The 57,671-nt window shown below is 40.0% G+C and carries 37 protein-coding genes (2 of these 37 cut by a window edge); 24 read left to right on the top strand and 13 right to left on the bottom strand.

Features of this window, described 5'->3' with window-relative positions; all coding sequences use genetic code 11:
* A protein-coding gene (locus tag LQ227_RS05280; protein WP_256450239.1) for an LptF/LptG family permease crosses the window boundary here: on the top strand, positions 1-1,170 show its 3' portion. The gene continues 255 nt to the left of window position 1, outside the view; 1,170 of the gene's 1,425 nt are visible here — the last part of the coding sequence; its start codon lies beyond the left edge, outside the window; its stop codon occupies positions 1,168-1,170.
* 139 nt (positions 1,171-1,309) lie between these two features.
* Complete coding sequence (locus LQ227_RS05275; protein WP_131032157.1) at positions 1,310-2,521, top strand: bifunctional 3,4-dihydroxy-2-butanone-4-phosphate synthase/GTP cyclohydrolase II; 1,212 nt, start codon at positions 1,310-1,312, stop codon at positions 2,519-2,521.
* A gap of 836 nt (positions 2,522-3,357) precedes the next feature.
* Here LQ227_RS05275 and LQ227_RS05270 read toward each other — a convergent pair.
* The gene (locus LQ227_RS05270; RefSeq protein WP_230148554.1) at positions 3,358-7,788 is read right to left on the bottom strand and encodes a translocation/assembly module TamB domain-containing protein; all 4,431 of its coding nucleotides are present in this window, start codon (positions 7,786-7,788) and stop codon (positions 3,358-3,360) included.
* A 74-nt stretch (positions 7,789-7,862) separates the two neighbouring features.
* On the opposite strand from LQ227_RS05270, the gene tsaD reads away from it, so the two are divergent.
* The 3 genes from tsaD to LQ227_RS05255 all read left to right on the top strand — a co-directional run bounded on the left by tsaD (position 7,863) and on the right by LQ227_RS05255 (position 11,747).
* On the top strand, positions 7,863-8,864 hold the full coding sequence (gene tsaD / locus LQ227_RS05265) for a tRNA (adenosine(37)-N6)-threonylcarbamoyltransferase complex transferase subunit TsaD (RefSeq protein ID WP_230148552.1): 1,002 nt from the start codon (positions 7,863-7,865) through the stop codon (positions 8,862-8,864).
* 252 nt (positions 8,865-9,116) lie between these two features.
* Positions 9,117-9,314: a hypothetical protein gene (locus LQ227_RS05260; protein WP_108199335.1), complete on the top strand. Its 198-nt coding sequence runs from the start codon at positions 9,117-9,119 to the stop codon at positions 9,312-9,314.
* 78 nt (positions 9,315-9,392) lie between these two features.
* A complete protein-coding gene (locus tag LQ227_RS05255; protein WP_230148550.1) occupies positions 9,393-11,747 on the top strand; it encodes a TonB-dependent receptor in 2,355 nt (784 codons plus the stop codon).
* Between the two features lie 78 nt (positions 11,748-11,825).
* Here the strand turns inward: LQ227_RS05255 and recA are convergent, their stop codons facing one another.
* Positions 11,826-12,839: a recombinase RecA gene (recA, locus tag LQ227_RS05250; protein WP_230145735.1), complete on the bottom strand. Its 1,014-nt coding sequence runs from the start codon at positions 12,837-12,839 to the stop codon at positions 11,826-11,828.
* Between the two features lie 135 nt (positions 12,840-12,974).
* A complete protein-coding gene (nth, locus tag LQ227_RS05245) occupies positions 12,975-13,640 on the bottom strand; it encodes an endonuclease III (protein ID WP_029280284.1) in 666 nt (221 codons plus the stop codon).
* A gap of 541 nt (positions 13,641-14,181) precedes the next feature.
* On the opposite strand from nth, the gene LQ227_RS05240 reads away from it, so the two are divergent.
* Positions 14,182-14,658 carry a DUF3347 domain-containing protein gene (locus LQ227_RS05240; RefSeq protein WP_230148548.1) on the top strand — a complete coding sequence of 159 codons (477 nt, stop codon included), beginning with the start codon at positions 14,182-14,184 and terminating at the stop codon, positions 14,656-14,658.
* Positions 14,659-14,673: 15 nt separating this feature from the next.
* Positions 14,674-16,965, top strand: coding sequence for a multicopper oxidase domain-containing protein (locus LQ227_RS05235; RefSeq protein WP_230148546.1), 2,292 nt, complete (start codon positions 14,674-14,676; stop codon positions 16,963-16,965).
* Between the two features lie 2 nt (positions 16,966-16,967).
* Here LQ227_RS05235 and LQ227_RS05230 read toward each other — a convergent pair whose 3' ends face one another.
* A complete protein-coding gene (locus LQ227_RS05230; protein ID WP_230148544.1) occupies positions 16,968-17,927 on the bottom strand; it encodes a hypothetical protein in 960 nt (319 codons plus the stop codon).
* A gap of 206 nt (positions 17,928-18,133) precedes the next feature.
* On the opposite strand from LQ227_RS05230, the gene LQ227_RS05225 reads away from it, so the two are divergent.
* From LQ227_RS05225 to LQ227_RS05215, 3 genes are read left to right on the top strand one after another with little or no spacing between them, the layout of a single operon-like run.
* Positions 18,134-18,781, top strand: coding sequence for a hypothetical protein (locus LQ227_RS05225; protein WP_230148542.1), 648 nt, complete (start codon positions 18,134-18,136; stop codon positions 18,779-18,781).
* 7 nt (positions 18,782-18,788) lie between these two features.
* A complete protein-coding gene (locus LQ227_RS05220) occupies positions 18,789-19,340 on the top strand; it encodes a hypothetical protein (protein WP_230145725.1) in 552 nt (183 codons plus the stop codon).
* Between the two features lie 4 nt (positions 19,341-19,344).
* Positions 19,345-19,941, top strand: a complete 597-nt coding sequence (locus LQ227_RS05215) for a hypothetical protein (protein WP_230145724.1) — start codon at positions 19,345-19,347, stop codon at positions 19,939-19,941.
* A 265-nt stretch (positions 19,942-20,206) separates the two neighbouring features.
* Here the strand turns inward: LQ227_RS05215 and LQ227_RS05210 are convergent, their stop codons facing one another.
* From LQ227_RS05210 to LQ227_RS05200, 3 genes are all read right to left on the bottom strand, one after another.
* Entirely contained in the window at positions 20,207-21,391 is a 1,185-nt protein-coding gene (locus LQ227_RS05210) for an MFS transporter (protein ID WP_230145723.1), read from the bottom strand.
* 360 nt (positions 21,392-21,751) lie between these two features.
* Positions 21,752-21,946, bottom strand: a complete 195-nt coding sequence (locus LQ227_RS05205) for a hypothetical protein (protein WP_029279590.1) — start codon at positions 21,944-21,946, stop codon at positions 21,752-21,754.
* Between the two features lie 87 nt (positions 21,947-22,033).
* Positions 22,034-22,618 (bottom strand): RNA polymerase sigma factor, encoded by a 585-nt coding sequence (locus LQ227_RS05200; RefSeq protein ID WP_029279592.1) that lies wholly within the window; start codon positions 22,616-22,618, stop codon positions 22,034-22,036.
* A gap of 259 nt (positions 22,619-22,877) precedes the next feature.
* On the opposite strand from LQ227_RS05200, the gene uvrA reads away from it, so the two are divergent.
* Both uvrA and LQ227_RS05190 read left to right on the top strand, forming a co-directional pair.
* Positions 22,878-25,691: an excinuclease ABC subunit UvrA gene (gene uvrA / locus LQ227_RS05195; RefSeq protein ID WP_230145721.1), complete on the top strand. Its 2,814-nt coding sequence runs from the start codon at positions 22,878-22,880 to the stop codon at positions 25,689-25,691.
* Between the two features lie 8 nt (positions 25,692-25,699).
* The gene (locus LQ227_RS05190; RefSeq protein WP_029279596.1) at positions 25,700-26,353 is read left to right on the top strand and encodes a LysE family transporter; all 654 of its coding nucleotides are present in this window, start codon (positions 25,700-25,702) and stop codon (positions 26,351-26,353) included.
* Between the two features lie 364 nt (positions 26,354-26,717).
* On the opposite strand, the gene LQ227_RS05185 is transcribed toward LQ227_RS05190, so the two are convergent.
* Positions 26,718-27,158 (bottom strand): hypothetical protein, encoded by a 441-nt coding sequence (locus tag LQ227_RS05185; protein ID WP_230148540.1) that lies wholly within the window; start codon positions 27,156-27,158, stop codon positions 26,718-26,720.
* Positions 27,159-27,652: 494 nt separating this feature from the next.
* Here LQ227_RS05185 and LQ227_RS05180 point away from each other — a divergent pair, with 494 nt between their 5' ends.
* Genes LQ227_RS05180 through LQ227_RS05170 form a run of 3 tightly spaced genes read left to right on the top strand, consistent with a single transcriptional unit; the run spans position 27,653 to position 31,818 of the window.
* A complete protein-coding gene (locus LQ227_RS05180; RefSeq protein ID WP_230148538.1) occupies positions 27,653-28,495 on the top strand; it encodes a metallophosphoesterase in 843 nt (280 codons plus the stop codon).
* A gap of 16 nt (positions 28,496-28,511) precedes the next feature.
* Positions 28,512-29,351, top strand: coding sequence for a hypothetical protein (locus LQ227_RS05175; protein WP_230148536.1), 840 nt, complete (start codon positions 28,512-28,514; stop codon positions 29,349-29,351).
* Positions 29,352-29,376: 25 nt separating this feature from the next.
* Complete coding sequence (locus LQ227_RS05170; protein ID WP_230148534.1) at positions 29,377-31,818, top strand: bifunctional YncE family protein/alkaline phosphatase family protein; 2,442 nt, start codon at positions 29,377-29,379, stop codon at positions 31,816-31,818.
* A gap of 594 nt (positions 31,819-32,412) precedes the next feature.
* Here LQ227_RS05170 and msrA read toward each other — a convergent pair.
* The 3 genes from msrA to LQ227_RS05155 all read right to left on the bottom strand — a co-directional run bounded on the left by msrA (position 32,413) and on the right by LQ227_RS05155 (position 35,773).
* Positions 32,413-32,901 carry a peptide-methionine (S)-S-oxide reductase MsrA gene (gene msrA, locus LQ227_RS05165; protein ID WP_230145712.1) on the bottom strand — a complete coding sequence of 163 codons (489 nt, stop codon included), beginning with the start codon at positions 32,899-32,901 and terminating at the stop codon, positions 32,413-32,415.
* A gap of 745 nt (positions 32,902-33,646) precedes the next feature.
* A complete protein-coding gene (locus tag LQ227_RS05160; protein WP_230148532.1) occupies positions 33,647-34,522 on the bottom strand; it encodes a hypothetical protein in 876 nt (291 codons plus the stop codon).
* Positions 34,523-34,525: 3 nt separating this feature from the next.
* Positions 34,526-35,773, bottom strand: a complete 1,248-nt coding sequence (locus tag LQ227_RS05155) for a YdcF family protein (protein ID WP_230148530.1) — start codon at positions 35,771-35,773, stop codon at positions 34,526-34,528.
* A gap of 323 nt (positions 35,774-36,096) precedes the next feature.
* Here LQ227_RS05155 and LQ227_RS05150 point away from each other — a divergent pair, with 323 nt between their 5' ends.
* From LQ227_RS05150 to LQ227_RS05140, 3 genes are all read left to right on the top strand, one after another.
* On the top strand, positions 36,097-39,369 hold the full coding sequence (locus LQ227_RS05150) for a TonB-dependent receptor (protein WP_230148528.1): 3,273 nt from the start codon (positions 36,097-36,099) through the stop codon (positions 39,367-39,369).
* A gap of 10 nt (positions 39,370-39,379) precedes the next feature.
* Positions 39,380-40,909: a RagB/SusD family nutrient uptake outer membrane protein gene (locus tag LQ227_RS05145; RefSeq protein WP_230148526.1), complete on the top strand. Its 1,530-nt coding sequence runs from the start codon at positions 39,380-39,382 to the stop codon at positions 40,907-40,909.
* Between the two features lie 324 nt (positions 40,910-41,233).
* On the top strand, positions 41,234-41,632 hold the full coding sequence (locus tag LQ227_RS05140; protein WP_230148524.1) for a hypothetical protein: 399 nt from the start codon (positions 41,234-41,236) through the stop codon (positions 41,630-41,632).
* A 265-nt stretch (positions 41,633-41,897) separates the two neighbouring features.
* Here LQ227_RS05140 and LQ227_RS05135 read toward each other — a convergent pair whose 3' ends face one another.
* Complete coding sequence (locus tag LQ227_RS05135) at positions 41,898-42,551, bottom strand: LexA family transcriptional regulator (protein ID WP_230145704.1); 654 nt, start codon at positions 42,549-42,551, stop codon at positions 41,898-41,900.
* Positions 42,552-42,653: 102 nt separating this feature from the next.
* Between LQ227_RS05135 and LQ227_RS05130 the strand changes: the two genes are divergently transcribed.
* Complete coding sequence (locus tag LQ227_RS05130) at positions 42,654-43,829, top strand: hypothetical protein (RefSeq protein ID WP_230148522.1); 1,176 nt, start codon at positions 42,654-42,656, stop codon at positions 43,827-43,829.
* Entirely contained in the window at positions 43,819-44,622 is an 804-nt protein-coding gene (locus LQ227_RS05125) for a HEPN domain-containing protein (RefSeq protein ID WP_230148520.1), read from the top strand. Before LQ227_RS05130 ends, LQ227_RS05125 begins: the two co-directional genes overlap by 11 nt.
* Before the next feature lie 994 nt (positions 44,623-45,616).
* Here the strand turns inward: LQ227_RS05125 and LQ227_RS05120 are convergent.
* On the bottom strand, positions 45,617-49,663 hold the full coding sequence (locus LQ227_RS05120; protein WP_230148518.1) for a hybrid sensor histidine kinase/response regulator transcription factor: 4,047 nt from the start codon (positions 49,661-49,663) through the stop codon (positions 45,617-45,619).
* 356 nt (positions 49,664-50,019) lie between these two features.
* Here LQ227_RS05120 and LQ227_RS05115 point away from each other — a divergent pair, with 356 nt between their 5' ends.
* The 4 genes from LQ227_RS05115 to LQ227_RS05100 all read left to right on the top strand — a co-directional run.
* Positions 50,020-53,319 (top strand): TonB-dependent receptor, encoded by a 3,300-nt coding sequence (locus LQ227_RS05115; RefSeq protein ID WP_230145697.1) that lies wholly within the window; start codon positions 50,020-50,022, stop codon positions 53,317-53,319.
* Positions 53,320-53,337: 18 nt separating this feature from the next.
* Positions 53,338-55,098 (top strand): RagB/SusD family nutrient uptake outer membrane protein, encoded by a 1,761-nt coding sequence (locus LQ227_RS05110; RefSeq protein ID WP_230145696.1) that lies wholly within the window; start codon positions 53,338-53,340, stop codon positions 55,096-55,098.
* Between the two features lie 300 nt (positions 55,099-55,398).
* Complete coding sequence (locus LQ227_RS05105) at positions 55,399-57,516, top strand: polysaccharide lyase 8 family protein (RefSeq protein WP_230148516.1); 2,118 nt, start codon at positions 55,399-55,401, stop codon at positions 57,514-57,516.
* A 17-nt stretch (positions 57,517-57,533) separates the two neighbouring features.
* Positions 57,534-57,671, top strand: the start of a protein-coding gene (locus LQ227_RS05100; protein WP_230148514.1) for a glycoside hydrolase family 88 protein. Its footprint extends 1,047 nt past the window's final position; only the first 138 of its 1,185 coding nucleotides appear in the window; the start codon lies at positions 57,534-57,536; its stop codon lies beyond the right edge, outside the window.

Below are 57,671 nucleotides of genomic sequence, written 5' to 3'. Positions count from 1 at the left end.
CTGGTGGCCATTAAATCGGCAGGGATTTCCTTACAGAAAGCCATGCGCCCCTTGTTTGTGGTGATTTTGATGCTCACCATAGCCTCCTTCTTTTTCGCCAACTATATGCTGCCCAAAGCCAACCTCAAATTTGGCTCGCTACTGTACGATATCAGGAACAAAAAACTTTCATTTTTAATAAAACCAGGCGTTTTTAACAATGCCATTCCAGGTTATGCCATCCGTGTCGATTCGAAAGAGGAAGACGGTACGCTACACAATATCATGATCTACGATCACCGTGAAAATAACGGGATTCCGAAAGTAATTCTGGCCAGAGAGGGTAAGATGAATAAAACAGCCGATGGTAAGTTTTTGGTGCTTTACCTTAAAAATGGTGTGCAGTATGAAGAGCAGGCTTCGAAAAACGGCATGTATAACCCACGGCAGATTTTTACGCGGAACCGTTTTAAAGAAACCTCACCGCGTTTCGATATGTCGTCTTTTGATGGAAATACCACCGATCCGAATGCTTTTGGAAACAGTACGCCCATGTTAAACCTGGTAGGGATTGTAAAAAAGCGCGACTCGCTGACCAAACAATTGGATACGATGAAAATGCGTACCATTGCCAACCTCACCAGCAACTTTAAGCAGTTTAATGTTACCAAGGGTTATACCAAAGTAAAAGCCGTGCCGAAAGAGATTGATGATGTAATATTGAAGAGTATCCCGAACGGATCGCGGAAACTGGCCCTCGATAATGCAACCAATACGGTGGCGAATATTATGCAGCATGTACCCAACTGGGGGCCACGTCAAACTGATTTAACCGGTGAAATTATTTTTACCACAGTAGAGTACCAGCGTAAATTTACCCTGGCCGCATCTTGTATCCTGTTGTTTTTTATTGGTGCGCCCTTGGGTGCGATTATCAGAAAAGGGGGGATGGGTTTACCGGTTGTGGTGGCTATTTGCTTCTTCCTGGTGTATCACATTATTACCACGGTGGCCGAAAAATCAGCACGCGAAGGCAACTTAAACCCGATATTCGGGATGTGGATTGCCGTAATTGTTTTATCGCCACTGGCGGCCTTTTTAACCTATAAAGCTACAGTAGATTCGGCCTTGTTTGATGTAAATTATTACAAACAGCTCTTCCTTCAGCTGTTTAAAAATAAGGAAAAATAGGCGTCTTTTCCTTTACTTACAGATGATATTTTAATCCAAATATTGCTCAATAAGGTTGTACATTTGTACGGGTTATTGGTTGTGGTATAAATTGATTTTAATATGCCTTACACGCCATTTGCCCCATAATGTTTATAAAATGCAAACAAAATTAAACACAATAGAAGAAGCCATCGCAGATATAAAAGCTGGTAAAGTGATTATTGTTGTAGATGATGAGAATAGAGAGAACGAAGGTGATTTTTTAACGGCAGCCGAAAATGCAACGCCCGAGATCATCAATTTTATGGCTACTTACGGCCGTGGTTTAATCTGTGCGCCACTAACAGAAGAACGTTGTAAAGAGTTAAACCTAAACCTGATGGTGGGTAAAAATACGGCAGCTTACGAAACTAATTTTACGGTTTCCGTAGATTTGGTTGGACACGGCTGTACCACAGGGATCTCAGCAAGCGACCGCTCTAAAACCATGCTGGCCCTGGTTAATCCTAAAACCAACCCTGAAGAGTTGGGCAGACCAGGACATATTTTTCCTTTAATTGCAAAAGATGGTGGCGTAATCCGCCGCGCTGGTCATACAGAAGCTGCGGTAGATTTAGCGCGGTTGGCCGGCATGAAACCTGCAGGGTTATTGGTAGAGATCTTAAAAGAAGATGGCGAAATGGCCAGACTCCCTGATTTATTTAAAATTGCCGAACAGCACCAGTTAAAAATTATATCAATCGAAGATTTAATCGCTTACCGTTTAACCATGGATAGTTTGATTAAACAAGAGGTTAGCATCGATTTACCTACCGCTTGGGGTGATTTTAAAATGACGGCTTATACCCAGTTGGATAACAATGCCACGCACCTGGCCATTTCTAAAGGCGAATGGAATGCCAACGAACCGATTTTAGCACGTGTACACAGCTCTTGTGTAACAGGCGACATCTTTGGTTCGTGCCGTTGCGATTGCGGTCCGCAGTTGCACAAAGCATTGGAAATGATCGAAAAAGAAGGTAAAGGTATTGTCGTATACATGAACCAGGAGGGTAGAGGTATCGGGCTGATTAATAAATTACGTTCGTATAACTTACAGGATGCCGGTTTCGATACCGTAGAAGCGAATATTAAATTAGGCTTTAAAGGCGATGAACGCGATTATGGTGTAGGTGCGCAGATCCTGCGATCGGAAGGGGTGACTAAAATGCGTTTAATGAGTAATAACCCAACCAAAAGAGCAGGTTTAATTGGTTATGGCTTAGAAGTGGTAGAAAACATTCCGATCGAAATTGCAAGTAACGTACATAACGAACGTTATTTAACCACCAAAAGAGATAAAATGGGCCATTCGATTATGAAAGGATAGGTTGAAAGTTTGGCGTGCGGCGTTTGGAGTTTGGAGATTCCTGCGTTTAGCCTAGCTTGATGGCTAAAATAGTTAAAGACCAACAGTTGAGCAGGTGTTCGATTGTTGGTCTTTTTTTGTTTGATATATTTGTCATCCTGAGCGCAGCGAAGGATCTTTAAATAGCCGTCTTTCTCCCTTCCACATGCTTGCCTCGGCTAGCCGCCGAAGGGCTTTTTCTTTATCCTTGATGATAAAGAAACAAACAATCAAGGCTTGGATCTGATGTCGGATAAATTCGTCAAAGCTTTATTGATCGTCAGCACAAGCCCCCGATGAAAAATCGGGGGCTTGTGCTACCTCGGGGTTGTGGTAGGTTGAAAGGAGGTGCTAAAGCTTTAACGTTTTCTCCTTCCATCATATCCTAGGCCGGATAGCAGGGTGCATATAGTATGGAGCAGAGAAACCATTCTCATTATCTCAATCGAGATCAATCGTCATTGCGCGGGATCCGATAGCTATCGGATGACGACCGCCATAATCCGGGTTAATTTCTTATTTATGCGATCTGTGGTACGCGTCCATCGATAGGTTTTTTACCATGTAAGACATATAAGATCATTTAAGTTCCGTATATCGATTATTCACCTCTGTCGTTCGTCATCCTGAACTTGTTTCAGGATCTATGTTGTGTGTGGTTCTGGTGATTAATTAAAGACTAGAATGCAATAGGCATTAAGATTAGCTTCGCTGAGCACTGCGTGGTTCCCGCCTGCGCGGGAATGACGCCCCCGCACGGACCAATGAACAAATGACTATTGAACCAATGAACTATTGACTAATGAACCAATGAACCTCTACCTCCTCTGATTCCCTTTACTCTGATTGATAATTGCTTCTTTATTGATCGATTTATTTGTTTTAACAGGCGCCTGGCTTTGTTTCCGCTTTAAATTTCGGCGGTAAGCACCAGAAATTTTCTGGATAAACTCCTTAAACGTATCAAACTGCTGGGTATAAACCAAACCAAAAGAGGTTACGTTTGCCGTTGAGCTAATCCCGCTGTTTAAGAAGATACTTTGTTGCGTAGGTGGTTTATTTGCAGCCTTAACGGTTAAGCTTCCATCTTTTTTAATTAAGAAAAGCGCCTCAACCTCTCTACCTACGTTGTCTTTAGAGAAGTCGATAACAGTAAAATCGTTCACACTGTTCCGATCTACAATACCTGCATTGATAATTAAACGATCGCTAAAGAATTTGAACGATGCATTGGCCTCGCTCAACGAGCGCACATTCAGATCGACAAAATTTAAGTTTAATGAAGAAAGTACATTGTTAAACTGGTTAAATACCAACTCGGTAGCTGTACTGGTTGCGGTAGAGCTGAGCTGATTTCCGATCGATTCTCCTCCGTTTCCAGGGGCAAAACTTCTTCTGATGATTAAACTGAAAGCCTGCAGGTTCAGGTTGTTCTGATCGCTGAAATAGGTTTGCAGTTCCTCTTTGATAGAAGGTTGAGCAGGGAAGTTAATGTCAAGTTTAATATCTGGTTTTAAGAGTAAACCCGTTAAGCCCATCTCAACCTCGGTATTTACCCTTTGGTTGGCATTACTACTGGCATCGCGGTTGGCTGCTTTGTAAAGGTCGTTCAAACTCGCTCTCAAAGCATATACTGCTTTTAAGTTAATCTGTGCGGCCGTAGGGTTACCCGTCCAGCGGATGGTTCCACCTTGCCTGATTTCGAATTTCTTGTTAATTACCTCCTGTGCAGTAAAATCGAAACTTCCGGTCTCGATGATATAATCGCCAGACATTTCGAAATCGCCGAAACTGTTGATGTTTAAGTTCAGCTCGGCATTACCCTTGCCACTTAAATTACCCAGGGTGGTAAATATATTCGCTGTGGTATTCGGGTCGATGGTTAATTTGAAGGTTAGGGTCAGGCCATCAAAGTTGGTTTTTTTCTTAACCAGCACTGTCGAATCGCGGCTCACAAAATTAATGAAGTCTTTATCCGATATGGTTTCTGAACTGTTTAAAGGAAGGTTGAAAATTGTCCCTTTTTCAGTTTTCGCCTTAATATCAATCTTCATTTTATTGGTAGGCCCTGTAAACGTAAATACACCTGTGCCATAAGCACGGCCATAGTATACCGAATTGTCTTTCGCGGTAGTGTTTAAGGCCATTAAACTGTTTGCATTTACCGTTACTTTCAATGTAGGGTAATTGATGTCGTTTAAATCCACAGTGCCGCGTGCAGTGGCCTCATGACCTTCCAGATCCTTAAGTTCAAAATCGCCGAGTTCAATTACACTATTGTTTACTTCTACCTCATCGGTAATTACATAAGTGGTTTTTAGGTAATTTACCATCAGCTGACCCTTATCTAGCGATAGGGTTCCATTAATTTCTGGTTTTTCTAATTTGCCCTTTACGGTTAGATCAGCCGAGATATTCCCTTTTAAATTCGATACCAGTTGTTTAACAAAAGGCTCGAGGATGGTGAGCTTGCTCTCATCCATTTTTACAGCAAGGTCGATTTCTTTTTCTTTTAAATCGAGATTTCCGGTCAGTTTAAAAGTCTCCGAATCGTCGGCCATGATGCGGGTAAATACGTTAATCTTTTTGCTCTCGTTGCTGTACGATGAGGTATCGGTTAAGGTACCAATATAGATATCGTTAAAGTTTAATGAATCGATCTTTAAATCGTCGGTTACCCTCGGTGCTTTTAATATGCCGTACAGATCGGTTGTTCCGTTCAGGTTTCCACCCAGTTTAACACCAAAGCCTTTGGTAAAAGGGTTCAGGGTTTTTAAGTTGAAATCTTTAAAGCCAACAGTAATTAAATCTTTAGGGTCTTCGGAAATTAATCCGTCAATAATAACCTGCTGTTTTCCGTTGGTTAAATCGAAATTACTGATCTCGGTTTTGCCATTGTTGAGCACGATGCGTACCTTCTCCTGGATGCGCCACTCTTCGTTGTTGATTTTTAAGATAGATGGCAATACGCTTAGCCTTGCCGTGGTGTCCTGGTTTTTGGTAAACTCTACCAGGCCGTTTAAATCGAGCTGATTGTCCTCTTCGGCGTTCGACATTTTTACGTTGAAAGCCAAACTGTCGTTCCGCAGGATGTTGGAAATATTTACATCTTTAATAAAAAGGCTGTCGTTAATCTGCACCCGGTCGGAAGTTACAATCAGTTGAAGCTGCTGTGTGGTGGTATTTTCATCGAGGATGATGTTGTTTACCACAATACCATTGTATTTTAGTTTCCTTACAAAACCGTTCAGTGTCGCCGTGTTATTGCGCGAATCGAAATCGCCGGTTAATGTAGCGCCTTCTTCTAATTCTAAGCCTGGGACAAAGATCTGTGCCAGCGGTTCGAACTTTTTAACCTTCAGGTTAAACTGAAAAATCTGGTTCTTGTATTTGATAATATCGGCCTTTAACGAAGGGATATAAGTTTTGGCGATGGCTTTGTAATAGGAAACAATAGAATTTAAATCGTACTCACCTTTAATGCTGGCATCGAAAATGTCTGATCGGATATCCAGTACGCGGCTGGTACCGGTGCCGTTGGCCATTAACTGTACCGAATCAACACTGTAGATACCCTTTGGATTTTGCAGCCTGATTTGTTCTATTAATAATTTGCCCGATATATTGTTCAGGTTGGTGCCTGAGAAATTGGTGGTAAATTTAGCATCAACCTGCAACGAATCTTTCAGCAGCTTTAAAGCCTTTAATCTTGCTTTAGAAATAGTGGCATTAAAGTTAAATACCGGCAGTTTAGGATTCAGGTTTACTCCGCCATCAAAAACCAGTTTAACATTACGGTCGTTAATGCTCAGCTTGCCATCGAAATACTTTTTGTTAAAAGTTCCGTCTATCTTCACATTATGGTAACGGTAATTGTTAAAGTCGATATAGGTTACATCGCCGTTTATCTTCTCGGTCAAATCTTTAAGCGCAGTGCCGCGGCCCTTAACATACAATGAAGAGCTGATACGGCCAAGGCTTTTTTCGTCAATCAGGTTGCCCAGGTTAAAATCGTAGGTTTTTACGTTTCCTGTATACGAAGGAACATCGTTTTTATCGATTTTCATGTTCACATCCGAAACAATACGGCCAAGTTTGGTTTTAAATTCGCCGTAAGCAATAAAGTCGTTCTGGAAACCGGTAAAACTTCCATTAAAGTTAATGTTGCCGAATTTGTTTACAATTACCGGAACAATTTTCTTTTTGCTGTTGGTAATGCCGGCCAGTACCTCATCCAGATCAGTTTTATTCGTTCCCGCCATTTCAATGTTGAGGTCCATAAAGGTTTCTTTCCATTTCGGCAGTCCCTTTAAAATAAAATCGCCTTTGATGTGTGTGGCTTTTCCGGTTCTTAACGATAGCTTTTTGGCCTTAAGGTTATTCACTAAACCCGTAATCTGGCCATCAACATCAAGGTCGAGTTTCATGGTGTTCAGTTCCGGCGCAAAGAAGGCTATATCTCTGGAAGTGATGTGGCTATCTTTAAAAATGGCCTTCATCCGAACATTATCTACATAGTGGTTAAAGTCTTTATAGCTTTTAAACCGCATTTGGTAGTAGTTTGTTAAACGGCTCTGGTTGGTTTCGAGCAATAGATTTTTTAGCTCGATGGCATTACTGTCTATAGTGGTTTGAGCCGTTAAGTTTTTAAGGTAAAAGCCGCTGCGCTCTTTAAAAGTTAGGTTTTTGATATTGGTTTTAATCAAATGGTTTTTAGTATCGAGCCCTTCGAAAATTCCGCTCAATTCTTTAACAGATACATTTTCGAAGTTTACGCTTTTACCCTGAACGGTATCTTTTGCCCTGTAATTGATATACCTGAAGGCGAATTTATTTAAAATAATGCGGCCAATATTGATATCGTACGGTTTGCTTTTCTTTTTCTTTACAGTAGGTTTACCAGAATCGAAGTAGTTTATAATGAAATCGAGATTAGAAGACTTATCTTTGAAATCCTTTAGGAAAAACTGCCCATTGTTAATTTGAAGGGTATTGATATCAATGATCTTTTTATCAATGGACAATTGATTAATATCCACCATAAATTGTGGTGTGCTTAGTAAAGTGTCTTTTTGTAAATCTAAAACCAATAAATCTTCGAGTACAATAGATTTAAATGGCTTGATGTAGAGGCTCTTGATTGATACGGTGGTTTTAAGCTCTTTAGATAAATATGCGGCAGCCTTCTGCGCAAAATAAGTTTGAACAGGCTTAAATTGTAAAGAAAAAATAAGTAGCGCAAGCAGCAAGATTATTGATGCGATTACCCAAAGGAGTATTTTAAATAGTTTTTTAATAATTTTGCAGCTTAAATATTAATAATTTGTCTGTTATACTTGCTATCGAGTCTTCTTGCGATGATACATCCGTTGCTATTTGTAACAACGGCAAAATTACTGCCAATGTTATTGCAAACCAAACAATTCATCAAAATTATGGTGGTGTTATACCTGAATTAGCTTCAAGGGTACATCAACAAAATATTGTGCCTGCTGTACAACAAGCTTTAATTAATGCTAAAGTTACAAAACAGGACATTAATGCTGTCGCTTTTACACGTGGTCCCGGCCTTTTAGGATCGTTACTGGTTGGTGTTTCTTTTGCAAAATCTTTTGCATTAGCTTTAAATATACCTTTAATTTCTGTCAATCATATGCATGCGCACATCTTAGCGCACTTTATTGATGATCCCAAGCCAGGTTTTCCATTTATCTGTTTAACCGTTTCGGGCGGGCACACACAGATTGTGCTGGTAAAAGATTACTTTGATATGGAAATAATTGGCGAAACATTAGATGATGCTGCGGGTGAAGCTTTTGATAAAACTGCTAAATTACTGGCTTTGCCTTATCCGGGTGGGCCGCTGATCGATAAACATGCACAGCATGGAAATCCTTTCGCCTTTAAATTTGCCGAACCGCAAATTGCCGATCTGAATTTTAGCTTTAGCGGCTTTAAAACTTCTATCCTGTATTTTATCAGGAAACAGGAAAAAGAGAACCCTAATTTTATTGCCGAAAATTTAGATGATATTTGCGCCTCGGTTCAACATAGCATTGTGCAAATTTTGCTGAATAAGTTGAAAAAAGCGGCAAAACAATATGGAATTAATGAAATTGCTATTGCAGGAGGTGTTTCGGCGAACTCCGGTTTAAGAAATGGATTACAGCAAACAGCCGACGAACTGGGCTGGAAGGTATATATCCCCGCCTTTCAATACTGTACAGATAATGCAGGGATGATCGCCATAGCAGGTTATCAGAAATACCTGAAACAGGATTTCGTAGGGCAGGATGTTTCGCCGATGGCGAGGATGGAGTTTTAATTTGGGTTCATTGGTCATTGGTTCAGTAGTCATTGGTTCAGTAGTCAATAGTTATTTGTCTGGAGTAGTTAACTGTAAACTGGCAACTGAAAAAACCGGTTAATTCCCTCGTTCATCATTGCGAGGAACGAAGCAATCTTACTACGGTGGTTAAGGCAGTGTACCCCCGTGTTTCTGTGCTTCCGTGGCAAAAAACTGTAAACCGCCAATTGAAAACTGGCAACGAAAATTGTTTAAATTGAATTTATATATATGACTGGAGCATCGTTAATATTTTGGATTGTTTGTGCCATACCGCTAATCGGTATTTTATATTGGTTGATCAGAAATGACAAAAACAAACTAAAGGGAAGCTGGGGAGTGATTATTTTAGGTGCTTTGGTTATTGCCGCACTTTTGGTAATTGTATATGTAACCAAAGATTTTAACGCCATTTTTAGCCAGAATTAAAAGATTATTTCCGCTAATCTTATTTAGACCTAATCTATTTAAGGTTGATTGCCTATCTTTGCCGCAAATTAAAGATAGATGAAAAAAATTATACTGATCATTGCTGTCTTATTGCTTAATCTCCTTTGTGTGCACGCACAGAACGTTAAGGTTGAAGGGCATGTTAAAGACAAAAATAGCGAAATCCCTTATGTAACCATTTCCCTGTTAGGGCAAAAAGTTCAAACAGATAGCAGAGGTTATTACTCTTTATACATCAAAAGCGGTGTTTCTTTTAAAATCGATATTAATGCCGTAGGTTACAAAACGTTTACCCAGCATATTTTATCGGTTAAAAGCGATACCGTTATAAACGTTGGCTTAGAAGCATTAAGCAATACGCTTGATGACGTTGTGATTTCTACTTCCAGAAAACCAGAGGAGATTAGAAATGTTACTACTTCGGTAAGTATTGTAAATAAGAAAAAGCTCGAAAAAGAAATTGCTATTAACCCTGATCTGAGTGCTATACTCGCCAATCAGGTACCTGGTTTTGCACCCACTGCGCAAACAGGTAATAATGTGGGCCAGAATTTAAGAGGCCGGCCTATGTTGGTGATGATTGATGGTGTTTCACAATCTTCGCCGTTAAGAAATGCCGAGGTGGATCTAAGATCCATCGATCCATCGGTATTGGAGCGCATAGAGGTAGTAAAAGGTGCAACCGCAATTTACGGAAACGGTGCCGCCGGTGGATTGGTGAATTACATTACCATGGTTCCGGATACCGCGGCAAGCTTTGCCGGTAAAACCCAGATCAATTTAAACGGCTCCTTGGTAAAGGTGAAAAACTCTGAAGGCGGAAGGATTAACCAAATGTTTTATGGCAAACTTGGAAAGTTCGATTATGTGGTGAGCGGTATGTATGAGCAGACCGGAGAATATAAAGATGCAAAGGGCGATGTTGTAGGGCCTAATTATAGTTTAGGTGAAACCGATAGCTATAATGCTTTTGCCAAGTTTGGTTATATACCCGCAAAAAATCAACGTATTCAGCTTACCTATAATACATACAGCAGTTTGCAGAACAGTAATTTTACTTTGGTAAATGGTAATCTGGCAACTGGTCAGAAAGCAACCGGTGTTTTAGGAAAACCGCTTGGTATCCCAACGGGAGTTGATTATAACCACAATTTAAATCTATCGTACAAGATTGACAGTACTTTTCTTCATTCGAGTTTGAATGTAGATGTTTACTACGAAACCCGTAAAGATGTTTTTTATGTTTCTTTAGGTCGCTTTGATGGAGGTGACGGACAATCGCTTGCCAAAAATGATAAAAAAGGGGCACGTTTGTTTTTGGAAACGCCAGTATTGAATCTTGATTTCTTAAAAGCAAAGGTTGCCTATGGTGCCGATTTTATGAAGGATAAAACTGCTCAGCCACTGGTAGATGGCAGGGTGTGGGTGCCAACCATGGATATGACCAATATTGCCCCTTTTGCCCAGGCAGATTTTAATATTTTAAGGAAGCTGGTATTCAAAATCGGGCTGCGTTACGAAAATGTAAACATAGCAGTTGATGATTACCGCACTTTAAGAACTACAGGTGCCAATAATAGCACCATTACACCTTCTTTCGATGTAACAGGTGGCAACTTGAAATACAGCACCTATCTTTTTAATGCAGGTTTGAGGTATAACCAGTTTAATGTTTTTAGCCCTTTTGTAAGTTTCTCTCAGGGCTTTTCGGTAATGGATATCGGGCTTGCTTTACGCGATGCGAAAGTGAATAGCATCGATAAGATCAATACCGATGCTGTAAAAGTTAATAATTACGAAGCAGGTTTTGAAAGTAAGATTGCTGGATTAACATTTTCTGCTTCAGGATATATCAGTACTTCTAAATTAGGTATCGAAGTGGTTTACGATCCTGCCACGGGTTTATTTAATACTGCCAGAAGCCCTGAAAAAATTTATGGTTTTGAGTTAGCTGCTGATTACCGTTTGTTTGATCAACTGGGTTTGTCTGCAAGTTACAGTTATACGGAAGGCAAACGTGATATCGATAAAAATGGAAAATTCAATGATGACGGAGATCTATACCTAAACGGCCGCCGCATTTCTGCACCTAAAGTTACAGCTTCAGTAAGCTATAGCCCGTTAAAGGTGCTAGATTTAACATTGAATTATACGGGAATCAATTCGCGCAATAGATTCGAGAAAAACAGCAATGGGGTGTACAATGGAAACGAAGGTGCAGTAAAGGCTTACCATTTATTCAGTTTTGCCGGAGTTTACCAGGTTAAAAAGAACACCAGGCTTAGCTTAGGTATTGATAACATTTTTAACCAGGATTATTTTCCTGCCAGGGCGCAATGGTTTATGCAGCCTGGTTTTTACTCAAAAGGGAGAGGTACTGCTGTGAATTTAGGAATTTCGGTTAGTTATTAAACTGCGAGTTCTGAGCAAAAAAAAGCGTTCCGATTTTTTTAATCGGAACGCTTTTTTTATGGATTTATCTGGTGATTTCTATTTCTCAGCCAATTTATCGCCGGTTACTTCGGCTTTAATTTTAATTTCTAATTCTTCTGCAAGTTCAGGGTTGTCGCTTAACAATTGTTTTACGGCGTCTCTACCTTGGCCAAGTTTGGTATCTCCGTAAGAGTACCATGAGCCAGCTTTTTTGATGATGCCGAAGTCAACACCTAAATCTACAATCTCTCCGTTTTTAGAAATACCTTCACCAAACATTACATCAAATTCTGCAATGCGGAAAGGTGGAGCCACTTTATTTTTAACGATTTTTACTTTCACACGGTTACCGGAAACTTCATCAGAATCTTTGATCTGTGAAATACGACGGATATCTAAACGTACTGATGCATAAAATTTCAACGCATTACCACCCGTTGTGGTTTCTGGGTTTCCGAACATCACCCCAATTTTATCGCGTAACTGGTTAATGAAAATACAGCAACATCCGGTTTTAGAAATTGTTCCGGTTAATTTACGTAGCGCCTGACTCATTAAACGGGCGTGTAAACCCATTTTACTGTCGCCCATTTCGCCCTCAATTTCACTTTTAGGAACCAAAGCCGCAACAGAGTCAATTACGATTACATCAATAGCACCTGAACGGATTAAGTTATCAGCTATTTCTAATGCCTGCTCACCATTATCTGGTTGAGAGATTAGAAGGTTATCGGTATCTACACCTAGTTTCTTTGCGTAAAACTGATCAAAAGCATGCTCTGCGTCGATAAAAGCAGCAATGCCGCCTTTTTTCTGTGCTTCGGCAATAATATGTGTTGCTAAAGTTGTTTTACCAGAAGATTCCGGACCATAGATTTCAATTACACGGCCTTTTGGGATACCGCCAATACCTAAAGCAATATCTAAACTGATTGATCCGGTAGAAATAAAATCTATCGGTTCAACGGCAGAATCGCCAAGTTTCATGATGGTACCTTTACCGTATGATTTCTCTAGCTTATCTAAGGTAAGTTGTAGGGCTTTTAATTTATCTGGATTTGCAGTGCTCATTTCTTTTTTCATTGATTGCGTAAATATAATCGTTTATCGGCTAATATGCTTAAATGTTGATATTTATAATACTAATATATTTAGCTAAGGTAAATGTTTTTTAGCTAATGTCAATAGTAAAGTGAAAATAATTTTTTAAGCTTTTAATTTATCTCTTTCGTTTTGAGCGGTTAACCGTTCGAAGTACCTGCACATGTAGGTAATTTCGCAAACATCACATTTGGGGCTTCTGGCCACACAAACGTAACGTCCGTGCAGAATAAGCCAATGGTGTGCAATGTGGATATCGTGTTCGGGAAGGTTTTTAACTAAATCTTTTTCAACCGCCAGTGGGGTTTTACCATTGGTTAAACCCAAACGGTTGGCCACACGGAAAACATGGGTATCAACCGCCATCGCCGGTGCATTGTAAATTACCGAGGCAATTACATTGGCGGTTTTGCGGCCAACACCTGGCATTTTCTGTAAATCGTCAATCCCCGAAGGCACCACATCGTTAAATTCGTTAAGCAGAATATTAGCCATACCCACCAGGTGTTTAGCCTTATTGTTGGGGTAGCTGATGCTTCTGATGTAATCGAAAACAATATCGGGCGTAGCTTCGGCCAGTGCTTTAGCATTAGGGAAGCGTTGAAAAAGCGCAGGGGTTACCATGTTTACCCTTTTATCGGTGCATTGTGCTGAAAGGATTACCGCCACTAAAAGCTGGTAGGGATTATTATAATGTAACTCGGTTTCTGCATCAGGCTGCTTGGCCGAAAAATGTTCTACAAAAAGTTTGTAGCGTTCTTTTTTAAGCATGTGCAAATATAGGGTAAAGATGGAAAATGTTATATGGGAAATGGAAGATCATGAAGATGGATGAGGCATGCATTAAAACTGCGATTTGTCATCGTAAGGGTTAATTTATTGTACAGAAATCAATATTGACAGAGGGTTTAATTGCTATGTTCCAGCGAGGATTCGTCATTGCGAGAAGGCTTTTTCAGCCGACGAAGCAATCTTACAACTATCGCTAGTAGCGAGCGCTTTAAGATTGCTTCGTGCCTCGCAATGACGATCTTTCTATTGGAGCTGTCAATGATAGCGTACTCGAAGGGCCTTTGTTTATAAAGGTTAATTGTTAAACCGCTCAATCCACACCAACCGCTTAACGCCAACCTCATGGCCCAACTACAAGCAATAATTATATAAACATTTTCGATAAAAGTGTAACATCCGGAAAGGCCATGCCGCTAGCTTTGTGTAACAATAAAACCCTGTTCTGGTTACAAAGTAAATTAATAAGCAGCTCGCAAACTGGTATCAGGAAATAGGTTGATAACATTTAAAGTAACACAAAATGAAAAGATTATTTAAATTATGGACAATCAATGTTCTTGTACTAATTGTGGCTGGCAGTGTATCAGCACAGGAAAAAGCAGCAGCGGTTAACCCTTTGCAGGCTTATTACGAAGTTAAAGATGCCTTGATTAGCAGCAATGCAAACGTGGCTGGTACCAAGGCTACTGTATTAATCAACGCCATAAAAGCCAACGAAAAAACGAATACTTCCAAAGTATTGCGTGATAAAATATTATTTGATGCCGAACACATTGCCGAAAGTAAAGATATCGAACATCAAAGAGATCATTTTACCTCCCTGTCGACCGATTTTTATGCCTTGGTAAAAGCAGTAAAACTGAGCGATAAGCCTGTTTATTATGCTTATTGCCCGATGAAAAAAAGCTATTGGTTAAGTGAAAGCGAGGCGATAAAAAATCCGTATTATGGCAGTAAAATGTTAACTTGTGGCAAGGTTGCCGAGGTACTTAAATAAAACATACGCTACAAAATGAAGTTTATTTTAGTTTGTTGCCTTAGTATTTTGCTCAGTAGCCTTGCTTTTGGCCAACATCAGCACAGTGAGGTAAAAGCAGCCGCCCCAAAAAAAGCTCCCCCCAAAGTAAGTGATGTGGAAACTTTAGGCAACAAAAAGTCGCCGGGGGTTGTGCGCTATGATTTATATGTTGCCGATACAACGGTGACTTTTGGTGGGAAACCTAAAAGAGCCATTGCGGTTAACGGGCAAATACCTATGCCAACACTAACTTTTACCGAGGGTGATACAGCAGAAATACATGTACATAATAGACTTAAGGAGTCAACTTCGTTGCATTGGCATGGGCTATTTTTGCCAAATCAATATGATGGGGTTCCTTATTTAACCCAAATGCCTATTGAGCCCAATAAAACCCACGTTTACCGTTTTCCAATTATACAGAACGGTACCCATTGGTACCATAGCCATTCGGGCTTGCAGGAGCAGATTGGGATGTACGGTGCCATGATTTTAAATAAAAGGAAAGAGCCTGTTATACCTACGATACCTGTTGTTTTGAGTGAGTGGACAAACATGATGCCGCACGAAGTTGACAGGAGATTACACAATGCCAATGATTGGTTCGCGATAAAAAAAGGCACAACACAGAGTTATGCCGAAGCCATAAAAGGCGGGCATTTCAAAACCAAGCTCACCAACGAACTGAAACGGATGACTGCCATGGATGTGAGTGATGTGTACTACGAAGCATTTTTGGTAAACGGAAAAAATCAGTACCAGGTACCAAACAAGCTCAAAGCAGGCGATAAAGTAAGGTTGCGAATTGCTAACGGCGGGGCATCTACCTATTTTTGGCTCACTTATGCCGGTGGTAAAATAACGGTGGTGGCCAATGATGGTAACGATGTAACACCTGTAGAAGTAGATCGGCTCATTATTGCCGTTTCCGAAACCTATGATGTAATGGTAACCATCCCCGAAAATAAAAACTTCGAGTTTTTGGTAACCCCCGAAGACCGTACCAAATCTGCTTCTTTATGGCTGGGTAGTGGGCAAAAAGTGCCGGCCCAAAAATTGCCCAAATTGAAATATTTCGAAGGCATGAAAATGATGAACGAAATGATGGATATGAACGGTAATCTGGTGCAGATGGAAGGCATGAAAATGCAGAATCAGGTGATGGATATGAATACCGTAATGTATGCTGAGCTGGATGATGCGGGAACAGATACTGTTGTTGTTGATGCGCATAAGGCCCATAATATGGGGAGCGGCAAAAGCGCAAAAGGTCCTATGACAACATTAAATTACGATATGTTGCGCTCGCCTGAAAAAACGGTTTTGCCTAAAGCCCCAACTCGCGAAATGGAGTTTCAGTTAACGGGCAACATGAACCGTTATGTCTGGACTTTAGATAATAAAACCATTTCTGAAGAAGATAAAATCCTCATCAAAAAAGGCGAAAACCTGCGGATCATTTTATATAACAACAGTATGATGCGCCACCCTATGCACTTGCATGGGCACGATTTTAGGGTAATTAATGGTCAGGGCGATTACGCTCCTTTAAAAAATGTACTCGATATTATGCCCATGGAGCGCGATACCATTGAGTTTAGCGCTTCAGAAAGTGGCGATTGGTTTTTTCATTGCCACATTTTATACCACATGATGAGTGGGATGGGTAAAATCTTCAGTTATGAAAACTCACCGCTAAACCCCGAAATCCCAAACCCTAAATTGGCGCAGCGAAAACTTTTTGCCGATGACAGGATGTTTCATTTTATGGCCGAAAACGATTTTGCGAGTAACGGAAACGACGGTATGGCCATGTTGGCAAATACGCGCTGGAGCATTGGCGCCGAGTGGCGCTTAGGTTACAATAAAATGCATGGCTTTGAAACCGAAACTCATATTGGCCGGTACGTAGATAGAATGCAATGGTTAATGCCTTTTGTGGGTTTCGATTGGCGCTACCGGAAAATGGAAGCTGGCGAACAGGAAAGCAATATTTTTGGCCAAAAAAGCACAAAGGATAACAGAAGATTGTTTAGTGTAGGGCTTGCCTATACCTTGCCAATGCTAGTGGTAGCGCAGGCGGAAGTTTACCACGACGGTAATGTTCGTTTGCAGTTGATGCGTGAAGATATACCGATTTCTAAACGCTTAAGGGCAAGCTTTATGGTAAATAGCGATAAAGAATTTATGGGCGGACTTAAATTTATTACCACAAAATACATGGGTGTTTCTGCGCACTATGATAGCGATATGGGTTTTGGCGCAGGCTTAACGCTTAATTATTAATCTTAACCATTGGTAATCTCCCTCAGCAGCTTGTCGCATTCGGCAAAGGCATTATACAGGTATTTATTGCGGTGTTTTTCTCCCTGGCCGCTAAAAGAAACCGATTTCATAATCAGGCCTTGCATCCATTGTTTGGTTTGTTTGCAATAGGCCTGATCTTCGGTTCTTAAGTAATTGAAAGTATTAAACCTGTTGTAGCAGGCCATGCGGTCTTTAAAATCGACCAGGTAAGCGATGCTTCCCAATACATCGCAATTATACCAATTAAAGGTATGGTTTGGGTCGATGGTTTTTTTGCTGCTAATGGCGTACATATTCATATCAGTGAGGCAATACCTTACCTGCTCTACAATTTTTACGGCCAGTTCGGTATCGGTAAGATGCCCGGCTTCGAATGCATACCTGATCTGTTCGAGTGTGCCTGTTACGGTATCTTTAGACCATATTTCGGTGCTTGGTATTTCCAGGTAAGTGGCATGCAGCTCTTGCGAAATTTTAATAATCTCATCGGATAGGAAGGAAGAACTGAACGGCATTTCCAGATTATTGGCGCTATTTGCCCAAAAGAAGAGTTTAAAACTGGTGAGTTCGGGGTACTTGAAAAAATGAAATAAAGGAATATCGTCGGTCGTAATGGTGATGTGTTTCTTGTTGCTGTTCTTGATGGCTTTTATATTGTCCAGCAAATTCCGGAGATAGCCAATCATATCTAAATCTTCATTTACACTTAAATAGCTAAAAGTAACCGATAACGATTGTTTTGGGCTGTACAGAAACGGGACATCGAAACAATCGGAAAGCTTGATGATTTGCTGGAAAGTAAGGTTGCTGTCGCCCCTGATTTTCTTATAGGCCTCATTGGTACTTATTCCTAACTCTTCGGCTACACTCAGCGCCAGGTTCTGGTATTCTGGCAACGCAGCTTTGATGGCTTGAAAAAATAATGCTTGCTGAGTATCCATAAAGATTAATTTATAAATGAAATCCTATCGTTTTTAATAATCAAACGAATTATTGTAAGACGTTAATTTAAAGATTATAATTTATAATAACATATTAGGTTGTGAATTTATTTTAAGGGTTATGTATTTGGTGTGATGTAATCTTTTAGATTAATTGAGGGTTATGAAGTGTTTTAGATTTGATAAACAATTTAAAATACATCAAAATGAATATGCTAATCTCAAACCCAATTCGGCCTAATGTCAATTACAATAGGCTGAATGATAACATGCGCTGCTTTAGGCAGGTTATCCGTGCGATTACAATCTGCCTATTGTTTTCGGGCTGCGCTTCTTTTTCTGACAGGCCCATCAGGCGGCACAAGGTTAAGCTGGACAAAGACGAGGTGTCAAAACTTTCCGGTACCTACCAGTTATTTCCTGATTTAACCTATAAAAAGAATGGGGTAGCCGAGACGCTCCGTTATCAACCTATAACCGAGCACTTTCATCAGTATATCAGCAAACGTGGAATCTATTTTAAGCCTTCTGAAAATGTGGTCGTTGATCTAAAAGTGATGGACAATAACCAGATCCGTTTTCACTTTAAAAAGGACAGTATAATTGTAGATAGTGTAACCCTATCAGCTAAGCTGCAATCGAGAGGCTTGTTGCTTTTAGGAAACAAGTATGTCGAATTTCAGGGAGTGCCATACATTTTGGGCGGCTCAAAAAGTGAGAAAACAAGGATTGGACTGGCTAGCGACGGAGGGCTTATCTTAAATCATGCTTACGACAATTCTGGTGCGCTTTTACTGTTTATCGGCGCAGGTCTTTCTTACGATTCTGCTTTTCATTTTAAAAGAATTAAATAATATAGTTATGAAAAAGATTATTTTATTATCGGTTTTAACCTTGCTGGGCAGTATTGTTAAAGCACAAAGAAATTTTGATGATTTTTTTAATCCCCTAAGTTTTGGGCTTGAGCTCGGCGCTGCAACATTGCAAAAACCCTTGGTTTCGGGCTTTATTGCATACAACAAACCGGGTTCTTATCTTAAGTTCAAAATATCTTCCGTAATGCAGGAGAGTTATGAAGTGAATGTAAATGGAGAAGAAACAACTATGCCGGGTTTTTCTGAAGTGGCACTGATGTTAGGTAAGCGGGTTAAAATCAATTCCAATCATAGGATTGAATTTGGAGGGGGCGTAGCACTAATTGCAGATCTGAAAAAGTACGATGAGTCGAATAGTGATACCACAAGGGATAAGATTATACAAAAAAACTCGGTGGGACTTGTTGCTGAGGCCAGGTATATATTCCGTTTTGTTGATGGTGTTGGAATTTCTTTATCAGTGAATGGCAATGCAAACAGGCAAAAAACTTTTGCAACAGCAGGTTTAGGTTTGGTATTCGGTTCTAAAAAGCTTTAATAGTATGCGAAAACATGTTTTAATCTTATTGCTCGTTTGCATTAACGGTTTTGTTTTTGCACAGCAGGATACTTTACACCAAAAAAGGAAAAGCTATTTCGGCCTTGGCTTTAGTCTGGGCGGTGGAGGAAACAGACGCTTCTATGGAGATGTAGATTTTTACCTGCAGAAAAGAAGTAATTATATCGCGCTTAAAACATCAGCTGTAGAACGTATCCGGATTTTTTATTTTGGCGGTTTGCCAGAACCACATATTTCTGACTTTGGTATTTTAGTGGGCAAAAGTTATACTTTTAACCATTACCATTATGTCAAGTTTGGCGCAGGGTTTTCGTTGGTTGATCAGGTAAGTCCCGGTGCATTTCTGTATAACGATTGTAATAGGCCAGGCGGATGCCTTTTCAGTAATAATGTGTATGAAAAGATCAGAAGAAAAACGGTCGGTTTGCCGCTCGAAATGAAATATGGACTGTACTTAGATAGGACAGCGGCTGTTACTGCTGGTTTTTCGGCAAACCTGAACAATCTGCAATCTTTTTATGGACTATCCCTTGGTCTGGTAGTAGGCAGGTTGAAAGATAAAGGGGGCCGCAGGTATTAGGCATAAAGGGCCTTAGCTAGGTGATCCAATTTTTAGTATGTCGGGTTTTATGCATCGCACTGACCATTCATTATAAACCTGATAGAAGCGGTAGCCCGAGCTTTTTCTGCGAGGCTTTAGCGTACAGCAGGACTAACCGTTTTTACTTGCACTTGCTTTCATTTTCTACAAAGTTAGCTGGGCAAATAAGTTTGAATGACTGAATTTTGAATGAGTGAGTGATTTGGATCCTCTAATTCAATCATTCTCTCATTCAATCATTGGACTAATGAAAAGATGCAGCCGGTACTTTAACCTGTTCTGTTACGCCCTGATTACTTTTAATCAACCAAAACGCAAAGAAAGCACCAACCAAAGCCATTGCGGCACCAACATAGGCCGGCGAAGTATAATCGAAACCATATACTAACGGAAGACCACCGAAGAATGCGCCTAAAGCATTACCAATATTAAAACTCGCCTGACTTGCAGATGCAGCCAGCATTTCGGAGCCCTTAGCACTCTGGATCATTAACATCTGTATTGGGGCTGCCAACGCAAAAGATACGGCGCCGGTAACAAAAGTCATAATTAAAGCCAATGGCTGACTTGCGGATACGAAGTGAACAATGGTTAAGGTAACGACCATGGTAAGCAATAAGGCAGCAGATGCTTTTGCAGGTGAAAATTTATCGGCCAGTCGGCCGCCAACATAATTGCCGAACATCATGCCCAAACCTGCCAGCATTAATATATAGGTTACTGCATTTGGCGAAAAGCCTGCAACATCTGTCATTAAAGGGGCAATATAACTGTACCAGGTAAATAATCCACCCGTTCCGATCGAGATCATAAAAATGATGATCCAGGCTTCTCTTTTTTTGAAGAAACTTAATTCGGCTTTTAAATCGCGGTTTTTTGTGGCTTCCAGCGCTGGCAGCCATAATTTTAAACTCAGCAAAGTAACAAGGCCAACAAATACGACAACGGCAAAAGAGATCCGCCAGGAAAAATTGTGACCGATAAAGGTACCCAATGGTACCCCAACAATATTGGCGATGGTTAAACCCATAAACATAAGCGATACCGCCTGAGCAGCTTTTCCCTTTTCGGCTATTCTGCTGGCTACTACCGATCCTACGCCAAAAAATGCACCGTGTGGTAAACCCGAAAGCAACCGGGCAATAAATAAGGTGTCAAAAGTAGGCGCGAACGCAGAGAAGGCATTAAACACGGTGAACATGATCATCAAAGCAATCAATATCATTTTTGGTGGATATTTGCCGGCAATCATGATTAATAAGGGTGCGCCAATTACTACACCTAAAGCGTATGCAGAAATTAGATGCCCTGCCTGCGGAATGGTTACTGCTAAATCTTTTGAGATATCGGGTAGCAGGCCCATCATAACAAATTCTGTTATCCCGATGCCTAAACCGCCTAAAGTGAGTGGGAGCAAGTTCTTGTTCATAGCGTACTTAGTGTTAAATTTACACTATGCAAAGGTAAGGCTTTTTGCTTTAGGAGATTGTAAAAATTAGGCCATTTATGGATAAGAGGGAAGAGGTAGGATGAGAGATTGACGATTCATTGCTAAATTGTTTTATTGTTGATGGTCAGATCGTTAATGGTTTATGGCCAAATGGATGATAGCCAGGTAGCAATGATGTGCATAAGTAGTTATAAGATAATACAGCACCATCAATTATGAACTGGTAGCCGGTTTGCAGTTACCAATGAACGAATGGCAAATGAACTATTGAACTTATAAAATAAAAAAAAGCTTGCCCCACCCTGTGGAACAAGCTTTTTTGGCTCATGTAAAGATTTTCTACTTTGCGCTGCTGTAAGCTAAAATCTTGTTGATGGTTTCATCTTGAGGATTTTTAGCCAGTCTATCTAACTTACCTTTTATTTGATCATAAAATAAGTCGATTTCTGCGTCAGATTCAATATCAGTTCTAGGCTGAAACATGTTAGGTGTAGGTAAATTTACATTTGTTTTTGATGTAGAGGTTTTTGTCATAAGCAAAAAATGTGATAAGTTTTATAAACTTAACGATAGTTCAGATGCTTTATTTCAACCCCTAAAAAATTTTATGTAACAATTTTACTACCCTTTGTAGGTCATCTCCTTTGTTTTAAGCATTTTACGCAAATTACTCAATGCATAACGCATACGGCCTAATGCTGTATTGATGCTTACATCGGTTAAATCTGCGATCTCTTTAAAGCTTAGATCAGCGTAATGACGCATCAGGAGCACTTCTTTCTGCTCATCAGGCAATAAATGGATCATTGCTTTCAAATCTTTATGGGTCTGGTCGCGAAGCATTTTATCTTCTGCGCTCTCATCATAAAAGTGTAGCATATTGAATACATCCATTCCATCAGCACTGGTGATGATTGGTGTTCTCTTTTCTTTTCTGAAATAATCGATAACCAAGTTATGGGCAATACGCATTACCCAAGGCAAAAACTTGCCTTCTTCGTTATATCTTCCCGATCGCAGGGTATTAATTACTTTTATAAAAGCATCCTGAAAAATATCCTCCGCCAGATATTGGTCTTTAACCAACAAGTAGATAGAGGTATAAATTTTACTTTTATGTCTTCTTAAAAGTTCCTGCAATCCATTCTCGTTCCCGGCAATATATACCTTTACCAGGTCCTGATCATTATATGATTGTAAATTCATAGGTTTACCTACACTAAATCCCGTACTATTTGCTAAAAATTAATTTGTAGATGTTTAATTTCTATAGCTTCTCTCCTATGTTTTTTGATGTGTGTTAGTTTGGTTTTGAGGTTGTTAATGTTCAAAGAAAGTTATTTTTTTATCAAAAAGCAAAAAATAAAATGTTAAAAAATAAATTAACCGTCTCAGTACCCTATTTTTGTATGTTCTTAAAACCCTAACCGCATTCTGGGGTTATACATTATATTCGTTACTATACATGAGCAAAAAAGAGGCCGAAAAAGATCCGCATAAAAATATTATCATAAAAGGTGCCCGCGTGCACAACCTCAAAAACATCGATGTTGCCATTCCAAAAAATAAACTTGTGGTGGTAACAGGTATGTCTGGTTCTGGGAAATCTTCGCTTGCATTTGATACTTTATATGCAGAGGGGCAACGCCGATATGTAGAAAGTTTATCTTCTTATGCCCGCCAGTTTATGGGCCGGATGAATAAACCCGATGTTGATTATATTAAAGGTATTGCTCCGGCAATTGCCATCGAACAAAAGGTTATTACTTCCAACCCACGTTCTACTGTCGGTACCTCGACCGAAATTTACGATTACCTCAAACTGCTTTTCTCGCGTATCGGCAAAACCATTTCGCCGGTTTCGGGCAAAGAAGTAAAAAAGGATTCGGTAAGCACGGTGGTAGATTATGTAAATGCCATGCCCGAAGATACAACGGTTACTATTTTTTGCCCGCTGTACCCGCACAATAACCGTACGATTAAAGAAGAGCTGGCTATTTTATTACAGAAAGGATTTTTACGTGTTCTGATTAACGATAAAATAGAAAAGATAGAAGCCGTTTTAGATGATGCCGACTTTAAGGATGAAGCCTTAACGGATGATAAAACCGTTCAGATCCTGATCGACCGTATTGTAACCAACCAGGAAGAAGAAACATTAAGCAGATTGGCTGATTCGGCACAGACTGCTTTTTTTGAAGGTAAAGGCGATTGTTATGTAGAAGCCCAGGGCACAACTAAACATTTTAGCGACCGGTTTGAGCTGGATGGAATAAAATTTGAAGAACCAACGCCGAACTTTTTCTCTTTCAATAACCCTTATGGTGCGTGTAAACGTTGTGAAGGTTATGGAAACGTAATCGGCATTGATGAAGATCTGGTTATTCCTGATAAGAGCAAAAGTATTTACGATAATGCCATTGCCCCCTGGCGCGGCGAAAAAATGAATGTATGGTTGCAGAATTTTATTAAAGCTGCACCAAAATTCGAATTCCCGATTCACCGGCCTTATAGTGCCTTAACAGAAACAGAGCAACGCTTGCTTTGGACAGGAAATAAATATTTTGCAGGTCTGGATGCTTTTTTCAAAGAACTGGAAGAGCAGACTTACAAAATCCAGTACCGTGTAATGTTATCACGTTACCGGGGCAAAACCACCTGTCCTGATTGTAAAGGCTCGCGTTTGCGTAAGGATGCATCTTATGTAAAGATTGCTGAGAAATCGATTATCGATGTGGTGCTGATGCCATTGGCAAAAGCTTTGGTTTTCTTTAACGAGTTGAAGTTAAATGCTAACGATACCAAAATTGCCAAACGTTTATTGGCAGAGATCGATAACCGTTTCCTTTATTTAAATAATGTAGGTTTAGGCTACCTCACCTTAAACCGTTTATCGAATACGCTTTCGGGTGGAGAATCGCAAAGGATTAACCTGGCCACTTCATTGGGAAGTAGTTTGGTGGGTTCTATTTACGTTTTGGACGAACCGAGCATCGGTTTGCATCCACGTGATACCAATAAACTGATCGAAGTATTGATCTCGCTCCGTAATGTAGGCAATACCGTTTTGGTGGTGGAGCATGAAGAAGAAATGATGCGTGCAGCCGATTACATTATCGATATCGGCCCTGAGGCTGGTACCCATGGCGGTAATTTGGTTTTCAGTGGTAATTACGAGGAGATTTTAAAAGATAAAAATAGCTTAACAGGCCGTTACCTATCGGGAATAGAAAAAATTGCCATTCCGGATAAACGCCGTAAGTGGAAAGATCACATCCTGATTAAGGGAGCTAGGGAAAACAACCTGCAGAATATTGATGTGAAGTTTCCTTTAGGTGTTTTTACTGCTGTAAGTGGTGTTTCCGGATCGGGTAAAACCAGTTTGGTTAAAAAAATCTTATATCCTGCACTGCAAAAAGCAATTGGAAACTACGCTGGTGAGCAAACGGGTGCTTATGATGGCATTTTTGGTAATTACGATCTGGTAAGTGCTGTAGAAATGGTCGATCAGAACCCAATTGGCCGTTCGAGCCGTTCTAATCCGGTTACTTATGTTAAAGCATGGGATGATATCCGTGCCTTGTTTTCAGGTCTGGCGTCGGCAAAAGCAGCGGGCTTAAAACCAGCTGCATTCTCTTTCAACGTAGAGGGTGGCCGTTGCGATGTTTGTCAGGGTGAGGGCGAGGTGAAAATCGAGATGCAGTTTATGGCCGATATTTACCTGCCTTGCGAAGCCTGTAACGGAAAACGCTTTAAACAACAGGTTTTAGATGTAACCTATAAAGAGAAAAACGTATCTGAAATTTTGGATATGACTATTGAAGAGGCGGTAGAATTTTTTAAGGATGAACAAAAGATCCTTAATAAATTAAATCCATTGGTTGATGTAGGTCTGGGCTATGTACATTTAGGTCAATCTTCCAATACCTTATCGGGAGGTGAGGCGCAGCGTATTAAACTCGCTTCGTTTTTGATTAAGGGAAACAATGCCAATAAAACGCTGTTTATCTTTGATGAGCCAACAACCGGTCTGCATTTCCATGATATTAAAAAACTGCTAAAGGCGCTGAATACCTTGATTGAACAAGGGAACACGATTTTGGTGATTGAACACAATATGGACATGATCAAATGTGCCGATTGGGTAATCGATATCGGCCCTGAAGGGGGCGATGGCGGTGGTCAGGTGGTATTTGAAGGCATACCCGAAGATTTAGTTAAGGTGGAAAAATCGTACACCGGAAAATATTTAGCATCGCATTTAAATTTAAATCCATAATTTCGGCAATGCTTTTTCTAACGTTTTTCATCGGCATCATTCTCAATGCCATGGGCTATATTCCCCCTGGCAACATTAATCTCACCGTTGCACAGCTCGCCATTAATAAGGGCATGCGGCAGGTTTGGTACTTTATTCTTTCCTTCTCTTGTGTAGAAGTGTTTTTTACCTTTGGGATGATGCGTTTTGCCCGTTGGGCGATGAGCGATATCAATCCGAACGAGGCGGTAAGCGAAGTGCGTTTAAGTACTTTAGTCGATTGTTTTATGATCGTGATGTTTTTGGTGATGGGTACCATTACCTGGAAAAACAGAAAAAAGGTGCCTAAAACAAGTAATACTAAAGAGGATAAACGAAGCGGAAGCGTTTTATACGGGTTAATTTTAGGGGTGCTAAACCCTGTTCAGATTCCATTCTGGTTGTTTTTTGGCAATTATGTAATTTTACACCAGTGGATTGAAACGGATTACCTCTCATTAGTGATTTTTAGTTTGGGCTCGGGCGTTGGTTCTACACTCGCGCTTTACTTATATGCGCATTTTGCAACCTATATTCAGGAGAAGTTTGCCTTGAGTAGCTTAATTATCAATAAATCCATCGCTATATTTTTGTTCGCATTGGCTGCCTACCTGGTTATTAAGCAGGCAATCGTTATTTTTTAATAAATATTCTAATCCAAGGTCTGTGTCCCCACAGACCTTTTTGTTTTTTGTATTTTCTGGATTGGCAGTTTGTTTTTTTGCCACGGAAACACGGAAAGCACGGAACAGGTGCACTTGGTTTATTATCTTTCTCCAAGGTCTGTGTCCCAACGGACCTTTTGTTTTTTTATGTTCTGAATTGGCAGTTTGTTTTTTTGCCACGGAAACACGGAAAGCACGGAACAGGCGCACTTGGTTTATTATCTTAATCCAGGGTCTGTGTCGCCACGGACCTTCCAGTTGGCCTTTATCAAGTATTAATAGGAAGAAATTATTTGTTTTTCTTTATGTGAGAATACTGACTGGGTAATGGTTTTTCGTCTTATTAAGTCCGCTGTAAACGGCTAAGAACAGCTGCAGTTACCAAGCCACCAATAACATACCAGGCTACGGTTAATATTTTTGTCTTATCCGTATGGGTTACCGGCGTATCGTCCAAACCAATTTTATCGGGAATATTTATAGCCCCTAGGCCCGCTGTAAGTCCTGCTAACGCGCCTTTTATATAAATATTTTTTTTGCTGCCAAAGCCTATGGCGCTATAATATAAACCATTGCTCACTATATCGCCAGCAAGAGTGGACAGATAAAGATTGTTCCCACTTGGCGTTTCAAGATTTAAACTTTTCATCGATCTTGACAGGGCTTGTTCGCCTAAAAGATCAATCCTAGGTGCATCTGGATCAATCCGTCTTACACTTTCGTGCAAAATATTTAATGCTCCGGCACCAGCGAAGCCAGCGAGTAATGATTTAAGTAGTTTCATATTATGATAATCGCTGCTACACCTAAATTGTTTTGAAATTGCCAAAATTGTGTAGTCAAAACCAGCCCTTAGGATTGGGGACTATAAAGCTATTGCATTGCCATTAGCTTCGCTGAGCAAGCGTGGTTCCCACCCGCGCGGGAATGACAGACGATTTTGGGATTTGTCATCCTGAATGCAATGAAGGATCTTTCTCCTTTAGTAGTAATAGTAATGAAAAACCAGGGGCAAAGTTCGGTTTTTCAATAATCTAAGGTTTGTGTCCTTACAGACTTTCATGTTGACTTTTATCACCTATTCAATATGAAGAAATTATTTGCTTTCGTTCTGTGAGGACACAGACCGAGGAATAAGCTTAGGGAGATGAACGTGATTTTTGTTATAAAATTGATACACAGATGTGGTTCACTTAACCTAATCATAACATTAAATTTATGTTTAAGAAGCCTGATCATCCTAATATTGGGCTTTGATACAAAACATATCTTATCCTTATGTCTAACAGACGATTTTTTCTGAAAAATAGTTTGGCTGCCGCTGTAGTGGCCAGTATTTCGCCCGTTCTTTCCTCTTTTGCTGAAGAACACACGGCGCCTGCCAGACCGGGCAAAGCTCCTAAATTGCGTTTTGCCATCGCATCCGATGGACATTATGGTCAGCCTGGAACGGAGTACAAATTGCACCATGAGAATATTGTGAAGTGGTTAAATGAATCACACGACAAAAATCCACTCAATTTTGTAATCATTAATGGGGATCTCGTACACGATCGCCCGGAACTATTATCGGAAGTAAAAAAGGAATATTACGATAACCTTAAAGTTCCTTTTTACGCCATTCCAGGTAATCACGATCATGCCGATGCAAAAATCTGGAAATCGGTTTTCGGTTACGAGGACAATTTTTCTTTCGAAAAAAGTGGAGTAGGCTTTGTTTTGGCCAATACTTCTGATACCAAAGGCACTTATTTATGTCCTAACAATGATTTTTTAAAACAGGAACTCGATAAGTTTAAAAACCTGAAAACTGTTTTCGTGGTACTGCATATTCCGCCTCATTTCTGGGTACCCGAAAGTCCTTTTGTAGAATGTCCGGATACGATTAAACTGCTGCACAGTTACACGAATGTAAAAGCGGTATTCCATGGGCATGACCATAGTCTAGATGCCGTTTTTTATACCGATAAACTGCCACATTTTTTTGATGCACATATCGGTGGAAACTGGGGTACAGCCTATAAAGGTTACCGCATTGTAGAGGTTGATGAAAATGATAAGATTCAGACTTATCAGGTAAACGCAAGTCAATCGCCATTATTAAATGAAACCAAATTTTAATTGATAGATCATCGCAATGAAAAAGACAATTTTGATGCTCATTTTTGCTGGTACCGTTTTAAGCTGTGCCGCACAAAAAATAAATGAAACAAAGCCTGAAATGAAAACAGGAACTGATGCCGCTCAGCCCTTCCTGTTTTCGCTGAATACCTTAACCGCAGAAAATCCCCGTTGGAATATCCATTATTCAGGAAGTTATGGCGAAAGAACCAACGGGCAATTTGGTTATGATGGCTTAGGGCAACAGTTTGGTGTTAAGGGGTATTTAGGTAGCAGGCTTACCTTGTATGCTACCGCGGCAATCGGTTTTGCCAATTCTGGCGGAGTAACCTCTGCACAACAGGCTGAAGTAATTAGAGATTTAGTGGGTGGTAAAGGCATAGCTGGTTTTAGGTTAGGTGCTGGTTTAGGTTTAAGCAGGGACTGGTCGAGTGTTGGTTCGGCAATTAGCCGGATTACCGCTTCCTTCGATCAGACAAACTGGCGAATGGCAGGTAACCTTCGCTTTGAAAAAGCTTTTGATAAAACAAGGGATAAGCTCGATTTTATAAGCAGTTTTGGGTATCAGCATCGTGTTTCTAACGTTTTATACCTTGGCTTCGAAGCCTTGGGGCAAGATTTAGAAGGCTTTTGGGAAAAAGACGAGGCAGAAGGCGGTGCAAAGGTAATGATCGGGCCATCAATCAATCTGGAGCCAAACCATTCGAAACTTTCGTTCTCTCTTTCTGGTGGGCCTGTTTTTTATGCAACCCGCAGTCAGGTGATCCCATCAGAGGCTATCCGCGAAATCGGTTCCGTAGCATCTGGTAACGGTTACACCATCAGGGCCCTGGTTAATTTTAATCTTCATCGCTAAGGCACTCCTAAGTCAATTTAAGAAAATGAAAAAATCATATATATTTATATTATTCGGTTTCCTGTTCATCCAAAAAGGATTTGCACAATGGCCAGGCAAAAACGAAAGTACGCTGCAGATTTTACTGCCAAATGGGTGGAAGCTGAGTCCGGCAGGGCATTCGCTGCAATTGGGCGATTTGCCTTTAAACATGCAGCTCAGTGCCTCGGGTAAATATCTTGCCATTACCAACAACGGACAAAGTACCCAGTCGCTGCAATTGCTTGATGCCAAAACAGAAAAGATTATTGATGAAAAAGTGCTAAGTAAATCTTGGTACGGCATTGCTTTTAGTAAAGACGAAAAACACCTGTATGCTTCTGGCGGTAACGACAACTGGATTTTAGATTTTAATATCCAGAACAATAAACTTGGCAAAAGCGATACGATTAAACTAGGTCCCATTTGGCCAAAGGGAAAAATCAGTCCGGCGGGGATTGTTGTAAACAAAAACAACAGTAAGTTATACACGGTAACCAAAGAAGACAGCAGTTTATACATTATCAATCCCACAGAAAAGCAGATCCTGAAAAAAATCCAGCTTCCTGCAATTGCCTATAGTTGTGTTTTATCTGCAGATGAAAGTAAATTATACGTTTCACTCTGGGGTGGAAAATCTGTTGCGGTTATCGATTTAGTTTCAGAAAGCATCTTACAGCGCATTCCTGTTGGCGATCACCCAAATGAACTATTGCTTAATAAAAAAGGAAATATTTTATTCGTAGCCAATGCGAACGATAATACCGTTTCGGTAATCAATACTTCGAATAATAAGGTAATCGAAACCATTGCCACTACACTTTATGCCACGCAGTTAACGGGTTCTACCACCAATGGTTTAGCTTTAAGTACCAACGAGAAGACTTTGTACATTGCCAATGCAGATAATAACTGCTTGGCAGTTTTTGATGTGAGCGAACCCGGATTAAGTTTAAGTCAGGGTTTTATCCCGGTAGGCTGGTACCCAACAAGTGTGAAGGTTTTAGGCTCGAAAATTTTGGTTACAAACGGCAAAGGCAATACACCTATGGCTAACCCTCAAGGGCCACAACCGATTTCTAAAGTCGATAATAGCGGTTACCACATGGGCAGTACGGCCAATAGCCGCCTGCAGTATATTGCCGGTTTGTTTAAAGGAACCTTATCTTTTATTGCTGCACCAAAACCTGAGCAGTTAAAAGCATATACCAAGCAGGTGTATGCCAATACGCCCTTTACCGATAAGCGGACGATTATGGCCGATGGTGAAGCCGGAAATCCTATTCCACGTAAACAGGGCGAAAAATCGCCCATTAAACATGTTTTTTATATCATCAAAGAAAACAGAACCTACGATCAGGTGCTTGGCGATCTGCCAAAAGGAAACGGCGATTCTACATTAACACTTTTCGGTAGAAAAATTACACCTAACCAGCATGCTTTTGCCGAAAACTATGTGCTATTGGATAATTTCTATGTTGATGCAGAGGTAAGTGCCGATGGACACAACTGGAGCATGGCCGCTTATGCTACAGATGTAGTTGAGAAAACATGGCCTACCAGTTATGGAGCACGTGGCGGAAGTACCAGTTTCGAAGGCGGCAGACCCGTTACCTATCCTAAAGGTGGTTTTATCTGGGACTACTGCCAAAGGGCAGGGGTAAGCTACCGCAGTTATGGTGAGTTTGGCGATTATGGTAAGGCAAATATTAAATCGCTGCAAGGCCATATGTGTGCTGCTTCACCAGGTTTTGATATGGATATTAAAGATCAGGTTCGGGTAGATGCATGGCAACACGATTTCGATTCGTTACTGGTTGCAGGTGTAGTACCACAGTTTAATACTTTAAGAATATCTAACGATCATACCAGTGGACAAAAGAAAGGTAAATACTCGCCGCAGGCCGCAGTTGCCGATAACGATCTGGCTGTTGGTCGCATTTTGGAGCATCTATCGCATAGTAAAATCTGGAAAGAATCAGTTGTTTTTATTTTGGAAGATGATGCACAGAACGGACCCGATCATGTTGACGCGCACCGTTCGCCAGCCTATGTGGTTGGCCCTTATGTTAAGCGGAATACACCTGTTCATACCATGTATTCTACTTCCGGATTTTTAAGAACAATGGAACTTATTTTAGGTTTGCCACCAATGAGCCAGTACGATGCTGCAGCCATGCCACTGTATGAATGTTTTACGGCTAAGCCCGATTTTACACCTTATAACGTGATTCAGCCGCTTATTGATTTAGATACACGGAATGTGGCGGTGAATGAAAGCAGCAGACGTTCCGAACTGTTCAATTTTGCAAAAGAAGATTCGGCACCGGATTTGGATCTGAATGAAGTGGTATGGAAATCGGTTAAAGGAGAGCAATCGGTAATGCCAGCGCCCAAACGGAGTGCTTTTGTGATTTTGGAGAAGAAGAAAAAAGATGATGACGATTAATGATCTGTTATGATGATGTTTTAAACAAAAAGGCAATTTTCGATTAGAAAATTGCCTTTTTTTAAATTGATCGTCATTGCGAGGCACGAAGATAACCGAACGAAAGTGAGCTCATGAATGCCTTTAAAAACAACTGCAAAGATGAATAATCTTAAAGCGCTCGCTACTAGCGATAGTTGTAAGATTGCTTTGTTGGCTGAAAAGGCCTCCTCGCAATGACGATTCGTCGCTGGCACATAGCACTAAAGATGCTCTGTCAATAATATTGATTTTTATAAAAGAAATTATCCTTCAGGATGACAAAAAGGATTTCCGCGGCAATCAGGTTTAAAATTGGAGAGATTTGCTACTATTTAAGGTTGGTTAGCATGGCGCAGATAGATGATCGTATTCCAGAATTGTGCAGCCCCAAATAGCATTGCTTACCACGCCACTTAAACCCGATCAAAGTGAGATGCTCCCGATTCTTCATCGGAGCAGGAGCGAGAGCGGGGCGGAATGAACCGAAATGCTACTGTATCTGATTTCCAGAAAACAAAACTGACTCTCCAGCTTTCTGTCAAATTGCTTTGTGCCTTTTAATAGCGACCTTATTTACAATTTCCAATCCGGCCTTTCAAAGTGGCAGGTATAACCGTAAGGGTTTTTCTGTAAATAATCCTGGTGTTCTTCTTCAGCATTCCAGAAATCGGTTTCAGGTACCACTTCAGTTATAATTTTGCCAGGCCATTTGCCAGAAGCATCCAACTCGGCAATTAATGCATTTGCGGTGTTTTTCTGTTCCTCGCTATTGTAAAAAATAGCTGAGCGGTAGGAGGTACCCACATCATTTCCCTGTCTGTTGCGTGTACTCGGATCGTGGATCTGGAAGAAGTACTCTAATAATTTACGATAGGTTAAAACAGTTGGATCAAAAGTAACTTCAATGGCTTCGGCATGTGTGCCATGGTTCCGGTAAGTGGCATTGGGAACATCCCCACCAGTGTATCCAACAACTGTTGAGGTAACACCTGGGTAATGACGGAGCAGTTCTTCTACTCCCCAAAAGCAGCCGCCTGCAAGAATGGCTTTTTCAGTATTCATATATCTTCCTTTTTTATTGATAATAAAGATACGACGAAGATGTGTAAAGGGAAAGTAAAGAAGGGAATGATAAATTACGGGATCGCATTACAAATGCGAATCTCAATAATCCTCGTTACAAACGAGGACTATAAGGGATAAACTGCATAGTGTCATCCTGAGCGTAGTCGAAGGATTGTTTTACTACATAAACTTACATGATCTTATATTCCTTCTATGGTTAAACGGATCCAGGAGTCTTCGACACTTCCCTCAGACTGACAAATTTTGGCAACTGCAAGCTCTTATGTTTTGGAGCGCAAGGCTTCTGCAAACACACTAAATTTCTTCCCGTCTTCCGCTTTTACGCTTTCCCGAAACTTCGGGATGCCTCGTCGCTGCAGGGTAACGCTTCAGCCGGGGCTAAATGGCTAACTCAGTTTTTTATTTGTGAGGTTGCAGGGTGCACAAGCTCTTGTTCCTAAACCCGACAGTAGCGGCAGCCTCCGATTTTTTTTCTATCGGAGCTATAGCGAATGGCGGGATTGCAAACCGCCAAGAACCACAAGCCATTCGTTTCCTAATTTTGAATATACAATTTCGGTCGGTGAGACACTAACCGATAGACGAACCATTCGTTTCCTAATTTCAACATACAAACAATTCGGTTTTCGGTAGGTGAGACACCTACCGATAGGATGAATGAATATGTTCCATTTCGGTCGGTGAGACACCTACCGATAGATTGAATTGCGAAATGCATGGCCTAACCGCCAAGCGCAAAATCCATAAAACTTACATTGTTTTTGCGCGAAGAACTTACAGCAATTCCTTTATCAGCCTTATCGGTAAAGGTAAAACCTTCCAGTTCATCCAGTTTATTAGTGTCTACAACTTTGATAACAGATTCTTGACCGTTAGCAAGCGATTTATCCAGATCAAGAAAGGTCAGTCTCCATTTACGTCCTTCAATCTGGTTTTGGATTAAAACTAAAATACCTTTATCTGCAATCCACTGTAAATTTTGTACCCATGGTGAGCAGGTAAATTTTTTAAAGAGAATTCCCCTTTCACTTGTTTTATCGGCTTTTGATAAGGCTTCGGGATTGTATAACCGTACTTCATTTGCTTTATTACCATAATCGGCTGTTGCTACAAACCATTTGCCTTTGTAATTTACATATTCGGGTCGGGTGCCCTGGATACAGGCATCATCTTCAATACTTTTAATCAGGTTTCCATCTAGCTTTTTGGTCTTTAAAAGGCCTTCCCAGTTAATGCAATTAATTACCGCTTTCCAAACGTTGCCTGCTGCATTTTGCTTTACCGAATTACCCACAAACGTCGGTAAGCCTTTGTGATAGGCAATGCCCGTAGGATGTTTGATGATATTTTCGCCTTTAACGGTAAACTTGTATTCCTTATGCTGATCAATCAAGGAGTCTTTCTGGAGCTGATATTCGCGCATGATGCCCACTTCTCTATCGCCATAAAGAAAATACCTTCCGTTTTGATAAGAAATACCCTGACAGGCACCTAATGAGTCAATTGTAATCGTTTTTGTGATCTTTCCTTCTGTTTTATTGTATCTGGCCACAAAAAACATCACGATCAGTACTAAAATTGGGTTTAATGTTTTCATAAACTAAGGATCTAAAGGTTCATCAAAATCAATTTGTAAAGAAGTTGTATTTAAGTAGAATTCTGATTCGGTATCACTCAAACGTTTTCCGTTTTTATAAGGATAGTAGCCGAGTTCTTTTTTGCAACGCTCGGGGAGCAGATTGGTGATATTATAACTCTGCGATTTTACGGTACAGGCTAAACCAGGTTTATCTACCGGCATCCCGTACCTAAACATCAGCCTTGCACAGTTGCGCAGGTTGGTGGTGGTATGGCGGGCATGCGGCTCCATAATAATGGCACTTTCGGGTATTTGAAGCGTTTCCATCAGGAATTTCTTCATTTCATATGCTTCGCTGAACTTGGCCTTATAGGGATGTACACGTCCGCCCGAAACCACAATAAATGGTGCTATGCCTTTCTGGTATTGCAAGGCCGCTAACCTGCAACGGATCATTCCTCCAGCACTTAGTGCAACGTCTTTTTCTTCCGGACCAGCACCCGGAACCAGGATTACGCTGTAAGGGTATTTCTTCCATTCTGTTTTCTTGATCTGGTTAATCGCCGAAAGGTTTACGCCTTTAGCCATCGGTTCATAATCGGCCGCCTCATTGCGTTCATTCAGTTCTAAAGCTTCCAATGAAAATAACATGGCAGGTTCGAAAAAGAGCTTATTATTGCCCTGCAAGGCTAACCATGCACTGGCCGAAGTAAGTTCTGCAAACGTTTTGTCAGTTAGACTAAAACTGATTGAATCTATTTTGGGGTAGTTGGGCTTGTTTCCTTCTACGTAAACACCAATTGCATAATTTACAGCACTGGCATCTTGTTCCCAGGCTTTAACTAAAAGGGTTCTGTGTTGTTCTTTAGCAAACATGGCATAACAACCTGATGGGATAAGATGATTTTTCACCAAATTTCCCAATGCATTATTTTCTGCATAAAGCAGCGCCAAACGGTTGCCAATATGGGCTATTTCCTCATTGTTGAATTTTAAGGCTTTTGCGTAACAGTTAATAGCTGTTTTGCAGGTTTTAACTGCTTCATTTACCTGTGCTGTTTTTGATTTATAGACGTTGTTGAACGCCGTATCTGTAATCAGCATTTTGCGCAGTTCGGGCAATTGCTGAAAAAGGGAAAGCAGGTAATAATTTTTGTATTGTACTCCATTCCTGGTCTTAATTAATTGATAAGACTGTTGTGGTACATCCTGTGCAGCTAAGCCTTTGCAAAACAGGCAGAGCAAAAGGAAGGGATAGAGGGATTTCATTGAAAAGTTTTGGTAACAAAATTAAAGACAGGCTATTAAATAAAGATTAAGTGGATGTTATACTTTAATCTTCTAGTAAAACGATTTATTTGATATTTAATTAAGCTTAATATTAATTTAAACTACATGTTCTAATTGGTGTGGAGAGTTAACACAGGGGATACATAGTGTTAAAGATACACTTATACTTTTGTCGCCGTAGAACGCTCCACAAATTAACCTGTTAACTATAAAAGGATAAGCCTATGTAAATGTGAAAATCTACGCTTCTACTTAAAACAAAACCCCAATTATATTTCAAAACCATTACTAAGAACAAAAAGATGACATCATTTTTTTTAACCGCAAGTATAAAAAGTGCTTGCAGGAAATTGCTTTTGCCTTTAGGTTTACTGGCCATCTGTAATTCCAGTGCAATAGCGATTAATCATGAAGTAACCGCTTCGGGCTTGCATAATAAAGCATTTGCCACTGTAGGCGGAACAGTTACCGATCAAAATAAACAACCTTTACCTGGTGTAAGTGTTTTCGAAAAGAAAACAAAAAAAACAACTGTTACCGATCCGAATGGTAAATATTCAATTAATGTAGAAGAAGATGCAATTTTGGTGTTTTCTTATATCGGTTACGATAATCAGGAAGTTGCGGTTAACGGCCGTCAAAATATTAATATCACTTTAAAAGAAAGTAGCAATACCCTTAATGAGGTTGTGGCTATTGGTTACCAGAAGATCAGAAAATCGGATGTAACGGGTGCCATCAGCAGTGTTAAAGCCAGCGAAATGAATTTAACTTCTCCCACCGTTGGTCAGGCGCTGGTTGGTAAAGTTGCAGGCGTACAGGTATCGCAAACCAGTGGTGCGCCATATTCGGGTACCAAAATCAGGGTGAGGGGTATCGGGTCCATTAACGCCAGTTCTGATCCCTTATATGTAATTGATGGTTATCCGGCAGGAAACAACGTATCCATCAATCCGGAGGATATCGAAACCATCGACATTTTGAAAGATGCGGCTTCTGCAGCCATTTATGGTTCTAGAGCATCGGGTGGGGTAGTGTTGATTACCACCAAAAGAGGTGCAGATGGAAAAGGGAAGTTTGAGTACGATGTTCAGGGCGGTATTTCTCAATTGGCCAAAAAAGTAAAATTATTGGATGGCAACCAGTTTATCCAACTTTTAATCGACGGACGTAACAATGCCTATAAAGATTTGTGGGTAAACTCGGGCAAAACCTGGAACGATGCGATGTTCAGTGATAACAACACCATACGTATTGCCAATGTAGGCAATGGAAGTAGTGTAAGTATTCCGGCCGATCTTTATAATTTCAGCACGCAACAGGCTATCCCTGCAGCTTATAATACCGACTGGCAGGATGAACTGTACCGCAATGCAGCCTTTCAACGCCATAACCTGTCCTTTTCTGGCGGTACCAAAGATGTAAAATACTTTTTAAGCGGTGGTTACCAGAACAACGACGGTATTGTTACCAACACCAACCAAAAGGTAACCAACTTTAGGGGTAATATTGATGGCAAGGTGAGCGAGCGTTTACATGTAGGTGCAAACATTGCTTACACAAAAAACGATAACAGAGAGGTACAGGAAGGACGTTATAACTTAAGCCCGATGATGTCGGCATTAATTTATTTACCCTATCTGCCAGCGAGAGATGCGAACGGGAACCCTATCCAATTTGGAATGGGTGCATTATCTGCTCAATACGGGATACAAAACCCTGAAAACCCTTTGGCTACAGTTGAACAATTAAAAATTTCCAGAAAGAGCAATAGGAGTAATTATAATGCCAATGCTACTTACAAGATATTAGAGGGGCTTAATTTTAAGGCTAACTTAGGAACGCAGACATACAACGAGAAATATGAGTATTATTTGCCTACCAGCTTAAGCAGTGGCAATACTCCACCTTACTCACCAGAATCGATCAGGGCTGCAAATGCCATAGCACAAACCATAAGCCAGGTAGATCAGCTGGCAGAGTTTACGTTAAATTACAATAAAGCCTTTGGTAAACATAGCATAGATGTTTTAGGTGGTTATTCTACACAGAAAACATCAAGCGATCAGATCAGGGTAGCGGCAAGCGGATTTCAAAATGATTACATTGGTGAAATTACAGATAAAGGAGCGGATGCCGGTTTTTTTACCCTAGACCGCAACAGAACAGGTAAAACAGTTACTACTTTACTTTCTTACTTTGGCCGTTTCAGTTATAATTATGCGGGCAAATACTTTTTAACCGGTTCCTTCCGTCGCGATGGTTCTTCAAGGTTTGGTCCGTTAAACAAGTATGGTGTCTTTCCTTCAATAGCTGCGGGCTGGAACTTATCTGACGAAAGTTTTTACAACAACTTTTTGGGCGAACAATCGAGGGTTAAACTAAGGGCTAGCTGGGGCTTAAGCGGAAATAACAATATCCCGGATTACCGCACGCAGCAAGAGTTAAGCGCACCAGGTGGTGCGGTTTTCGGAAGTGCGATTTCTACCGCCATTTGGCCAAGCAGTATTCAGGATGGACGATTAGGATGGGAATCTACTTCTCAGTTCAACTTCGGTACCGATATCAGTCTGTTCAAAAACCGTGTATCGATCATGGCGAATTACTACTTAAGTTATTCTTTCAACTTATTGTTTAACAAACCACTTTCGGCAATTGCCAGCAGCTCAACAATTTTAACCAATCTTACTGATAGTAAGGTGCGTAATAAGGGTTTCGATTTGCAGATTGATGGCAAAATTATCCAAAATGAAGACTTTACTTTGGGTTTAAGCGGAAACATCGCGGCAAACCGGAACAAGGTTTTAGACCTGGGTGGTAACAGTACGATATTTACGGCCGGTGCAGAGCGTTCGTACATTACACATGTTACACAAGAGGGGCAGCCAATCGGTATGTTTTATGGTTTTAAGGTTTTGGGTAGAATTACGGCCGATAACTTAGGCAAGGTAGCGCCATCAGCTTCTTCTACTAACCCGGCAAAAATCGGCGATTTATATTTTCAGGATACGGATGGTAACGGCATTGTAAACGATGCAGATAAAACAGTAATCGGCACACCATATGCAAAATTCACCTATGGTTTTGCCTTAAACACTTCTTACAAAACGTTCGATTTAAGGGCATCATTTAACGGATCGTACGGAAACCAGGTGCTGGATGGACAGGATTATTACCTGTACAACTTTGAAGGTTCTGGAAACCAGTATGTTGATGTTGCCGATCGTTACAGAAATGAGGCCAATCCTGGCAGTGGTTTAAACTACCGTGCATCGCGTGCGGGTACGCAGAGTAACAGTACCCGTTTATCGTCATTTTACATCCAGGATGGCTCTTATTTCAGATGTACTAATATTACTTTAGGCTACAGTTTTCCAAAGCAACTGGCCAATACACTTAAGGTGAGCAATATCCGTGTTTACGCCAGTGTAGATAACGCCTTTACCATTACCGATTATAAAGGTTATAATCCTGAAGTAGATTACAGTGCGGGCAATAACCTTGCTCCTGGTGTAGATTATGGGAACTATCCATTGGCAAGAACCTATAACCTTGGTCTCAAATTGACTTTTTAGAACTAAAGAAATGAAAAAACATATTTATAAAGTATTGGCCATTAGTGCAATTTTAAGTTTGGGTGCCTGTAAGAAAGATTTTCTAAATCAAAGTAACCCCAACGCCATTGCTGTAGAAAACTATTTTAAAACAGAAAATGATGTGTTGCTGGCTGTAAATGGTGTTTACCAATCGCTTAGAAGCAGCAATACCTTGGGCGAGAACAGCGGTCTGTTTACTGATGAGCGCTCGGACGATGCGGGCAGGAATGATAACCAGAGTAACGCCGGTGAGCCATTTCAGTTTAATGATTTTTCGCTCCTGCCCAGTAATTCTTATTTAAGGAGCCATTGGCTGGCACTTTATGAGGCCATTGGCAGAACCAATGTTGTACTGACAAACATTGATAAAGTTTCTTTTGCTAATGCGGCCACCAAAGAAAACTACAAGGCAGAAGCCAAGTTTATCAGGGCGATTATGTATTTTGAACTGGTTAGGAAATGGGGACCGGTACCCGTGGTAACCAAGCAGCTTAGCACAGCCGATGAGGTAAAAGAGAATACATTTCGTGTTCCTGAAGCCGATGTATACAACCAGATTGTAAACGATTTAAAAGATGCCCTTAACAGCACATTGCCGAATTTCCAAACAGGAGCGAACATAGGTAGAACCTCAAAAGCGGCAATAAACGCCTATTTGGGTAAGGTTTATTTAACAATGGCAGGAACATTGCCAGCAAATAAAACCGAAAACCTAAGCAACGCCAATATTTATTTGATGGTAGCTTACAATATGAAAGCTTTCGGAAGTCTATCAGAAATTCCATATACAGATGTTTTTGATGTGGCGAAAAAAGCGACCTGTAAAGAGCTGATTTTTCAGATTTCAAATAAGCAGGGCGATATTAGTTTTAGCTCGAGCATTGCAGCAAACAACCAGGCCAAAGGCGAAACCATCAATTCGCTTAAACCTTCTACAGGGATTGGTGGCAATGTAAAACTCGATCTGATCAATGAATATGAAACAAGTGATTTAAGAAAAGATTTCTCGGTTAAATTTGCTAATGATCCCATTGTAAAAGACTGGTTTATCACCAAATTCCGCGATGCGAGCCAATTGGCAACCAATGCGGGTTATGGAGGCAACGACTGGATTTTGATGCGCTATGCCGATGTAATATTAATGCTTGCAGAAGTAAATATGCTGCAGGGCAACGATGCGGTGGCCATTCAATATTTAGATATGGTTAGGGCAAGGGCTGGAATGCCATTATACGCTGTAGCCAAGACAGACGCTACTTACGCAGCAAAATTCCCGACTTTAAAATTGGCTATTTTGCACGAACGTAGGGTAGAGTTTGCTTTTGAACACCAAAGGTGGTTTGATTTAATTAGGAATTTTACTGCTGCGGAGTTGGTTACTTACTTAAAAGCTAAGCCACAGTCGTCTTATGGGATTGCCAAGCTGGCTAATGTAACCTTAAAAGACAGGTATTATCCTATTCCTTTTGATGAAGTGAAATTAGATCCTGTTAAAATGTACCAGAATCCGGGTTACTAAGCGGGTTGGAAATATATAAGAAAAGCGGGCTGATCATTGATCGGTCCGCTTTTTTAGTTTTCAGTTAGGAGTTTTCAGTTCTGGGCGTGCAGTTGATATTAATCGTCATTGCGAAGAAGGCTTTTTCAGCCGACGAAGCAATCTTTATAACAGGGGTCATTAGCATGAAAGATTGCTTCGTCGTTCCTTCTCGCAATGACGATTCATCGCAATAATTATCCCGCAGGATGACAATTGTTATAAATTAACTTCCATATAGCTTTTTAAATCTGCGAAAATCTGCTGATCTGCGGGAACCCTTTTTTATACTCCCGCTGATTTAAGATGATAAACGCAGAATCCGGTTGGCAGTTTACAGTGGCTGGGTTTATGCTTGCAGTTGATGGAATTATAACAACAGTTGATAGTTCTATCAGCGCAGTGAATAACTTTATACCTGCAATGACTAGGTTTATGCTTGCGGATGACAGAATTATGAAAGCAGTTAATAGTTCTATCAAAGCAGTAAGCAACATTATACTCGCAGTTCGTAGGTTCATCTTTGCAGTTAGCAGTTCTATCAACGCAGTTAACAACTTTATACTCGCAGTTCGTAGGTTTATCCTTGCAGTTAACAGTTTTATCAACGCAGTTAACAACTTTATCAGAGATGTAGGTAACTTTATTAACGCAGTTAACAACATTATACTAGCAGTTGCTAGTCAAGTAAGCTGGCGTGAATGATTTTTAAAATCTGCGAAAATCTGCTGATCTGCGGGAACCTTTTTTATTCACTCCCGCTGATTAATGGTGATCACACAGATGCTAAAGAGCGGTCGTCATTCGCGCGCATGCGGGAATCTTAATGCAACATAAAAACCCTACTAAGGCATTACGATCCTGCAGCCCCCCTTTTTTATACTCCCGCTGATTTAAGATGATAAACACAGAATCCGGTTGGCAGTTTACAATTAACCAATTTAGACAGTTAACCGATTAGCCCATATCATTAAATAACATTCCGTGTAATTTTTCCTTTGATAATATAAAGTGCCTGGATGTTTTTTTTACGGATTACGGTATCGCCTTTAAAATTTGGATTTGAAGAGCGGAGGATTAGTTTGGTATTATCAGCGTGCTGAAAAATTAGCTTTATGGTGCGTAAACTGTTACTATCTGCATCCGTCATCACCACATATGCTTCGCCCCACTGTAGAATTTCGTAATTGGTAATTTCTTTTATGGCTATAATTTCGCCTGCGGCATATTTGGGGTACATGCTATCGCCATAAACCGGTAAATAGGCCGTACAATCGTTAAAAGGGAGGTAATTTACCAGGTATTCTGCCCGTTGTTCTTCTACCAGGAGATCTTTAGCATCCGATAGACTCATATCGAAATAAGGAACACCCTCTTTACTTTCGCTAACGCCAGGTTTCTTTTTAAAAAACGGTTCGCCTGTTCCGTTTTCAAGCCATGTTAAATTTACGTCGAATTTAAGTTCGAGTTTATCTTTAATGGCGTTTGATACTCTTAAGCCATCTTTCCCTCTCATTATATCAGACAAGGAGCCGGGCTGAATATTCAATGCATCCGCAAAAGCTTTTTGAGTTTTGAAATTCAATAAATCCATTAATAATTTTAATCTCTGATTTTCAGTCATTTGCGCTTATGTTGAAAGAAATTCTACTATAAGTTAGAATTTCTGTTGTTGTTTTGCTAAATTTGTTAGTGTTGCTAAGATAATAATTTAAAACTATACGCTATGGAAGGGAACTTAAATTTTAAAAAAGAAACTATGGCTTTTATTGATGCCATTGAAAACTTTTTTTTATCAGATGGTGTAGGCCATCATTTAAATTTTTTAAAAAACTGGGTAAACCCATCTCAAAACGAATTCGATTATTTGCCGCAAAAGCACCCTGCAAAGCTATTGGGTTTTTATGAAAAACTTGTGCCGCTGTTTGATTATTCGGATTTAATTTTTAACCGGATTGAAGCTGATACTGCTTTTGTAAAAGCGATTGAGCTTGATGAATGTAATTTGGAACGCGAATCGGTTGTGCTAGATTATTGTCCGAAGTTGTTGAGCAAGGGCGAAATGAAAAATCCAAAATTTACTTTTTTAGATATTTTTATCTTCTTTGAATCGGATAGCTATAAGATGGTTTACAAGGAATGGTTACTGGCCGGATTGGAAAATAAGCTCGATCTGGATTGGGATCAGTATGTTGCCGCGTTTTACCAGAATACCATGAAAATGCTGGAGGCCTGTTGGCTCATCCACGAAAGGCTCGTCACTAAAAATAGTTTTAAAAGCATCGATCGTTATTACCATATGGCCATGTTCGAAAGTACATCGCCTTTGGCTTTCGATCAGGAATTATTTGATGATCCATTTAAAGCAATTGAATTTTTCTTTAGTTTGGATAATCTTGCAGGGCACAAAACATACCTGAAAAAATGGTATAAAATGGCCTTATCAGAGGAACACCGTTTAAGTGATGTTGCCGATTATTTTTTCCTGTATAACCAGTTTACGAAATTGCTTAACGCAGGTTATTTAATTGCAACCAAAAAACTGATTTATCAGGAAGCCTTGTCCGAAGGCTTAATTACTAAGGATCGTTTTATTACAAGCGAAATGTACAACAAAGGCCTCTGTGAAGTAAATACACTACCAGCCGAACACATCGAAAATCCTTATCGCTTTGTAGCGTCTTTTTTCGTTCCTGAAAAAATTAAACAACTGCGTTTAGGCCTTTTAGAATGGTTGTATGCCGCATTTAGTACCGGGAGCAGCATTAAACTGATGGATAAAGAATTTTTATTTGAGCAGTATGAAACCATGCTGATGATCATGGAAGCTTTCTTTCTGATGATCGGTAATCCTTCACTAAGTGATGATATTAAAGATGAAAGGCGGTATTATGCGGAATAAATTCTTAAACCTTAACCATAGTGCCATAAAAGAAGAAAACGTAATGCGCTTATTAAAGGGGATTACGGCTGCGGTACCCATTCAATATATTTATCTCTATAACAATTTTTTTGCAGGTAAAGCGGTGCAGGAAATGCTGATTGTGGTTCAGTTTAAACATGTGCGTATTTTAAACGAATTAACGCCGGTATTAAATATTGTATTCAACGGGCAAACGGAATTCAGTTATCGGGTTTTCCATGTGCACGAGGTTGAGCGGGCTTTGCGAGAGGGGAGTTTGTTTTTTTACTATGCCACTGCTGCGCAAAATTGCTTATTTAGTAAATCTGGAAGTTTTCTTGAATGTGGGGCACCGGAGTTCGTTGCAGATCGGGTGAGCAGCATCTATCAACACGAAACGAATAAGGCCAACAAATTTCTGGCGGGAGCCAATTTCTATTTTAAACGGCGAAATTTCGAGCATTGTGCTTTTATGCTGCACCAGGTTTTCGATTTAATGTACCGGGCCGTTGAAATTTTGGTAATGGGAAAGGATAAAAAAACACACCGCATCAGTGCCCATCAATTGTATGTTAAAGCCTATGTAAAGCCACTTTCTGAGCTGTTTAATGATGATGATGAAGAGCTTTGCTTATTGCATTTGCTTGATGAAGCCTACCTGGCCGTTCGCTACGAAAACGATTATAAAATCAGTGAGCCGGATGTGATGCGACTGTTTGAAAAAGTAGATTTATTGTATGGTGTTGCAGAACGGGTTTATCAGGGGATAATGAATAATCATTTCGATCAGTAGGTTGCCAGAATGTCTTTAAACCCAAAGCCGGTCTCTCCATAACAGGCCATCTGTAGTCCGAAGATCTCTCCTCCGAAGGAGTTCCTTTGGAACACTCCGCGGTGCTTCGGTCGAGAGGACGATCTTTCTATTGGAGTCTGTCGATGGTAGAAGTTAGTATTTAGCTAAAAACAAAGGAGTTGGATGACAGGTTTTGGCGGTTCGTCATTCCCAACTTGATTGGAACCACGCAGTGCTCATGGATACCTCTGAAAAAAGAAAACTTATGAATAATCGTAATGCAAGCGCTTTAAGATTAGCTTCGCTGAGCACTTCGTGGTTCCCGCCTGCGCCTATCGTGTGGACACATCTTTTGTTAACTATATATATGTTTTTTTAGTACATTTCATTAAGAGGCGGTCGTCATGCTGTCCCGAATGTTCGGGATCAGCATCTTTCCAGCTATAAAAAGGCATTTATTTCCAAAACATTAATTAAGCAAGCATTGTCTTTTCCGCTCTATGCCGCGGTGGCATGGTACTTTGGAGCGCCAAAGTACCCAAAGCGCTCTGTCAATCCAGCAATGGGCCTTTTACACAATCCTATACACATCAAAAAAACAGCGGCACTTCGTTTAATCAGCTGTTGTCTCCGTTTTCTTCTGTCTGATTGAGCCCTTCGGGGTTTGTGTTCAATACTTCTTTAAAATTTTAAATTAGCTTTATGAACACAAAACCACTGCGTTTTAGGTTTGGTAATGCTATTTGTTCTATTCTGCACCTGTTTTTTTGATTTCTCCGGCCCTTGGGATTGACGGCGTTCTTCGGTTAAAACAATGTGTTATTTAAGGAAGCTAGCAAAACGCCTAAAAAATAAAACTCAAAAAGATGTGTCCACACCATAGGCCTGCGCGGGAAAGACGACCACTCTATTGGAGTCTGTCATTGATAGAGATTAATTCATGGATGAATCAATATAAATAACGTTTTTTAATGCTCCGCAAAGCGTTTGCAAACTAATCATTACCCATAAACTCACTCGGGGTTTTGCCGAACTGCTTTTTAAACTCTGAACTAAAATATTTCCGGTCATTAAAACCTACTGCATAAGCAATTTCGGCAATATTGCCGGTGCCTTGCTTGAGTAATTGGGCTGCTCTTTTTATCCGCAACGATTTAATGAAATCGTTCACCGAAAGGTCGGTCAGGGCCCTTATTTTTTTGTAGAGTACAGGCTGGCTCATGCCAATTTCAGACGATAGCGTGGGAACATCAAAATCGGGATCGGCAATCCGGTCTTCGATAATCTGGATAATTTTATTCAAAAAGTTTTGCTCTGTGGTGTTAATCACCATGTTTTTAGGCTCGAGCGTAATTACCTGCGCAAACTTTTGTTTAATGGTTTCCCTCGCATTTAACAGGTTTTGGATGTTCAGCTCCAATATTTTTAAGTTAAATGGCTTCATGATGTAAGCATCGGCACCGTTTTCGAAACCGTTTACCTGGTGCACGTAAGCCGATCTTGCCGTTAATAAAACGACAGGGATATGGCTGGTTCGTTCATCGGTTTTAAGTTTCCGGCATAATTCTAAGCCATCCATCACGGGCATCATTACATCGCTGATAATTAGATCCGGAATCAGCTCTAAGGCACAATCTAGCCCGGCAGCTCCATTTTCGCGTTCGTAAATCTGGTATGCGGGGCTTAAAGCCTGTTTAATAAAGGTTCTTACATCTTCATTATCTTCCACGAGTAAGATGCTGTTTTTTCTCTTTTTCTCTGAGTCATCTGGCAGCGCATCATCTTGCTTAATTTGTTCGGTTACCTGCGTTGTACTAAGGTTATAATTTAAGGCATCGTCGTAATAAACATAGTCGGGAATAAAATCGGATGGACTAAAATGTGCTTTGCCTATTTTTAAACTTACTGTGAAAGCAGTATTGCCAAAGGCTTTGCCGTTTTTAGGTGTGCTTTCGAAGCTGATCTGCCCATGATGCAGTTCTACAATGCTTTTAGAGAATGATAGGCCCAAACCTGTACCAATGGTTGTAGTGGAATTGGCCTGATAAAAATTAGTGAATAAACTGGCTTGGTTTTCTAATGGAATGCCTTTGCCATTATCGCAGATCTTAATATTAACGATTTGTTTTTCAACCTCTATTTTTAAGCTGATTTTTCCGTTTACAGGTGTAAACTTAAATGCATTTGAGAGTAGATTAAACATCACTTTTTCCATTTGAACTTTATCAAAATAAAGCTCAATTTCTGCCTGCGCGGTTTCAAACTGATAATCGATGTTTTTGGCAATGGCCATGTTCTGAAACGCCAGAAATATTTCCCTGCAGAACTTTATCACATCGCCAGGACTTACATGTAGTGCCATTTTTCCGCTTTCTGCCTTTCTAAAGTCGAGCAGTTCGGTAACCAGGTTCATTAAACGGTCGGCATTATTTTTTATCGGCTGCAGATCCCGGTTCAGGGCGGGGTTGTCCTTGGCGTTTTCAATCAATTTATCTAAGGGGCCAACAATGAGGGTTAAAGGTGTACGTATTTCGTGAGAGATATTAGTAAAAAACTCAAGTTTGTGCTCGTTAATCTCTTTTTCTTTTTTAAGTACAGCTTTTATTAACAAATAGCGTATAAATACAATAGAAACGGCTGCAAAAGCACAAAAGTAAAACAGGTAAGCCCACCAGGTTTTATAAAATGGTGGCAAAATCTTAATAGCTAATGTGCTGGTTTTGTTGGTCCAAAGGCCATCATTATTACCTCCCTTCACCATCAGGGTGTAGTTTCCTGGCGATAGGTTAGTATAGCTTGCCGACGGGATATCTACATAGTTCCAGTTTTTTTCAAAACCGTCTAGTTTATAGGCATAATGGTTTTTATCAGATTTTATAAAGTTAAGTAGGGTAAAATCAATAGAAAATACATTCTGGTCTGATTTGAAGGTAATTGATTTAATGGTGCTGATGTTCTGTTTAAGTAAGCCATCGTCGGTATTCAGGGCTATTGGTTTATTAAACAATTTTAATCCTGTAAAAATAACTGGTGGTGTATTTTTATTCTCTTTGATTTCGTTAGGGAAAAAGCTCACCATCCCGCTTAATCCACCAAAGAAAAAGGCACCTTCACTGTCTTTCAAAAATGATTTGTAATTAAATTCGTTGCCCGGCAGGCCATCTTTAACGTTGTAGGTTTTAAAAGTTTTCTGCCTGGGGTTGTATTTGCATAAACCTTTGTTTGTAGTTATCCATAGGTTGTTAAAATCATCTTCCAGTATGCCCATGATGTTATTGCTGGTTAAACCATCTAAAGTGGTAATTCTGGTATAGCGATGTCGATCGGGATTGAGCTTAAATAAGCCATTACGCGAGGTACCCACGAGCAAATGCCCTTCTTTATCGGCAGTTAAACAAGTGATTTCGTTATACGTTAAAATTCCCGGATCGGCAGCAACACGGCTTACAAATTGTTGGCTACCTTTTTTCAGCTCGTAAAGCCCCGAGTTGGTAGCTACCCACAGGTTTCCATTGGCATCTTCAAAAATGTAATATACCGCATCGGTTAAGCCGTTTATCCGATTGCGGATAAATTTACCGGTGGTGCTATTAAAGCTATTTAAGCCACCGTTGGTGCCTACCCAAAAGCGTCCATAACTATCTTCAAAAACGGCTGTAATTTCGTCATTACTAATAGATAAAGTATCGTTTTTGCGACTGGTATATCTGACAAAATTTTTGGTTTCTGGCTGAAAAAGATTTAATCCACCATAATGGGTCCCAATCCAAACTCTGTTTTTTCTATCCCGTATAATCGATTTTACCAGGTTTGCACTTAAGCTTTTAGGATCGTTGGGGTTGTTTTTATATCGGGTAAAAGTATTGTTTTTCCTGTCGTAATAATTTAGTCCTTCTCCTTCAGTACCGATCCAAAGGTTTTGGCGCTGATCTTCCATGATTGAGCTGACTACGTTACTGCTTAAGCCATTTGTTGCGGTGGTGCTTCTGTAAACCTTAAAGGGCGTATAGTTAGGGTAAGCCATGTTAATGGCGCCATAATAGGTGCCTACCCATATTATGCCCTGCCGGTCTTGATAAATATCGTAAACTGAATTTTGGCTTAGGCTAGCGGGGTCTTCAGGGACATTATGTAGGGAGCTGAAATTTTTGGTGGCAGGATTGTAGATGTTAATGCCATGTAAGGTTCCGATCCATAATTTACCTTCTTGATCCAACATAATTTTGCGGACATTATTACTGCTAATGCCCTCTTTGTTAAGGCTGGAATATCGGTAAGTGGTAATGGCTTCGGTAATAAGGTTTAATTTGCTTACACCGGTTTGTTTGGTGCCGATCCATAAATTATTTTCACGGTCTTCAACCATAGCGGTAATATGGTTATCTATTGCTTTGTTAAGCGCTTCACTAAAACCCTTAAAATACCTGAAGTGGGTTTTGCCATTTTTAAAACTCATGTTCATTAAACCATAAGTTGTACTTAGCCATAAGGTTCCATTATGGTCTTCGGTAATGGCATAAACTTCTTGGCGTTGCTTTTGTCCATAAAGAAAGCGTTTAAATTGATACTTCCCATTGGCGCTAAGCAGGTTCAAGCCATTCGGCGTACCAATCCAAACACGATTCTTTTTATCCTGAAAAATGCACCTTATAACATTACTGCTAATGCTGTTGAGATCTTTGTCATTGTGCCTGTAACAATCGAAGTTATCATTCGCTTCATTATATTTATTCAGCCCGTCTTGGGTACCAATTAATAATGTTCCATCTTTTAGTGCCAAAATAGACGAGAGAAAGGCTGCATTGCTCAGACTTTTCTTGTTATTATCTTCGTGATAATATACCTTGAAAGATTTAGAATCGTATTTGTTTAACCCGAACCGGGTGCCAAACCACATAAAGCCTCTACCATCTTGGGCGATAGACAATACCGAACTTTGCGAGAGCCCGTTTTCTACATTGAGGTGTTTAAAAGCATGTTTGTTTTGGGCGTTACTTACAATGATAAAAAATACTAAAGTAATTGTTAGCAGGTATTTCATGTTTGGCACAAAGTGAGGGATGGTTAGCTTTTACCTGATTAAAAGTACAAAATGTTTCTATTATAAAAATCAAATACGTTTGGTGAGGCAATTTTAAGATTTTATCCGCTCATTTGCCCTATTTAATGCTTTTTTCTGCTTTTCTTTAGAATTTTATACCTATTTGTTTAGGATTTTATCCCCTCTCTTTGCCTCCAAAGCAACAATTTTGAATAACCAAATATTAAAGCAAAACCAAACCGTTTAAGCCGATATCCTTTCATAGTAGCCAGAATTATTCTAGCTGGTGTTAGCCACAGGTTATGCCCATAATTTTTTGCGATTAAGAAAACCAATGTTAATCAACTAAACAAAAAATGGATAAACTTTACAAACATCTCAAAATTGGAGAAGCAAAACTGAGCCGTTTTTACTACCCGGTAAAACTATTCTCACTAATAATGCTTTTGAGTTTTACGGCATTTACAGCCTTTGCTCAATCTATAAAAATTTCAGGAACAGTAAAAGATGCTCAAGGAGGAACAATGCCCGGAGTAAGTGTAAAAGTAAAAGGAACTACAACGGCGGTATTAACCACTGGCGACGGTAAATTTTCTATAACAGTGCCCTCGTCACAAAGTGTACTTGTCTTTTCTTTTATTGGTTACGATATAAAGGAAGAAACTGTTGGTAATTCTACAAGTCTGAATGTCACCTTACAAGATCAGAATAATAGTTTGAACGATGTTGTGGTGGTTGGCTATGGTGTACAAAAGAAAGTAAACGTTATTGGCTCGGTGGCAACAATAGATGCTAAATCAATTGAAAACCGTCCGGTTACCAACCTTTCGTCTTCTTTGGGAGGTTTAAGTTCGGGGGTTTCGGTTAGACAGGCTTCAGGTAAACCTGGTTCAGACGGTGCTACGATCAGAATCCGCGGAACAGGAACATTAAACAGCAACAATGCTTTGATCATTGTGGATGGTATTGTGGGTAGCATGGATGCCGTAAACCCGAATGATGTGGAAACGGTTTCTATTTTAAAAGATGCTGCTGCTGCCTCTATTTATGGCTCCTTAGCGGCTAATGGTGTAATACTAATTACCACAAAAAAAGGTAAACAAGGGAAAACTACAGTTACTTACAGTGGTATTGGTTCAGTAGCTAAGCCTGCAAACTTGCCAACCTTTGTAACCGATTACATTACCCATATGCAATTAGTAAATGAGGGGTACAAAAACCTGGGACAAACACCAATTTATACTGATGCAACAATGGCATTATGGGCTACAGCTAATGCTAATCCTGATGGTTTCACAACACAGGGAATTCCAAATTATGTTGCTTATCCAAATACGGATTGGGGTAAAGAAATTTTTGAGAATAATTTTGCACAACAGCATAATATTTCATTAAACGGTGGTAGTGAAAATACACAGTACTTATTATCGGCATTTTACATTAACAACCCCGGTACAATGGCAAATACAGGTTCGGATAAATATAACCTGAGGATTAATTTGCAATCGAAAGTTGCCAGTTTCTTAACTGTCGGTACACAAACTTTTGCCTCTAACCAAACTTATGGTTTGGCAAGTACAGACAATGCATTTAACTTCTTACGTCAAACTACGCCGGGCGTTTATCCCGTATATAATGGTAAGTATGGTTTCCCGGCAGCTGCTGAAGAATCTTCAACAGCAAATAATATTTCTTCCTACTTATACAGTACCGGAGGTGATGATAACGAAACCCGCATTAATACTACAGTTTTTGCAAGATTTGATATTTTAAAAGGATTAAATTTTGAAACAAGGTTCAATTACCAGGCTCGCCAGGAAGAGTTTAATAACCATTCGATAACTAATGAGCGCTGGAATTTTGCTTCTAACATTTTAAAAAGTGCTGCTGCAACGCCCGATCAATTAAGTACAAATTATGGTTTTAATAAAAACTATGCTTATACCATTGATAATATTTTAAATTACAAAACTACAATTGCTAGAGTGCACGACATTGGGGTTTTGGCGGGTTATAATCAATATTATTATAACTATTACAATTTTGGTGCGAGCAAAAAAGGTTTAATTGATGAGACCATTACAACCCTGAGTTCTGGAACAACACTAACTTCTGCATCAGGAGATGAATATGATTATGCGCTACGTTCTTACTTTGGCCGTTTAAACTATGCTTTCAAAAACAGGTATTTATTAGAAGGTGTTTTTAGGTATGATGGCTCATCAAGATTTTCAGCTGATAACAGATGGGGTTTCTTCCCTGCATTATCTGCGGGATGGCGTATTTCGGAAGAGCCTTTTATGGAAGGCCTAAACAATTACGTAGGTAATCTAAAACTAAGAGTATCATGGGGTAAAACAGGTAACAATGCTTCAGGTAATTATGATTATCAGGCGGTATATGGTGCTACTAATTATTCTTTTAATGGCTTACAGTCAACTGGTTTAGTGTCAACAAAGTTTGCAAACAACGATTTGAAATGGGAAACCACTACTACCACCAATATTGGCCTAGATGGTAACTTATTTAAAGGTGCACTGACTTTCGAAATCGATTTGTACAAGAAATATACTGACGGTATTTTGTTTACACCAACCATACCATTAACCACAGGAACCGCAACAGCTGCCACTCAAAATATTGCAGAAGTATCTAACAAAGGTTTAGAGCTAACACTTGGGTATAATGGCAAAGTTGGTGATTTCAAATACGGTGTGTCGGGAAATTTTGCTTACAACTTCAACAGAGTTTCTAAATACAAAGGTTCACTCAATGCGGGTTATACAACCGATGCGTTGGGAAACAGGGTATATACTTCTAATTTAGGTAATGTTTCCAGTGGAAGTACTAACAGAATTCTGGAAGGACATGAAATCAATGAATATTACCTTCAAACTGTTTACAAAGGGAACGGAAGTTATTTTGCCGATGGAAAAGTTGATGTAAATGGCGGGCCAAGAGACGGTATGATCCGTACCCCTGATGATATGGCCTGGTTAAATGCAATGATTGCAGCAGGATATACTTTCCAGCCAACTGGCGGCGTAAGTAAAACTAAAATTTATTACGGCGATTTAATCTATGCAGATAATAATGGCGATGGCTTATATGGCAATGCTTTTGATTCTCAGTTCCTGAATAAATCATCAACGCCAAGATATAACTACGGGTTCAATATGAACTTTTCTTATAAAAATGTAGATATGTCTATGTTATGGTCTGGAAGTGCAGGCATGTGGTATTATTGGAATGCTACAGGTTATAACAATTCTGTCGTATCCTTAGGTAACGCGGTAAATACATTAATTGCCAATGACCATTATTATTACAACGATGCAAATCCAAGCGATCCTGCTAACAATATTATGGCGCACTATCCTCGATTAAAAAACACGACCGATGCACAGAATGCAGCAGTAGCCAGCGATTTTTATTTGTATAACGCCTCCTACCTGAAATTGAAAAACTTACAGATTGGTTATACCATTCCTGAAAAAATTTCGAAAAAAGCTTTAATCAGCAGGGCCAGGATTTATGTATCTGGCGAAAACCTTTGGACCATAACCAATTACCCTGGTTTAGATCCTGAAATTGGGGCTGGTGTTGGCTATCCTACAATGCGTCAATATTCTGTTGGATTAAATGTTACTTTTTAACGATTTAGAAAGAAGAAAATGAAAAAGATTTTAACTATAATATTTACAACCGTTATTCTTATTGGTTGTAAAAAAGATTTACTTGAAACCGCTCCATATTCGCAGATTGCCTCAGAAACAATGTGGACGAGTGATAACCTAACCGATCAGGGTGTAACTGGTGTTTATGCAGTTTTAAGATACGGATGGACCTCAGGTGGTGCTTCCGGGCTAGAGCTTTACCAAATGGATGCTTTAGGTTTTACGGGACAAACATCTGGTGCTGAATCTTTACTTTCCGGTACAATTACGGCATCAAACGGATATTTTAGCTCACATTGGCAAAACCTTTATGAAGGGATTCAAAGGGCCAATGATGCGATTAAAAATATTCCTTTAAAATCTCCTTCATCTGCTGAAAAGAAGGCAAGATACATTGCAGAATGTAAGTTTTTAAGGGCATATTTTTATTTAAGGTTAAACCAGCTTTATAAAGGTGTACCAATTTATTTAGAACCGTTTACTGCAGCCGATGCAACAAAAGCACGTTCAACTGAAGCAGAAGTTTGGGCACAGGTAGTTAGCGATCTTAATGCAGCCATAGCTGAACCAAATTTGCCCGATAGATATGTAAGTGGTAATGCACAGTATGGCCACATTACAAAAGGCGCAGCTTATGCATTACGAGGTAAAGCTTATTTATATACGCAAAAATGGGATTTAGCCGCGGCAGATTTTAGTAAAGTTAAAGACGCTGGTTATACCTTATTTGCCAACTATTCCAATTTGTTTAAAACCGCAAATGAGCAATCAAGCGAAATGATATTTTCTATTCAGAACATAGCTATAACCGGTTTTGGATCTGATACCCAATTTTATTGTGGTACACGTTCTTCTTTTGGATCTTGTTGGAACACCTACCATGTTTCGCCAAATTTGGTTGATCTGTATGAAAATGCAGATGGTTCTAAATTTGATTGGGAAATTGCAATTCCGGGTTATTCTGCTTTAACGGTTGCGGAGCGAGAAGTTTATTTTCTAAGAAACAACTTAACAGCTGCAGAAATTACGGCAGCAACAACAAGAGGCGCAAAAATGAGCCTTTATTTGCCAACCGGTAATGAAGCCCGTTTGCTTAAAGCTTACACCAACCGCGACCCAAGGCTGGCAGCCAATGTTATTACGCCGTATTCTACTTACCTTGGTGTATTTAGTGGTGCAAATGCAGTTGTAACATCCAGATGGCCATATCGCGCTGAAGCAGCAACAAACGGAGATTTACGTACAGATACGCAAAGTTTGTTCTATTATTTATATAGAAAATATGTTTATGAAGGTACAGCAGAAACACCCGCAAGAGATTATGGGCCCACAGACTTGGTTTTAATCAGATATGCTGATGTACTTTTAATGTGGGCGGAAGCGCTTAACGAACAAGGTTTAACTGCTGAAGCCACTGCAAAAGTAAATGAAGTAAGAACTCGTGCTGGCGTAGCTTTACTTCAAAATACAAATGCAGCATTGCCAACATTTGTATCAAGTCAAACTGATTTAAGAGAAAGAATCCGTAACGAAAGAAGAGTAGAATTTCCTAATGAGGGTATTAACTTTTTCGACGAAATGAGATGGAAAAGCTGGAAAGACAAGGTTTTTTATGCAGGTAACGGCGTAAAACAGGCTTGGGGCAAGGTTGTATATGCTTACTCATTTAAAGGTGATTATCTTTACAATTGGGCAATTCCGGCGGTAGAGATAGAAAGAAACCCTAACCTGACTCAAAACGCAGGTTGGATAAATTAGATATTTGGTGGGATTAGTTTTAGGCCGTTATTAGGATAGCGGCCCTTTTTGGACTCAGGATTTCTACAGCTCCTTACTTTGCTCAATGCAGAATACTAGCGTTGATCCAAAATCCAGGTTGGTAACAAAATAAAGAGACATCAGTTCAATCTGATAAATAAATGGTTAGTATCGTTAGTTTGGGGCCACCTTGCCTAGCTTGGTGGCTTTTTAAAATGAAGTGAAAAATCAAATTTGAATTGCTTTTTGCCAATTCTTTATTGCGAATACCTAAACTGGTTTGCTTAATAAAAAATAAACATGTTTGCCATAATTGAAAAAACAAACAATAAGATAAAGGCTCAGCGAAAAGTTAGATTTGGATTCCTGCTGGGAGGCCTCATGCTGTTGAATGTGACAGTAAAAGCTCAAAACGAACCTTATAATGTCATTCTGCAACGTATAAATAACGATTTACAGACTTTTGTTAAAGATAAGGCATTGGCCGAAGAGGTTGGCAATCATCTTAAAAATCTAAATGCCGATGGAAGTTGGCAGGATGTTAATTATGCCGATGTGCAATATGATCCGTTAAAACGGATCAAAGACATGGCGACAGTTTATATTCGCCCGTCGAACAAACTTTATAATAACGCCGAGCTGCATAGTGCCATTGTTAAATCTTTACAGAACTGGCTGGATAAAAACCCGAAGAACAAGAATTGGTGGTACAACGATATTTTTTATCCACAAGCAATCGGGCAAACCTTAATTTTAATGCGCAGCGCAAAGGCAGGACTTCCACCAGCGCTAGAAAATGCATTGATCAAAAGGATGATCAGAAAATTAAGAGTTGGTGATGGTGCCAACACCTCTGATGAAGCATTACATTATTTATACCGGGCTTGTTTAACACAGAATAAGGCAACGCTCGATTCTGCTGCAAAATACCTGTTCGAACCTATTGCCATAACCGAAGGAAAAGAAGGCGTTCAGGTTGATGGGAGTTATTACCAGCACGGAAAACAGCAGGCTATTGCCAGCTATGGAAAGGTGTTTGCCGGAAATTCGGTTAATGCTGCTTTCTATTTACGGGAAACAGCATATGCTTTGCCGAAAGATCAGTTGGCTATTTTGGTCAATTACCTTAAAAATACTTTCTTAAAAACCATAAGAGGATCGTTTTACGATTTTAATGTGCGTGGACGAGGGATTAGCCGCAAAGACTCTTTGAGCAGCGGGCTGGGCGGTATGGTAAATAAAATTAAACTTTTCGATCCCGAAAATGCCGCATATTGGGATGCTTCGGTTAAACGGACCTCGGGGGCGGAACTGCCCAGTTATAAAATTTTGTCTAGCCATAACCAGTTTTGGAAAAGCGGCTATACCCTGCACCTTCGCCCCGATTATACTTTTAGTGTGCAAACGGCATCAACGAGAACTTTACGGACAGAACGCGGTAATAATGAAAACATATTGGGGAAATTTCTCCCCGATGGGGCAACCAATATCCAGCGTAGCGGATCGGAATATGCCAACCTGATGCCTGTTTGGGAATGGGATAAAATCCCTGGAACCACCAGTAGAGATTATGCCGATGATAATGGTGCAACTATTAAAAGTGACTGGGGAATTCCAGGTACCACCAAATTTGTGGGGGGCGTTAGTGATGGTGTTTATGGCGTTTCATGTTACGATTTAAACTATGATAGTGTTCAAGCAAAAAAAGCATGGTTCTTTTTCGATCAGGAAGTGGTTTGTTTAGGTGCCGGGATTAGGAGCGATTCGGAAGAAAATATTACCACAACTGTTAATCAGGCTTGGTCTAGGGGGAATGTAATTTCATCAAATGGAACACAGGCTAAAGGCGAGAGCGAAGTTTGGGCACTTCATGATAGTATTGGGTATATTTTTCCACAGGGTGGGAATTTAGAAATCAGCAATAATCCCCAAACCGGAAACTGGTACCGCATCAATCATTTTCAAGGTAAAACCGAACTCAAACATAATGTATTTAAGATTTGGTTAAATCATGGCAAAAATCCTCAGAATGCCAGCTATCAGTATATTGTTGTGCCAAGAATTGACGCTGCGGGTTTAAAAAAATACAACCGATCGATGATACAGGTATTAAAAAATACAGATGAACTGCAAGCTGTAAAACATACCGGACTGGATATGTTGCAGGCCGTTTTTTATAAAGCGGGAACACTGGTTGCCAATGGCCTTTCTCTTCAGGTAGATCAGCCGTGTACGGTTTACATTAAAGATTTAAACGGTAAAAACCCTACGTTATATATCGCAGATCCCGCACAGGAAAATGCAACTATAAGTGTGTTGTTAAAGCTGCCAGGATTATCGATGTCAAAAAGTATAAATTGTAATTTGCCAAATGGTGCTTTTGCAGGTGCTACAGCAAGTTTTAAAATAAAAGAATAATACACATCTATTAAATTATGAAAAAAATCAATTTCGCTGTCGCATTGGTGATGCTTGGCAGTTCAGTTTCCTTTGCCCAAACCACCAAGAAGCCAATGGCTCAGTTAATTAATGATGAATTTAAATTTGCAGTCGGCCAATATAAAGTACTCGCT

The organism is Pedobacter sp. Bi27, from assembly GCF_918698255.1.
In the GTDB taxonomy this organism is placed as follows: domain Bacteria; phylum Bacteroidota; class Bacteroidia; order Sphingobacteriales; family Sphingobacteriaceae; genus Pedobacter.
Note: the sequence above shows the minus strand (reverse complement) of the source record. Positions and strands in the feature narration are given on the sequence as shown.

Coding starts and splice junctions, on each gene's coding strand:
- LQ227_RS05145 (WP_230148526.1), top strand. CDS start 39,380: ATGAAAAAACATATTTATAAAGTATTGGCCATTAGTGCAATTTTAAGT.
- LQ227_RS05175 (WP_230148536.1), top strand. CDS start 28,512: ATGAAAAAGACAATTTTGATGCTCATTTTTGCTGGTACCGTTTTAAGC.
- LQ227_RS05215 (WP_230145724.1), top strand. CDS start 19,345: ATGCGAAAACATGTTTTAATCTTATTGCTCGTTTGCATTAACGGTTTT.
- LQ227_RS05255 (WP_230148550.1), top strand. CDS start 9,393: ATGAAAAAAATTATACTGATCATTGCTGTCTTATTGCTTAATCTCCTT.
- LQ227_RS05205 (WP_029279590.1), bottom strand. CDS start 21,946: ATGACAAAAACCTCTACATCAAAAACAAATGTAAATTTACCTACACCT.
- LQ227_RS05185 (WP_230148540.1), bottom strand. CDS start 27,158: ATGAAACTACTTAAATCATTACTCGCTGGCTTCGCTGGTGCCGGAGCA.
- LQ227_RS05150 (WP_230148528.1), top strand. CDS start 36,097: ATGACATCATTTTTTTTAACCGCAAGTATAAAAAGTGCTTGCAGGAAA.
- LQ227_RS05125 (WP_230148520.1), top strand. CDS start 43,819: ATGCGGAATAAATTCTTAAACCTTAACCATAGTGCCATAAAAGAAGAA.
- LQ227_RS05230 (WP_230148544.1), bottom strand. CDS start 17,927: ATGGATACTCAGCAAGCATTATTTTTTCAAGCCATCAAAGCTGCGTTG.
- LQ227_RS05260 (WP_108199335.1), top strand. CDS start 9,117: ATGACTGGAGCATCGTTAATATTTTGGATTGTTTGTGCCATACCGCTA.
- LQ227_RS05120 (WP_230148518.1), bottom strand. CDS start 49,663: ATGAAATACCTGCTAACAATTACTTTAGTATTTTTTATCATTGTAAGT.
- LQ227_RS05210 (WP_230145723.1), bottom strand. CDS start 21,391: ATGAACAAGAACTTGCTCCCACTCACTTTAGGCGGTTTAGGCATCGGG.
- LQ227_RS05200 (WP_029279592.1), bottom strand. CDS start 22,618: ATGAATTTACAATCATATAATGATCAGGACCTGGTAAAGGTATATATT.
- LQ227_RS05135 (WP_230145704.1), bottom strand. CDS start 42,551: ATGACTGAAAATCAGAGATTAAAATTATTAATGGATTTATTGAATTTC.
- LQ227_RS05275 (WP_131032157.1), top strand. CDS start 1,310: ATGCAAACAAAATTAAACACAATAGAAGAAGCCATCGCAGATATAAAA.
- LQ227_RS05115 (WP_230145697.1), top strand. CDS start 50,020: ATGGATAAACTTTACAAACATCTCAAAATTGGAGAAGCAAAACTGAGC.
- uvrA (WP_230145721.1), top strand. CDS start 22,878: ATGAGCAAAAAAGAGGCCGAAAAAGATCCGCATAAAAATATTATCATA.
- LQ227_RS05105 (WP_230148516.1), top strand. CDS start 55,399: ATGTTTGCCATAATTGAAAAAACAAACAATAAGATAAAGGCTCAGCGA.
- LQ227_RS05225 (WP_230148542.1), top strand. CDS start 18,134: ATGAATATGCTAATCTCAAACCCAATTCGGCCTAATGTCAATTACAAT.
- LQ227_RS05110 (WP_230145696.1), top strand. CDS start 53,338: ATGAAAAAGATTTTAACTATAATATTTACAACCGTTATTCTTATTGGT.
- LQ227_RS05180 (WP_230148538.1), top strand. CDS start 27,653: ATGTCTAACAGACGATTTTTTCTGAAAAATAGTTTGGCTGCCGCTGTA.
- LQ227_RS05240 (WP_230148548.1), top strand. CDS start 14,182: ATGAAAAGATTATTTAAATTATGGACAATCAATGTTCTTGTACTAATT.
- LQ227_RS05220 (WP_230145725.1), top strand. CDS start 18,789: ATGAAAAAGATTATTTTATTATCGGTTTTAACCTTGCTGGGCAGTATT.
- recA (WP_230145735.1), bottom strand. CDS start 12,839: ATGAGCACTGCAAATCCAGATAAATTAAAAGCCCTACAACTTACCTTA.
- nth (WP_029280284.1), bottom strand. CDS start 13,640: ATGCTTAAAAAAGAACGCTACAAACTTTTTGTAGAACATTTTTCGGCC.
- LQ227_RS05155 (WP_230148530.1), bottom strand. CDS start 35,773: ATGAAATCCCTCTATCCCTTCCTTTTGCTCTGCCTGTTTTGCAAAGGC.
- msrA (WP_230145712.1), bottom strand. CDS start 32,901: ATGAATACTGAAAAAGCCATTCTTGCAGGCGGCTGCTTTTGGGGAGTA.
- LQ227_RS05235 (WP_230148546.1), top strand. CDS start 14,674: ATGAAGTTTATTTTAGTTTGTTGCCTTAGTATTTTGCTCAGTAGCCTT.
- LQ227_RS05170 (WP_230148534.1), top strand. CDS start 29,377: ATGAAAAAATCATATATATTTATATTATTCGGTTTCCTGTTCATCCAA.
- LQ227_RS05160 (WP_230148532.1), bottom strand. CDS start 34,522: ATGAAAACATTAAACCCAATTTTAGTACTGATCGTGATGTTTTTTGTG.
- LQ227_RS05130 (WP_230148522.1), top strand. CDS start 42,654: ATGGAAGGGAACTTAAATTTTAAAAAAGAAACTATGGCTTTTATTGAT.
- LQ227_RS05190 (WP_029279596.1), top strand. CDS start 25,700: ATGCTTTTTCTAACGTTTTTCATCGGCATCATTCTCAATGCCATGGGC.
- LQ227_RS05140 (WP_230148524.1), top strand. CDS start 41,234: ATGATAAACGCAGAATCCGGTTGGCAGTTTACAGTGGCTGGGTTTATG.